At 53.0% G+C, this 57,671-nt stretch carries 49 protein-coding genes, 2 tRNA genes and 2 pseudogenes (1 of these 53 running past the window's edge); 25 read left to right on the top strand and 28 right to left on the bottom strand.

Annotation, left to right across the window (positions count from 1 at the left end):
• Together GKG36_RS04470 and GKG36_RS04465 are read left to right on the top strand one after the other, a co-directional pair.
• On the top strand, positions 1 to 375 hold the end of the coding sequence (locus tag GKG36_RS04470) for a bile acid:sodium symporter family protein (RefSeq protein WP_097777253.1). It extends 570 nt beyond the left edge of the window; the window shows 375 of its 945 coding nt (coding positions 571–945); the start codon falls outside the window, past its left edge; the stop codon is at positions 373 to 375.
• 231 nt (positions 376 to 606) lie between these two features.
• The gene (locus tag GKG36_RS04465) at positions 607 to 3,408 is read left to right on the top strand and encodes a hypothetical protein (RefSeq protein ID WP_154259408.1); all 2,802 of its coding nucleotides are present in this window, start codon (positions 607 to 609) and stop codon (positions 3,406 to 3,408) included.
• 212 nt (positions 3,409 to 3,620) lie between these two features.
• On the opposite strand, the gene GKG36_RS04460 is transcribed toward GKG36_RS04465, so the two are convergent.
• From GKG36_RS04460 to GKG36_RS04440, 5 genes are read right to left on the bottom strand one after another with little or no spacing between them, the layout of a single operon-like run.
• Complete coding sequence (locus GKG36_RS04460; protein ID WP_154259406.1) at positions 3,621 to 5,453, bottom strand: amylosucrase; 1,833 nt, start codon at positions 5,451 to 5,453, stop codon at positions 3,621 to 3,623.
• A 3-nt stretch (positions 5,454 to 5,456) separates the two neighbouring features.
• A complete protein-coding gene (locus GKG36_RS04455; RefSeq protein WP_154259404.1) occupies positions 5,457 to 6,389 on the bottom strand; it encodes a carbohydrate kinase in 933 nt (310 codons plus the stop codon).
• Positions 6,390 to 6,432: 43 nt separating this feature from the next.
• Positions 6,433 to 7,050 carry a hypothetical protein gene (locus GKG36_RS04450; protein ID WP_015564179.1) on the bottom strand — a complete coding sequence of 206 codons (618 nt, stop codon included), beginning with the start codon at positions 7,048 to 7,050 and terminating at the stop codon, positions 6,433 to 6,435.
• Entirely contained in the window at positions 7,037 to 7,687 is a 651-nt protein-coding gene (locus GKG36_RS04445; RefSeq protein ID WP_154259402.1) for a DUF624 domain-containing protein, read from the bottom strand. Before GKG36_RS04445 ends, GKG36_RS04450 begins: the two co-directional genes overlap by 14 nt.
• Positions 7,688 to 7,704: 17 nt before the next feature.
• Positions 7,705 to 8,760, bottom strand: coding sequence for a LacI family DNA-binding transcriptional regulator (locus tag GKG36_RS04440; RefSeq protein ID WP_097781456.1), 1,056 nt, complete (start codon positions 8,758 to 8,760; stop codon positions 7,705 to 7,707).
• Positions 8,761 to 9,091: 331 nt separating this feature from the next.
• On the opposite strand from GKG36_RS04440, the gene GKG36_RS04435 reads away from it, so the two are divergent.
• The 4 genes from GKG36_RS04435 to GKG36_RS04420 all read left to right on the top strand — a co-directional run bounded on the left by GKG36_RS04435 (position 9,092) and on the right by GKG36_RS04420 (position 14,205).
• On the top strand, positions 9,092 to 10,039 hold the full coding sequence (locus GKG36_RS04435) for an ABC transporter permease subunit (RefSeq protein WP_005945026.1): 948 nt from the start codon (positions 9,092 to 9,094) through the stop codon (positions 10,037 to 10,039).
• 13 nt (positions 10,040 to 10,052) lie between these two features.
• A complete protein-coding gene (locus tag GKG36_RS04430) occupies positions 10,053 to 10,958 on the top strand; it encodes a carbohydrate ABC transporter permease (protein ID WP_173012883.1) in 906 nt (301 codons plus the stop codon).
• Positions 10,959 to 11,034: 76 nt separating this feature from the next.
• Positions 11,035 to 12,705, top strand: a complete 1,671-nt coding sequence (locus GKG36_RS04425; RefSeq protein ID WP_154259400.1) for an extracellular solute-binding protein — start codon at positions 11,035 to 11,037, stop codon at positions 12,703 to 12,705.
• Positions 12,706 to 12,729: 24 nt separating this feature from the next.
• A complete protein-coding gene (locus tag GKG36_RS04420) occupies positions 12,730 to 14,205 on the top strand; it encodes a glycoside hydrolase family 32 protein (protein ID WP_154259398.1) in 1,476 nt (491 codons plus the stop codon).
• An 84-nt stretch (positions 14,206 to 14,289) separates the two neighbouring features.
• On the opposite strand, the pseudogene GKG36_RS14550 reads toward GKG36_RS04420, so the two are convergent.
• The 5 genes and pseudogenes from GKG36_RS14550 to GKG36_RS04400 form a co-directional block, all read right to left on the bottom strand.
• Positions 14,290 to 14,445 (bottom strand): annotated as a pseudogene (locus tag GKG36_RS14550) (DUF6061 family protein); the annotation flags it as partial.
• Between the two features lie 314 nt (positions 14,446 to 14,759).
• Positions 14,760 to 15,668 (bottom strand): integrase DNA-binding domain-containing protein, encoded by a 909-nt coding sequence (locus GKG36_RS04415; RefSeq protein ID WP_243138981.1) that lies wholly within the window; start codon positions 15,666 to 15,668, stop codon positions 14,760 to 14,762.
• Between the two features lie 107 nt (positions 15,669 to 15,775).
• Complete coding sequence (locus GKG36_RS04410) at positions 15,776 to 15,997, bottom strand: excisionase (protein ID WP_173012894.1); 222 nt, start codon at positions 15,995 to 15,997, stop codon at positions 15,776 to 15,778.
• A gap of 143 nt (positions 15,998 to 16,140) precedes the next feature.
• Positions 16,141 to 17,388, bottom strand: a complete 1,248-nt coding sequence (locus GKG36_RS04405; protein ID WP_243138982.1) for a plasmid recombination protein — start codon at positions 17,386 to 17,388, stop codon at positions 16,141 to 16,143.
• A 342-nt stretch (positions 17,389 to 17,730) separates the two neighbouring features.
• A complete protein-coding gene (locus tag GKG36_RS04400) occupies positions 17,731 to 19,050 on the bottom strand; it encodes a phage/plasmid primase, P4 family (RefSeq protein ID WP_154259396.1) in 1,320 nt (439 codons plus the stop codon).
• 597 nt (positions 19,051 to 19,647) lie between these two features.
• Here GKG36_RS04400 and GKG36_RS04395 point away from each other — a divergent pair.
• The 4 genes from GKG36_RS04395 (at position 19,648) to GKG36_RS04380 (ending at position 22,994) form a co-directional block, all read left to right on the top strand.
• Positions 19,648 to 20,784 carry a HAMP domain-containing sensor histidine kinase gene (locus GKG36_RS04395; RefSeq protein ID WP_173012882.1) on the top strand — a complete coding sequence of 379 codons (1,137 nt, stop codon included), beginning with the start codon at positions 19,648 to 19,650 and terminating at the stop codon, positions 20,782 to 20,784.
• Between the two features lies 1 nt (position 20,785).
• Positions 20,786 to 21,481 (top strand): response regulator transcription factor, encoded by a 696-nt coding sequence (locus GKG36_RS04390; RefSeq protein ID WP_206671177.1) that lies wholly within the window; start codon positions 20,786 to 20,788, stop codon positions 21,479 to 21,481.
• A gap of 89 nt (positions 21,482 to 21,570) precedes the next feature.
• Positions 21,571 to 22,461: a DUF368 domain-containing protein gene (locus GKG36_RS04385; RefSeq protein WP_154259391.1), complete on the top strand. Its 891-nt coding sequence runs from the start codon at positions 21,571 to 21,573 to the stop codon at positions 22,459 to 22,461.
• Positions 22,458 to 22,994, top strand: a complete 537-nt coding sequence (locus GKG36_RS04380) for a phosphatase PAP2 family protein (RefSeq protein WP_154259389.1) — start codon at positions 22,458 to 22,460, stop codon at positions 22,992 to 22,994. Before GKG36_RS04385 ends, GKG36_RS04380 begins: the two co-directional genes overlap by 4 nt.
• A 165-nt stretch (positions 22,995 to 23,159) precedes the next feature.
• Here GKG36_RS04380 and GKG36_RS14790 read toward each other — a convergent pair.
• From GKG36_RS14790 to mobC, 8 genes and pseudogenes are all read right to left on the bottom strand, one after another.
• Positions 23,160 to 23,261, bottom strand: a pseudogene (locus tag GKG36_RS14790) (DUF6061 family protein); the annotation flags it as partial.
• A gap of 456 nt (positions 23,262 to 23,717) precedes the next feature.
• A complete protein-coding gene (locus GKG36_RS04375; protein WP_154259387.1) occupies positions 23,718 to 24,764 on the bottom strand; it encodes a PDDEXK nuclease domain-containing protein in 1,047 nt (348 codons plus the stop codon).
• Positions 24,764 to 26,032, bottom strand: coding sequence for a site-specific integrase (locus tag GKG36_RS04370; RefSeq protein ID WP_154259385.1), 1,269 nt, complete (start codon positions 26,030 to 26,032; stop codon positions 24,764 to 24,766). The genes GKG36_RS04375 and GKG36_RS04370 overlap by 1 nt, the downstream gene beginning before the upstream one ends.
• A gap of 92 nt (positions 26,033 to 26,124) precedes the next feature.
• Positions 26,125 to 26,319 (bottom strand): excisionase, encoded by a 195-nt coding sequence (locus GKG36_RS04365; protein WP_154259383.1) that lies wholly within the window; start codon positions 26,317 to 26,319, stop codon positions 26,125 to 26,127.
• Between the two features lie 213 nt (positions 26,320 to 26,532).
• Complete coding sequence (locus GKG36_RS04360) at positions 26,533 to 27,825, bottom strand: virulence-associated E family protein (RefSeq protein WP_154259635.1); 1,293 nt, start codon at positions 27,823 to 27,825, stop codon at positions 26,533 to 26,535.
• A complete protein-coding gene (locus GKG36_RS04355; RefSeq protein WP_154259381.1) occupies positions 27,809 to 28,441 on the bottom strand; it encodes a CHC2 zinc finger domain-containing protein in 633 nt (210 codons plus the stop codon). The genes GKG36_RS04360 and GKG36_RS04355 overlap by 17 nt, the downstream gene beginning before the upstream one ends.
• Before the next feature lie 40 nt (positions 28,442 to 28,481).
• Positions 28,482 to 30,143, bottom strand: coding sequence for a relaxase/mobilization nuclease domain-containing protein (locus tag GKG36_RS04350; protein WP_173012881.1), 1,662 nt, complete (start codon positions 30,141 to 30,143; stop codon positions 28,482 to 28,484).
• Complete coding sequence (gene mobC, locus GKG36_RS04345) at positions 30,115 to 30,399, bottom strand: plasmid mobilization relaxosome protein MobC (protein WP_173012880.1); 285 nt, start codon at positions 30,397 to 30,399, stop codon at positions 30,115 to 30,117. The genes GKG36_RS04350 and mobC overlap by 29 nt, the downstream gene beginning before the upstream one ends.
• Positions 30,400 to 31,307: 908 nt before the next feature.
• On the opposite strand from mobC, the gene GKG36_RS04340 reads away from it, so the two are divergent.
• Together GKG36_RS04340 and GKG36_RS04335 are read left to right on the top strand one after the other, a co-directional pair.
• Positions 31,308 to 32,726, top strand: a complete 1,419-nt coding sequence (locus GKG36_RS04340; RefSeq protein ID WP_154259375.1) for a restriction endonuclease subunit S — start codon at positions 31,308 to 31,310, stop codon at positions 32,724 to 32,726.
• On the top strand, positions 32,710 to 33,288 hold the full coding sequence (locus tag GKG36_RS04335; RefSeq protein ID WP_154259373.1) for a restriction endonuclease subunit S: 579 nt from the start codon (positions 32,710 to 32,712) through the stop codon (positions 33,286 to 33,288). The genes GKG36_RS04340 and GKG36_RS04335 overlap by 17 nt, the downstream gene beginning before the upstream one ends.
• A gap of 45 nt (positions 33,289 to 33,333) precedes the next feature.
• Here GKG36_RS04335 and GKG36_RS04330 read toward each other — a convergent pair whose 3' ends face one another.
• From GKG36_RS04330 to greA, 6 genes are all read right to left on the bottom strand, one after another.
• Positions 33,334 to 34,137: a tyrosine-type recombinase/integrase gene (locus GKG36_RS04330; protein WP_154259371.1), complete on the bottom strand. Its 804-nt coding sequence runs from the start codon at positions 34,135 to 34,137 to the stop codon at positions 33,334 to 33,336.
• 39 nt (positions 34,138 to 34,176) lie between these two features.
• Complete coding sequence (locus tag GKG36_RS04325) at positions 34,177 to 35,730, bottom strand: restriction endonuclease subunit S (RefSeq protein ID WP_154259369.1); 1,554 nt, start codon at positions 35,728 to 35,730, stop codon at positions 34,177 to 34,179.
• 23 nt (positions 35,731 to 35,753) lie between these two features.
• Positions 35,754 to 37,235 carry a class I SAM-dependent DNA methyltransferase gene (locus tag GKG36_RS04320; protein ID WP_154259367.1) on the bottom strand — a complete coding sequence of 494 codons (1,482 nt, stop codon included), beginning with the start codon at positions 37,233 to 37,235 and terminating at the stop codon, positions 35,754 to 35,756.
• Between the two features lie 2 nt (positions 37,236 to 37,237).
• Entirely contained in the window at positions 37,238 to 39,616 is a 2,379-nt protein-coding gene (locus GKG36_RS04315; RefSeq protein ID WP_154259365.1) for a DEAD/DEAH box helicase family protein, read from the bottom strand.
• A gap of 371 nt (positions 39,617 to 39,987) precedes the next feature.
• Positions 39,988 to 41,499, bottom strand: coding sequence for a lysine--tRNA ligase (gene lysS / locus GKG36_RS04310; RefSeq protein ID WP_005945010.1), 1,512 nt, complete (start codon positions 41,497 to 41,499; stop codon positions 39,988 to 39,990).
• A gap of 25 nt (positions 41,500 to 41,524) precedes the next feature.
• Positions 41,525 to 42,010 (bottom strand): transcription elongation factor GreA, encoded by a 486-nt coding sequence (gene greA / locus GKG36_RS04305; RefSeq protein ID WP_005945007.1) that lies wholly within the window; start codon positions 42,008 to 42,010, stop codon positions 41,525 to 41,527.
• A 279-nt stretch (positions 42,011 to 42,289) separates the two neighbouring features.
• On the opposite strand from greA, the gene GKG36_RS04300 reads away from it, so the two are divergent.
• A complete protein-coding gene (locus GKG36_RS04300; protein ID WP_154259363.1) occupies positions 42,290 to 42,760 on the top strand; it encodes an S-layer homology domain-containing protein in 471 nt (156 codons plus the stop codon).
• A 649-nt stretch (positions 42,761 to 43,409) separates the two neighbouring features.
• On the opposite strand, the gene GKG36_RS04295 is transcribed toward GKG36_RS04300, so the two are convergent.
• A complete protein-coding gene (locus GKG36_RS04295; protein WP_154259361.1) occupies positions 43,410 to 45,494 on the bottom strand; it encodes an elongation factor G in 2,085 nt (694 codons plus the stop codon).
• A gap of 243 nt (positions 45,495 to 45,737) precedes the next feature.
• Between GKG36_RS04295 and GKG36_RS04290 the strand changes: the two genes are divergently transcribed.
• On the top strand, positions 45,738 to 46,217 hold the full coding sequence (locus tag GKG36_RS04290; RefSeq protein ID WP_005944992.1) for a dCMP deaminase family protein: 480 nt from the start codon (positions 45,738 to 45,740) through the stop codon (positions 46,215 to 46,217).
• A 389-nt stretch (positions 46,218 to 46,606) separates the two neighbouring features.
• Positions 46,607 to 47,605 carry an ornithine carbamoyltransferase gene (gene argF / locus GKG36_RS04285; protein ID WP_005944985.1) on the top strand — a complete coding sequence of 333 codons (999 nt, stop codon included), beginning with the start codon at positions 46,607 to 46,609 and terminating at the stop codon, positions 47,603 to 47,605.
• Between the two features lie 56 nt (positions 47,606 to 47,661).
• Here the strand turns inward: argF and GKG36_RS04280 are convergent, their stop codons facing one another.
• Positions 47,662 to 48,222 (bottom strand): biotin transporter BioY, encoded by a 561-nt coding sequence (locus GKG36_RS04280; protein ID WP_005944982.1) that lies wholly within the window; start codon positions 48,220 to 48,222, stop codon positions 47,662 to 47,664.
• 284 nt (positions 48,223 to 48,506) lie between these two features.
• Between GKG36_RS04280 and GKG36_RS04275 the strand changes: the two genes are divergently transcribed.
• From GKG36_RS04275 to GKG36_RS04250, 6 genes are all read left to right on the top strand, one after another.
• Positions 48,507 to 49,082: a hypothetical protein gene (locus tag GKG36_RS04275; protein ID WP_243112001.1), complete on the top strand. Its 576-nt coding sequence runs from the start codon at positions 48,507 to 48,509 to the stop codon at positions 49,080 to 49,082.
• Positions 49,083 to 49,204: 122 nt separating this feature from the next.
• A complete protein-coding gene (locus tag GKG36_RS04270) occupies positions 49,205 to 49,696 on the top strand; it encodes a sigma-70 family RNA polymerase sigma factor (RefSeq protein ID WP_044954130.1) in 492 nt (163 codons plus the stop codon).
• Positions 49,683 to 50,822 carry a DUF4349 domain-containing protein gene (locus tag GKG36_RS04265; RefSeq protein ID WP_154259359.1) on the top strand — a complete coding sequence of 380 codons (1,140 nt, stop codon included), beginning with the start codon at positions 49,683 to 49,685 and terminating at the stop codon, positions 50,820 to 50,822. Before GKG36_RS04270 ends, GKG36_RS04265 begins: the two co-directional genes overlap by 14 nt.
• 86 nt (positions 50,823 to 50,908) lie before the next feature.
• A tRNA-Met gene (locus tag GKG36_RS04260) sits at positions 50,909 to 50,985 on the top strand.
• A 112-nt stretch (positions 50,986 to 51,097) separates the two neighbouring features.
• Positions 51,098 to 52,042, top strand: a complete 945-nt coding sequence (locus GKG36_RS04255; RefSeq protein ID WP_097781402.1) for a GTP-binding protein — start codon at positions 51,098 to 51,100, stop codon at positions 52,040 to 52,042.
• Positions 52,043 to 52,100: 58 nt separating this feature from the next.
• Positions 52,101 to 52,247 carry a hypothetical protein gene (locus GKG36_RS04250; protein ID WP_154259357.1) on the top strand — a complete coding sequence of 49 codons (147 nt, stop codon included), beginning with the start codon at positions 52,101 to 52,103 and terminating at the stop codon, positions 52,245 to 52,247.
• A gap of 50 nt (positions 52,248 to 52,297) precedes the next feature.
• On the opposite strand, the gene GKG36_RS04245 is transcribed toward GKG36_RS04250, so the two are convergent.
• Positions 52,298 to 52,813: a PTS glucose transporter subunit IIA gene (locus GKG36_RS04245; RefSeq protein WP_005944949.1), complete on the bottom strand. Its 516-nt coding sequence runs from the start codon at positions 52,811 to 52,813 to the stop codon at positions 52,298 to 52,300.
• Positions 52,814 to 52,976: 163 nt separating this feature from the next.
• Positions 52,977 to 53,999 (bottom strand): aminotransferase class I/II-fold pyridoxal phosphate-dependent enzyme, encoded by a 1,023-nt coding sequence (locus tag GKG36_RS04240; RefSeq protein WP_005944946.1) that lies wholly within the window; start codon positions 53,997 to 53,999, stop codon positions 52,977 to 52,979.
• A 171-nt stretch (positions 54,000 to 54,170) separates the two neighbouring features.
• Here GKG36_RS04240 and GKG36_RS04235 point away from each other — a divergent pair, with 171 nt between their 5' ends.
• The 4 genes from GKG36_RS04235 (at position 54,171) to GKG36_RS04220 (ending at position 57,601) form a co-directional block, all read left to right on the top strand.
• Positions 54,171 to 55,253 (top strand): ATP-binding protein, encoded by a 1,083-nt coding sequence (locus tag GKG36_RS04235; protein WP_154259355.1) that lies wholly within the window; start codon positions 54,171 to 54,173, stop codon positions 55,251 to 55,253.
• Complete coding sequence (locus GKG36_RS04230) at positions 55,243 to 55,977, top strand: response regulator transcription factor (RefSeq protein ID WP_044954127.1); 735 nt, start codon at positions 55,243 to 55,245, stop codon at positions 55,975 to 55,977. Before GKG36_RS04235 ends, GKG36_RS04230 begins: the two co-directional genes overlap by 11 nt.
• Positions 55,974 to 57,296 (top strand): SLC13 family permease, encoded by a 1,323-nt coding sequence (locus GKG36_RS04225; RefSeq protein ID WP_154259353.1) that lies wholly within the window; start codon positions 55,974 to 55,976, stop codon positions 57,294 to 57,296. The genes GKG36_RS04230 and GKG36_RS04225 overlap by 4 nt, the downstream gene beginning before the upstream one ends.
• Positions 57,297 to 57,514: 218 nt before the next feature.
• Positions 57,515 to 57,601, top strand: a tRNA-Leu gene (locus GKG36_RS04220).
• The last annotated feature ends 70 nt before the right edge of the window (positions 57,602 to 57,671 follow it).

The following is a 57,671-nucleotide window of genomic DNA, read 5'->3' as shown; positions in this document are numbered from 1 at the left end:
GAAGCCGTCCGCGTGCTGCCTCTGGTCTCCACTACCGCCATCGTGCTGATCATCTGCGCCGTGGTCTCCGCCAACAGCGCCAAGATCATGACCAGCGGTCTGCTGATCCTTGTGGTGGTCATCCTGCACAATGTGCTGGGCTACCTCACCGGCTTTGGCGTGGGCAAGCTGCTCAAGCTGGACTCCACCAAGTGCCGCGCGATCTCCATCGAGGTGGGTATGCAGAACTCCGGCCTTGCAACCAGTCTGGCCGCCGCACACTTTGCACAGTATCCGCTGGCTACCATTCCCGGCGCTGTGTTCTCCGTGTGGCATAACATTTCCGGTGCGATCCTCGCCAACTTCTTTGCCCGCACAGCAGAGAAGAAGGATTGATCTTTCATAACATAGTAAAGCCCCCCGGCAGACGAAGACCTGCCGGGGGGCTTTGCTGTGCCTGCGGGCCGGGCAACTGCAACAAAACCGGCACAAATCGTGCTTTTCACGCTGCTTTTAGGGCGATTCACGCAGGTTTGCTTCCAAAATGCGGTAAAGTGTGAAATAATCAAGATACTGTAATATATACCCCCCCCCGTAAAAATGCGAGGGGAAAAAGGAGGTTGTACCATGAAACAAGGCAAACTTATCCGGCGTGCAGTATCGGCGGCGCTGGCCGGATGCATGATGTTCACCTTTTCCGCTCCGGCGCTGGCTGAGAGCACCGATGCGCTGATGCAGTTGAGCACCGTTGCCAAAAGCGCGGTGAGCGTGCTGGACGCGGAAAATGGTGACACAGTTAACTACGGTATTACTGTTACACACGGCAAAAAGGCAATACCTGTTACCAGCGCAAACTGCGACAATATTCTTGGTGACAGTAGTGACAGTACCCTCAGCTATGATCCGGCTGCCAAAAAGCTGACCTCAAATGGAACCATCTACGGACTCCTGTCTATCAATGCACCGGGCGTGGATGTAGAGCTGAATGGCAAGTATTTTGCATTGCAGGATAGCGGACTTAACGGTATCCTGACAATTGAAAATGCGAATGATGTGACGGTTTCCAGTCAGAAATTTGCAGCGGTTCAGAGCGATGTAAATGTTACCTGCACCGGGAAGCTGACCGTTATAACGAATGACAGTTCTTGGGCGGCTATTGGCAGAAACCTTACCGTACACAGCGCGGCAAGTGTGCAGATCGAAAGCGAGGGCGATTCTGCGGTCGGTGGCGATGTGAAAATTGAATGCGCCTGCCCGGCGACCTTTTTTAAAAAGAACCAAAACGGCAGAATTGCACAGAGCATTACCTACGCTGGTGATTATGGTTACTACACCGATGATACAGCAGATACTGCAATTGACCCGAATGTTATGCCCATCCCAGTAGAAACGGCAAAGTATGTGCGCATTGCGCCGAAAATGCGCTACGACATCAATACTGCAAAAGATGCAACCATCAAGCTGCAGGGGCAGAATACAGAACTGAAGACTGCCTTTGCGGGCGAAAAGGTCACCGTGACCGCAGCAGGCAGAGAAAACGCAGAGTTTACCGGCTGGACTGCTGAGGGCATCACGCTTACAGATGACCAGAAGGCGAACCCCACAGTCACCTTTACCATGCCGGGCAATAACGTGACTCTGACCCCGAATTACAATGTTGTACAGGATTATGGCATTGCGGTGGGCAGCGAGAACACTACACCAACCCGCGTTACCAGCAAAAACTATCAAGACATTTTAGGAAATGGTGTGCTGAGTTACGACCCGACCACCCAAACGTTGAAGTCGGATGGCAGAATAAAGCGCTCGTCTCTGAAAATCAACGCACCCGGCAAGGATATAAATCTAGATGGTAAAGATCAGATTGCTGTGGCTGCAAAGTTGATTGTGGAGAATGCACATAATGTGAAGGTCAACAGCGATAAAATGGCTGCGATTTTCGCCAGAGATGATACTAGCACAATCGACTGCACCGGCGAGGTGGATATCAGCGGCGGATTCATGGCCGTGAACGGAAGCCTGAATATTATAAATTCCAGCAAAGTAAACATTTATACAAACTGTGCAGCTGCGGTGAATTACGATGCGACTATCACCAGCGACGGTGACGTGACCATTGAGAGTACCGACGGTAGAGCGGCGAAAAACCTGACGATCAACAAGGCCGAGGATGTCACCATTTCCATCAGTGATGCCGAAAGAGCAGTCTCCGAAAACACCAAGATCACGGCTTCCGGCACTGTGATCCTGAAGAATACCGCAGAGGGTGGCCCTGTGGGCACTGTTGACTTTACACAGGCAGACGGCAAAAAATACGTCTACTATACCAGCGAAGCCGAGGATGCAAAGCTGATCGACCCGCGCATCCATCCGCTTGCAGGAGCGGCAGAAAGCAGCTACCTGCGCATTGAGCCGAGGGAGACTTACTACAGCATTACCGTTGCGAACGGCACCGCGCAGGTGGGCGACGACACCACCGGCCGGATTACTACCGCCTTTGAGGGCGAAACGGTCACCGTCAAGGCCAAAGCACCCACCGATGAGGATGCCGCCAAGGGCGTGAAGTTCCATCACTGGAAGGTGGAAGAGGGAAGCACCAGCTTTGACCCGACCGAGGGCAGTCTGGGTTCTGCGACTGAAGCAGGCACCGCAGAAATCAGCTTTGATATGCCCAAGGGCAATGTGAAGCTGACCGCCGTTTACAGCATTCCCGCTTCCGTGCTGAGGAGTACCGTTACTGTTGAGGGCGGCACGGCAAAGTCCACTCTGGACGAGGGCAGCGATATCCCCGCAGAGATCGGCACCACGGTGGAGATCACAGCTACCCCGTATGATGCCGAGAAATACCCCGGCATGGAGTTCGTGGAATGGGAGATCAAGTACCCCGATAGCTTCTACGAGAAATTCCCCGGTGGCATTCCGGAAAATCTGCAGCTCAAGCTGGACAATGCCAAGAGCGCGGCCACGACGTTTGAGATGCCCGTTTACCCGGTCAAACTGATCGCCCACTGGTCGGCCAGCGCGGTGGCCGACCCGGACGAACCTATTGATGAAGAATTCGGCGTAGAACCTGCACCCATGGATACCACGGGCGGTGCAATTGCCGCCGTGGCCGTTGGTGGTGCAGCCATCTGGGGCGGCTATGAGATCGCCACCCGCGTGATCCTGCACGACCTCCTGCCCGAGGGCGCGGCCATCCCCGCAAACCGCGGCCAGCTGGCACTGCTCATCTGGACTGAGAAGGGCAAGCCCGAACCCGCCGCACAGCCCGCCTTTGCAGACATCACCGATGCCGAGCAGGCCAAGGCCGCTCAGTGGTGCGTGGAGCAGGGTCTGCTGGATGCACGGGAAGGCAAGTTTGAATCGGACGGCTGGATGCCCAAGTTCAAGACCATTGAGATCTGGAACAAGGCGTTCCCCAAAAAGTAACCTCTGAGCGCTTCCTCCGTAAAGCCTCAGAATGACAGATCCCCCCGATACCGGATACCCGGTATCGGGGGGATTTTTTGCGCAGGCACGCGTGGCATTGGCGGTGGCAATCATCTCCGACATTTCAATGATCCAGTGACCTTGCAGTTTGCGCGAAACAAAAATACTCCGGCAACTTTCCAACCAAGAGAAAGTTACCGGAGTATTCCGCTTTACTTATTTGTTTTTACCAGCAATGCCTGATACGGCTCCAGTTCCACATCCGCCAGCCAGACGGAAGTGCCCTCCGGGGTGTGATACTCGCCGCCCAGAGCGTCCAGACTGGCCCCTGCCGGGTACTCGGTAAAGTTGAACAGCCCCACCAGCGTTTCCTCACCGCGCTTGCGTACCAGCGCCAGCACGCCGGGGTTATGGCTGTCCCATGTGCTCACCCACGCATCCGGGGCAAAGCAGGGGTCTGCACGCATTTGGCGCAGCTGCTCCATGCCCTGCCACAGCTGGTTTTGCAGCGTGCCCTTCCGGGTGCGCTGCTTTGCGTCCTCCCAGTTGAATTTGCTGCGGTGCAGATTGCGGCTGTCCTCCACACGGTCAGGGTCGTTTTTGTAGTCCCAGCCATTGAGCTGGGCGATCTCGTCCCCGCAGTTCAGCATGGGGAAGCCCTGCAAAAACGCCATAGCAGTGTGCAGCAGCAGGTCACGCTTCACCGCGTAGTCCAGTGCGATGTTATCGCCCTTTTCCAGTGCCTGTTCGATACCGCACAGGCTTGCGGTGGTGCCGCAGCTTCGGGCATCGCCGGTGGCAGGGTCGTAGTTGTACAGCTCACCCTTTGCCCAGCTTCCGGGGAAATTGCCCTCATAGAAGTGGTACAGATATTCTTTGTGTTTCTGCGGGTCAATGCCAAGCCGTTTCTCCACCGCCTCATCCAGACCCCAGCCGATATCATCGTGGCAGCGCAGATAGTTCACGAACCAGCAGTTGTCCGGCAGGGCGTGGAGGGCATCCAGCTGCGCCTTCAGCAGCCGGGTATCCCGGCTGGCAAGGGCACCCCACAGGTTGACCATGGTGGACACGTTGTAGAGCATGTGGCATTCCGGCTTTTCCGGGGTGCCGAAATAGGCGGCCAGCTCCTTGGGAGCCATGACCACCTCGCCCTTGAGGATGACCGCCGGGCAGACGCATTCCAGCACCATGCGCAGCATCCGCACAATGGTGTGCACCTGCGGCAGATTGCGGCAGGTGGTGCCCAGCTGCTTCCAGATGTAGGGTACCGCATCAATGCGGAACACTTCCACACCGAGATTTGCAAGGTGCAGGATGCTCTTGGTCATGTCCACGAACACCGCCGGGTTTGCGTAGTTCAGGTCCCACTGGTAGTCGTGGAAGGTGGTCAGCACCCACTTGTGCATTTCCTCACACCATGTAAAGTTGCCGGGCGCGGTGTTGGGGAACACCTGCGGCACGGTCTGCTCGTACTGGTCGGGGATGGTGCGGTCCTCGTAGAGGTGGTAATAGGCCTGAAACCACGGGTCGCCCGCCTTTGCCGCCATGGCCCAGCGGTGGGTGCTGGCGGTGTGGTTCATGACAAAATCCAGACACAGGCTGATGCCGGCTTTCCGCAGCTCCCGGGTCAGGTTTTCCAGATCTTTGTTGGTGCCAAGGGCCGGGTCTACGGTGTCGAAATCCTCCACCGCATAGCCGCCGTCGTTGTGGGGATGGGGCATCTGCAGCAGGGGCATCAGGTGCAGATAGGTCAGCTTCTGCTCCTTGAGGTAGGGCAACTTCTTTGCCAGTTCTTTCAGGTTTCCGGCAAAGAGGTCGGTGTACATGGTCATGCCGAACATATTGCCACGCTTGTACCACTCCGGGTCGGCAGTGCGTGCCTTGTCCAGTGCTTTCAGCTCGGCGCTGCGGGCGTTGTAGGCTTCTGCCATCTCCCGCTCCAGAACTTCCAGCCCTTCCCGGTTGTGGTACAGTTCCATGAACAGCCATTCCAGCTCGTCCTTGTGCTTGGCAAATCGGGACTCAAATTCCTGTTTTGCTGCCATGGTTCAGCCCTCCACTTCTGCAAGGGTGGGCATGGCGGGGATAGCACCATGTCGGCTGGTGGTGATGCTGGCCGCTTTGTTGGCAAAAGCCAGAATGCCTTCCAGCTTGTCCACCGTCAGGGTGTCCAGCTTCTCCTTGCAGAGCTTGGACAGCGCCGCCCCAAAGAAGGTATCGCCTGCGCCGTTGGTATCACCCACCTTGCAGGGGACGCCTGCCACATGGCCGGTCTTGTCCCCAAAGCGGTAGAATACGCCGTTTGCACCCAAGGTGACGAAAATCAGCCGGATGCCGTTCTGTGCCAGTTGTGCCGTGCCGCTTTCGCAGTCAGTGGTTCCGGTGAGCAGGGGCAACTCCTCATCGGACACCTTCAGGATATCCACCAGCGGCAGGGGAGCTTTCATCTGGGCAATGGCGTCCTCTTTGTTCTTCCAGAGGTTTGCACGGTAATTTGGGTCATAAGTAATGACAGCACCCAGCTTTTTGGCGCGGGCGGCAGCATCCAGCGTGGCAGTGCGGGAGGGGTCAGCGGTGAGGCTGACAGAACCAAAGTGGACGATTTTGGCAGCTTTCAGAGCCTCGTCCGAAATGTCCTCTTTGCACAGCATCACGTCAGCGTTAGCGCTGCGGTAGAAGCTGAAATCCCGCTCACCGGCGGCATCCACCGAGACCACCGCCATGGTGGTGGGGTGGTCTGCATCCACCGCCATGCCGGAAACATCCACCTTGTTTTCTGCCAGAACCTCTTTCAGGTAGCGGCCAAAGGCATCCGCACCCACCTTGCCGATAAAGGCGGTCTGTGCGCCCAGTCTGGAAGCAGCCACAGCCAGATTGGCCGGTGCACCGCCGGGGTTTGCGGCAAACTGGGGGATGCCGCGCGCATCCTTGCCGGTCTGGGTCAGGTCGATCAAAACTTCACCAATCGTTAAAATGTCCATGCGTTTTCTCCTTATTTTTATCCTATAAGCTAAAACCCAACGGTCACCGCTGGAACAGATAATGAATGTAAGCGGCTGCACGCTCCGGGTGCGGTGCATTCTGCACTACCCCAAGATAGACCTTGCCAGAAAAACCTGCCTGCCTGACAAACGGCGTGTCCGAAATATCCAGCACGGTCCCACCGGCGTTCAGACCCGACAGTGCATGGAAAGACGCATCCAGTGTCCGCAGATCGAGAAAATAATCATCTGCCAACAGTCGATCCCGTGCATATTCGTCCATCAGAACAACATCTAACCGCTGGGCACTGACTGCACCCAGCAGCTTCATCTCCGAAGCATATACATACTGCTCCTCTGCGCGTTCGCTTTCGCTGAGCAGCAAGCCGGACAGCAGATCGACCTGTTGCTTTTTGGTCAGACCCTGCGCCTCGGCAAAGCCGGTGGTAAGCTGTTCCGTCAGATCAGACCCGGCAGTGATATTTACCAGACCAAGGTAAAGCACATCCTCTTTTTTCGTCACATGACGGTAGGCTGCATACCCGAGGATATAGACGACGATGAGCACGATCGCAATGGGCAGCTTGTAATATGCCCAGATGTGCTCCCACTTTTTGCGCCCATGGAGGGAGCGGAGCGTATCCCGGTCAGTTTTTGTCATGGTCGGATTCCTCATGTACTGCATCAGGGTCTCCACCGATCTGATAGAGGATCCGAAGCATCAGAAAGGAGCAGAGCATTGCGCAGAAGCCCATGCCCAGCAGGAATGCAGGCGTGAACACAAACACTATGACGTACCCCATGATGCCATAGATCGCCGCCATCAGCAGGGTGCAAAACAGATACCGGACACCCACGAGAAACGCTGTTTTCAGGATGCCGAAGGTGGTGTTTTCAAACCGTGCCAGCAGAGGAAAGGCATACAGCAGAACGATGCCGTACAGAACTGCCGCACCAATAAGCACTGCAGTGAGCAGCGTCCAGAAAATGTTTTCGCTCCACATTCGGCGCAGCACAAAGCCATCCACAGCCAGCAAACTGCCGACTGCCAGCAGGATCAGCCAGAGTTTTGTGGCAGGCTTAAAATTTTCCCGGAACGCCTTAAAAAACATCCGGGTCAGACCATCGTCCCGATCTTCCGCCATTTTGAGCGTGACGTAGAACAATGCGGTCGTAGAAGCTCCTATGGTAACGATGGGCAGGCTGCACACGAGCCATAAGATGTTCAGGTAAGCACTGTAAGTCAATTTCGTCAGCACAGCAAACAGCGGCTTGTCCGTATTGCACAGGTCACGCATGGGGGTTCTCCTTTCGCTCAATCTCCTGTGGATTCGCGCAGGATCAGGTTGGTTTCCGTATAGACGGTGCGATAGTTCAGCGATGGCTCTTCGATGCGGGTCATAAGCAGATTGGCAGCGGTGTAGCCCATGATCTGTCCATGGATATGGATCGAAGTCAGATGGGGGGCAAAGTAAGAAGCCTCCTGACTGTCATCGAAGCCGCAGACCCAGATATCATCGGGAACCGAATATCCCAGTTCATTCAATGCCTTGACCAGATCCATGGCAACAAAGTCATTGGCGCAGACAAAGGCATCCGGCATCGTTTTGAACCGACGTATGGTTTCGTACAGGGATACCGGATAGTTCTGCTGTCCGGATGGCATCGCACAGGTGCTCAGGCCTTCTGTCAGACCAAAGTACTCCACTGCATCCTTATAAGCCATATAACGCTCAAAGAAGGACTGACAGTGGTTTTTATCCCCCGCAAAGCTGATGCGTTTTTTGCCGCGCTGGACCATGTGGGCCACCGCATTCTGGACCTCAATGCGGTTTTCCATATAAAGGCGGTCGGCTTTAAGGGGAGGACGCATATCCATCACAGGGGTGTCTACAAACAGCAGCGGAACATCCAGATCGCACAGCATCTGTGCGTAGTCATAGTCGAATACTTCAATGCAGATGATGCCGGCTGTGCGCTGGATGTTGAGAGAAGATGGAAGCTTTTTCTCTTTCAGCTCTATGGGAGAAATGCGATGAATGGTCGTACAGCTATGCAGATGCTCGATTTCCGACTGGAAACGATCCAGCATCATGGAGGAAAAGTGAGAGCTGCTCAGAAACTGGGTCGTCAGCATGGCGATCTCCCGTTTGTCACTCGGCAGAATGGAATGCTCTGCTGCTTTTGCAGTGTCTTCCTGAAACAGCGGCAGATAGGCAAACTGCTTATAGCCCATTTCGGCGGCTTTGCGCAGGATCTTCTCCCGTGTGGCATCTGCCAGCACACCGGTGTTGTTGATGGCCTTTGAAACTGTGTTGCGGGAAAGCTGCAGTTCGTTTGCAATATCCTGAATGGTGACTTTGGTTGCCATAAGTCATCCTCTTCCTTTTATAAATAAAGTCTGGTGACGGATCTTATTCTTTGCGACTCCAGTATAGTGCAAATGCACAAATTAGTCAAATGCAAAAATGCAAATCATCATTTTGCATATTTGCGCACTTTTGGATTTGTGCATCTGTACAAATCCACAATAATTTTTGATGTATACCATGAATTATCGTTGACATTCGCTTGCGTGAGTGGTATAAATGAATTACAGAGTTTTACATTTGCACAAACGAAGTGAAAAACGTAAAATTCAAAGGTGCAAATGTAAAGTGCGAATCAAACGGCAAGCAAATCAAAAAGGAGGAGAATGATTCATGAAAGCAAAGACGGCCTCGCCGGAAACGGCTGTGCTGACAGCAGAACGCAAGCTGCACAACACATGGGTCTACATCAAACGGCATTGGCAGCTTTACCTGTTGTTCCTGCTGCCTGCCGTGGCGCTGACGCTGGTGTTCAAGTACGCTCCCATGGGCGGTGTGCTGATCGCGTTCCAGAAGTACAATCCCTTCAAGGGCATCTGGGGCAGCGAGTGGGTAGGCTTCAAAAACTTTACCCGCTTCATGTCCTCGCCGGACTTCCAGCGCTATCTGATCAACACCCTGAAGCTGAGCGTCTACGGTCTGCTGTGGGGCTTCCCGATCCCCATCCTGCTGGCATTCCTGCTCAACCGTATCGAGAGCAAGAAGATCAAGCAGAAGGTGCAGCTGGTGCTGTATATGCCCAACTTCATCTCGGTCATCGTGCTGTGCGGCATCGTCCGAGTGCTGCTGAGTGTCACCGGTCCGGTGAACGGCCTGCTTCACACCAGCATCAACTTTATGACGCTGCCGGAAGCGTTCCGCCCCATCTACATTATCAGCGGCATCTGGCAGGGCGCCGGCTGGGCATCCATCATGTACACCGCATCCCTTTCTAACGCCAGCAAAGATCTGAAGGAAGCTGCGATGATCGACGGCGCAAACCTGATCCAGCAGATCATGACGGTGGAGTGGCCCGCCATTAAGGATATGGTCGTTATTCAGTTTATCCTGCAGGCAGGCAACATCATGAGCATCGGTTTTGAAAAAGCCTATGCCCTGCAAACGGACCTGAACCTGAACACTGCCGAGATCATTGCAACGTACGTTTATAAAAAGGGCCTGTTGGACGGAGATTACAGCTTTTCCACGGCAGTCGGTCTGTTCAACACCGTTGTCAACGTCATCCTGCTGATCGCAGTGAACAAGATCGTTGCCAAAATGAACGATGGCAAGGGCTTGTAAGGAGGGGTTTACCATGGCAAAACAGAAAAAATCAAAAATGGCCCTCTACACCAGACAAGATAAGATCATCCTGTACTGCGGCTACGCACTTCTGGGCTTGTTCCTGCTGGCGATCATCGTTCCGATGATCTACATCGTCATCGCGTCCTTTATGGACCCGGTCACTCTGCAAAACAAGGGCATCTCCTTTGATTTCAGCAAGTGGAGTCTGGATGCTTACCAGCGTGTCGTTTCGGACAAGCAGATCTGGGTCGGCTTCAGGAACGCAGTGCTTTACTCGATCATCTTCACCATCATCTCGGTAGCTGTGACGATGCTTGCCGCTTATCCCATGTCGCTGCCGGACTTCAAAGGCAAAAAGATCTTCAACACCTTGTTTGTGATCACGATGTTTTTCAGCGGCGGTCTGATCCCCACCTACCTGCTCATCAACAATCTGGGTCTGCTGGATTCCATGTGGGCGGTCATTCTGCCGGGAGCATTCAGCGTGTGGAACATGATCATTGCCCGTACCTATTATCAAGGCATCCCGCGTGAGCTGCGCGAAGCTGCGGATGTGGATGGAGCCAGCGAGATGCTTTACTTCTTCAAGATCCTGCTGCCCGTCTGTATGCCGGTGGTGGCAGTTCTGGCTCTGTGGCAGTTCGTGGCAATGTGGAACAGCTACTTTGACGCCATGATCTACCTGAACAGCGCATCGAAGCAGCCGCTGCAGCTGGTGCTGCGTTCCATCCTGATCCAGAGCCAGCCGGAATCCGGCATGATCGCAGATATCCAGAGCACTGCCGAACGTGCCAAGATGGCAGAGCTGCTCAAATATGCAACCATTATTATTTCCAGTCTGCCGCTGCTGGTGATGTATCCCTTCTTCCAGAAGTATTTTGATGCCGGCATCATGGCTGGTTCCATTAAAGGCTGAGAATATTCCAGAATTTTATAAGCCGGTACGCTCATCTGTTACACGAAAAAAGAAACATGAAAAAGGAGAAAATACCATGAAAAAGCTGATCTCTCGCCGCAACTTCCTCAAGGTCTGCGCTCTGGCGGGCTCTGCCGCTGCTCTGTCTGCCTGTGGCGGCAAATCCACCGGCAGCGGCGATTCTGCTGCCGCAGCTGTGGACGTGACCGGTGCCGTTACATTTCCGCTGTCCGAAAAGGTCACCTTTACCGGTATGACCAGCTTCCCTGTGGGCAGCGAACCCGAACCGAACAACCGCACCATCTTCAAGCGTCTGGAAGAGCAGACCAATGTGCACATCGACTGGACCGCCATCCAGTCCGACCAGTGGAGCGATAAGATCACCCTGAATATGTCCAACCCCAATACCCTGACGGATTTTGTTTTTACTGCTGATTTTACCGACAGCAATCTGCTGCGCTACGCAGATCAGGGTGTCATCCTCAATCTGGAAGACTACATTGACAACAATATGCCTTATCTCCAGAAGGTCTTTGAGCAGTACCCGGAGTACCGCACCATGTGCACCGACAGCGATGGCCACATCTGGGCACTGCCCTGGATCGAGCAGCTCGGCGCAGAAAAGACCGCCATCCAGACCATTGGCAACATGAGCTTCATCAATACCAAGTGGCTGAACTTCCTCGGTCTGTCGATGCCCACCACAGTGGACGAGTTTGAGCAGGTGCTGATTGCATTCCGTGATAACGCCGCTTCTATCAAGGCAGAGTATGGCATTGACGGCGACATCATCCCCATGTCCTGCATCGTCAACAACGGCGATCAGGACCCCAGCATCCTCATCAATGGCTTTGGCGAAGGCTACGGCGATGCAGACAAAGACCGCCATATTGCCGTTACCAACGACCGGAAAGTCATCTGTGCCGCCACCCAGCAGGGCTACCGTGATGGCCTGGACTGGCTGCACAAGCTGTATGCCGAGAAGCTCATCGACCCGGAGTGCTTCACGCAGGAGTGGTCCACCTATGTTTCCAAGGGCAAGGCTGGCCGCTATGGTGTCTGCTTCAGCTGGGATGTTGCCAACATTGACAACCTGACCGACTGGGAGCCGCTGCCCGCCCTGACCGCCGATACCCGAAATATCACTCCGCAGAACGGTTCTTTCACCAGCGGCTTTGCCCGCGGCAGATGCGTTGTCACCGCAAAGGCGGATAACCCCGCATTGGTTTGCGCATGGCTGGATCAGATGTACGCACCCCTCCAGTCTCCGCAGAACAACTGGGGTACTTACGGCGATGCGGAAGGCTTTAACATCTTTGAACTGTCCACCAACGATAAGGGCGAGCCCATGCTGAAGCACGCTCCTCTGGGCGATGCTTCTCCCGTGGAAGTCCGTGAAGCGCAGTGTGTCAGTGGACCTCTGGCGGTTCTGGATGATTACTATGGTGTATACGTTACCTGCCCGGACGATGCACAGTATCGTCTGGACTGGATCAAGGAGATCTACACCCCGGATATGAACAACGATTATGTCTATCCCAATGTCTTTATGAGCAGCGAGGACACCGAGCAGGTCTCTAACCTACAGGCAGATCTGCAGACCTACATGAATACGCAGAAGGCCAACTGGATCATGAACGGCACGAAGGATGCAGAGTGGAACGAATATCTGAGCAAGCTGGAAGACTACGGTCTGTCCGACTATCTGGGCATTATGCAGAAATATCTGGATGCTTACTACGCATAAGAATTCTTTCCTTTGGAGGATTCCATGAACGATTTGACTTTACAAAAAGCCCGTGCCTACGAGGCCGAGCACGGCGCAGCGATCTCCCCGGAAGAACGCCCTGCTTACCACATGACTCCCTATGTGGGCTGGCTCAACGACCCCAACGGCTTCTCTTATTATAAAGGGAAGTATCACCAGTTCTATCAGTATAACCCCTACGATGTGCGGTGGGCGCCCATGCACTGGGGTCACGCGGTCAGCACCGACCTGCTGCACTGGGAGTATCTGCCCTGTGCACTCGCCCCGGATTCCCCGGCGGACAACGGCCCCGGCTGCTTCTCCGGTTCTGCTACCGAGATGGATGACGGCAAGCAGCTGCTGATGTACACCAGCGTGGTGGCAGAAAAGCAGCCCAATGGGGAGATGCGGGACATCCAGACCCAGAGCATTGCCATTGGTGACGGTCTCAACTACGAAAAGCCTGCCTGCAACCCGGTGCTGACCCAGAAAGACCTGCCGGAAGGCTTCAGCAAGTTCGACTTCCGGGACCCCAAGATCTGGCGTGAGGCCGACGGCACCTACTCCGCCGTCACCGTCTGCCTGGCCGAGGACGGCAGCGGCGCAGCAGCACTGTTCCAGAGCAAGGACGGCTTCGACTGGCACTTTGTCACGGTGCTGGAACGCTGCAACAATCAGTACGGCAAAATGTGGGAGTGCCCGGACTTCTTCCCGCTGGACGGCAAGCAGGTCTTGATGCTCGGCCCCATGGAGATGCTGCCCAAGGGCGAGTTCCACAACGGTCACAACGTGATTGCCTTCATTGGCAGCTACGACGAAGCCACCCACACCTTCACCAGGGAAAACGTGCAGCAGATGGACGGCGGCATCGACTTCTACGCCACCCAGACCACCCTTGCCCCGGACGGCCGCCGCATCATGACCGCATGGCTGCAGACATGGTCGGACACCGAGGATAAGCCCAAGGGCTGCAAGTGGTTCGGGCAGACCATCTGCCCCCGCGAGCTGCACATCAAGGATGGACGCATTGTTCAGGCCCCGGTGCGGGAGCTGGACGCCGTCCACGGCAAGCGCACCTTCCACGAAAATGTAACGGTGCAAAGCGAAACTTCTCTGGAAGGCATCAAGGGCCGTGTGGCCGACCTGACCGTTACGGTGCAGCCCGGCGAATACCGCTCCTTCACCCTGAAGCTGGCCGCCGATGCAGACCATCACACCAGCCTGACCTACGACCCCTACACCTCCGAGCTGACGCTGGATCGCAGCTATGCCGGTTCCCGTGCCGACATTGTTCACCGCCGCAGCTGCAAGGTGCGCAGCCAGAACGGTGCCCTGAAACTCCGCATCCTGCTGGATAAAAACAGCATCGAAGTTTTCGCCAACGACGGTGAGCAGACCATGACCGCATGGATCTACACCCCCCAGTCTGCCGATGGCATCACCTTTGCCGCCGATGGCAAAGCAACTGTTACGGTGGAACAGTTTGAGTTGAATCTGTAACCTGATATTCCTTTCATTTCTCCTTCATTGAATACAGCCCCGCTTTGGCTTCTCCTTCGCCAAAGCGGGGCTGTGTTTGTTATGTTATTGCTCTTCCAGCCTGCCATGGTCGCAACCAAGCGAGAGATAATGCTCAATCTCCCCACCCAGCACAAGATGGGCATACTCCAAGGGCTTGTTGTAGAGCAGCCAGTCCAGCTCTGCCCGCTGTGCCGGGATGTTGCCGTATTCGTCCTCCACGTTTGGCGTATGGTGTAGTTTTTACTGGAAATTCACCAAAAGAAAAAGCCCGAAACTTCTCGGTACATCAAGAAGTTTCAGGCTTTGTTTTGCTTAAATTGGAGCTTGTCGGGGCAAGGCCCCTCCATCTTGCTGGCGCAAGACCGCTCGGCCGCTTAAAAGCCCCACTGGGGCTTTCATTGCTGCGCAAACGCGGAATTTACTGCTCAATCGGCTTCATCGTGGGGACAGGTCAAGGAAGGCTCACAAATGGCTTTATTTTCCTTTATAAGCCTATCCATGCGGCTTCCTTTTTCCTGCTCCCGCACATCTCCCTACGCAACTCTCCACAACTTACCGGCAATTTGGTGTAAAAGTGGTGTAGTAGTTGGTGTAGTGGATTTCAGACCGAAATGCCCAATTTGCCGTTCAGATTTGCAAAGGAATGGGCTTTGGCTTCCTTGGTGGCTTCCGCGTAAATCTCCATCGTGGTGCTGATGTCCCGGTGTCCCATGATGTCCTGAATGATCTTCAGGTTGGATGATGATAAACCCACTCTCGAAGCCGATGTCACCCCAGCACAGGCCAACCGTTTCCGAGATGCGGCATCCGGTCCCCAGCATGAAGGTGAACATCGGGAGCCAGTGCTGGAACTTCGGCGTTTTGAAATTCAGAAACGCCTGCTGCTGGGGCAGGGTCAGAGCGTGGCGTTTGGGCGTTTCGTACTGGTGGGCGGCTTTAATGGCCGTCAGGACACCATCCGTGGGATTCACACGGATGTACTCATCGTCCACCGCCACCGCAAAGACCTGATGGAGAACATTCTGGATGGTTTCCAGCGTGTTCAACGCCATCTTGCCGTTGCGGACGATGCCATTGTAGTAGCTGCGGATATCCGACTTGCGAATGTCCTTGAGCTTCATCATGCCGATCTCATCCCGGACGAACCGATTGTACATATAGACGTAATTGGCGAAGGTATGCTCTTTCAAGCCCACCTTGTTCTTACGCCACAGTTCAAACAGGTCGTTCAAGGTCAGACTGCACTCCGGAATGCGGATGCCTTCTGCCAAGTCGTGCTGGATCTTCTCTTCCTTTTCGCGCAGCCCCTCCAAGGTTGCATCATAGATGGTATGGCGTTTTCCGTTTTTCGCAGTCCAACGGTACATATACAGCCCGTCGCTCTTGCGGTAGACCTCGCCATCCTTCAAAACACGGCCTTTATTGTCTTTACGTCTTTGCATATAAACGCTCCTTTTCATGCACAGAATGTTGAAAAGGAGCCTTACGCCATGAGTATACCATGACGCAAGACTCCCTGCAACATCAAACAGTCAATTTTTGAACCGCATCAGATCGAGAATGCCGTGTCCAGATATTCGTCCAGCTTACGGCGTTTGATCAGCCGTTTGGTTCCGTTCCAAAGGACGAACTTGCATTCATCGCTATCGGTCATTGACCGCAGTTTATTGATACCGATCCCAGAGTAAGCCGCCGCTTCCTCCAAGGTCAGATTACTCTTTTGCCAAATCGGAACTTGTCGGGACTTAGTCCATCCATCTTGCTGACGCAAGACCGTTCCATTGCTTAAAGTCCCCACTGGGGACTTCATTGCTTCGCAAACGCAAACTTCTTTCACTTGCACCTCCAATTCCTTGTAACCGGGTGCCGGGGCAGAAGGTGCCAGCTTTCGGCCCCAAACGCTCCCGATGAGGTTCAGATTTCCGAGTGTCCCTCCTGTGTGCGGGGTTGTGCCGATGGTTTGTTTTGCGCCTGTTCTACCTGCAAGCGGCTCAGCAGTTGCAGAACGGAATCCCGCGCTTTCTCCTTGACCTGCTCCTTGCCCTTCTGCCGGACTTCCGGCTTCAGCAGCTTCTCTTGCAGGCGGGCGGCGGTGGTCTGCATGGTCTTGAGAAACTTGTCCAGCACGCCATCCAAACGGTGAGCGGCATACTCTCTCGTGGCCTGCGGAGCCTTGCGTTCCGGGGACAGCACCCACTTCTTCGTGTCCTCGATCATCCGCATATCTTCCTTGCGGGTCTCGGTGCGTACCACGTCCGTCACGACCTCCACCGCCTTGTCGTAAGCCGCAGCCGATACCTCGTCGATCAGCGTTTCCATGTCGTTGACCTTGAGGGTCAATTCGTCCAGCTTGCTCTGCTGGGCGGCAAGCTGTGCTTTCTGCTTGGCAAGGATGAAGTCTTGCTTTTCCAGATATTTGCGGTTGCCGTACTCTGCTTCTTCCTCCAAATCCAGCCCGTGCCGTTTTGCAATCTCGAACAGCATCTTCCGGCAGGCAGCATCAAAGGTGATCTTGCGGTTATTCCGGCGGCTGAGGGGCTTATCCGGGTCGGGCAGGTCAAAGCCCAGCGCTTCCAGTGCCTTTTCCTGCTGGGGTGCCACCTCACCGTACTTGTTCTCGCAGTCGAACACATGACGCTCATGGATGTGGGGTGTGCTTTCGTCCAGATGCAGTGCCCAGTCCAGCACATGAACGTGTTTGCCGAATTTGGCCTTGAACTCGTCAATGAACTCCGTGACGATGTTCAGCAAATCCTCTGCCGAAGCGTGTTCATTCAGCGTTCCCAACTGGTAAATGGTTTCTTCCGGGCAGGTTTTGCGGCTGGACAACAGGTCTGGAATGGAACGGTTGCGCTCTGTGTGCCGATTCTTGGCGTTGCGCCCGTTCTGGCCTTCGACAAAATCCGTGTAGTGGTTTTCGTAGAACTGCCGTTCCACATCCGAGAAGGTCGCGGCTAAATCGTCCGGGTCAGGTGGAGTGAGAGCCGAACGGAAACCGTGGAAACAGTCCCAGTAGATGTTGCCCTTGGCTCGTTCCGGGTCGATGTGCTCACTGTTGGCAAGGTTGAAACTCCGGTCATTGTGCTTTGGGTTATAGGTGCCGTGGGTTCCGGCTCGTCCGTTGTGTCGTGTTAATTTCAGATAGACATTCCTCCGTTTCAACAGCTTGGTGGGGGAGAACGCAGCAGCGAAGCTGCTGGATCTGCCGCCGTTTTGCGCCAGATAATACCCAGTAGGATATGACGCACAGCATCATATCACTGGGGCAAAGGACTGCGTCCTCTGCACTCCTGCACCGGGCAAGCTGTCCTGAATGGACAGCTTGTCCGGTTTTTCAGAGGGTCATTTTGACCCTCTGATTTTGGCAAACTGCCAACCTGACACTTTGCCAACACCCCTATATGGTGCGTTTTCGGTCAATCGCTGCGTACGTGCGTACAGAGAAAGCCGACTGCCGTGTACGCACGTACGCAGCAAAACGCCCAAATTCTCCTTTATAGGGGGTCATGCCCGCCAGTTATTGGGTGCAAGGTCGGGCTGCACAAGGGCTTCAATGCCGACAAAGCCCCGGACACGCCGTCCGGACGAGTTGACGATGTTATTGGTGGATTCCAGATTATACCTGCGCTGGTTGGCAATCAGCGCATCGCTGAACCCTCTGGCCTTGATCGCATTCAGGCTGTTCTCTTCGCACCACATCCGGTAGACCTCATACAGCTCTTTCGAGCTGGTACTGGCATCCGCTTTCAAGCGGATGTAGCCCTCGGATTCGAGAAAATCGAACACATTGTTGTTATCCCGCTTCACCAGTTCCCGGTTGCGCTTGGCACGGTCACTCTCGGTGAACTGGAAGCCGTTTTTCACCAGCCGCTGCAAGCCCTTAAATGCCCACAGCAGGATGCCCTCGACCTCTGCCGCCATCTTCTCGGCAATGTCCGGGTCGTCCACACGAGATAGGGGCTTGTCCTTAGTGGTCAGGATGAGCTGGCGGCGGTAGAAGCCGTCCGAGCGATCATACAGAGCCTGCAGATCACCGTTGCTGAACGCCAGCAGGCGGGCATACATCCAGCCCTGATAGCTCTGCTTGCCCTTGCGCTCCAAGTCCATCTGCCCCTGTGCGGTCACGATGGACTTGACATAGTTGGTCTGGCGCAGGGCTTCCATCCGCATATCATCGTCCACGCAGAGCAGGGTGTGTTCGAGGTCGGCACGGGCAAAACGGTTCTCCGAGATCTTGCCGATGCTGCCATCCTTCATGTTGCAGCCGAACAGCCGGGACAGCACAACGCCGATCTGCGATTTGCCCTCGCCGCCGCTGCCCTTGATGACCATCATGCGCTGGCCCTTGTTGCTGGGGATCAGGCAGTACCCGATGAACTCCTGCACCGTGGGAATGTCCTCCGGGTAGAGCAGGTCGGACAGGAACCGCAGCCAATGGGTGGGCTGTGCAGCTTTCGGGTCATATCTGACCGGGAGCCGGTTGCGGACGATCTCCGGCTTACCCTCCTGAAAGGTGCCGTCCAGATACAGGGTGCCGTTTGCCAGTGCGATGCGGTCGGTGACAGGTGGGAAGTCCTCCACCTGTGCCGCCAGCTTCAGCACGTCCACCACATTGGTGACCTTCTTAGCAAGGTTCGCCCCAACGTATTCACGCATCATCTCAAAGATCTCGCAGCGCAGGGGCATGGGGTCCACCATTCTGCCGTCCGGGGTGAAAAATGCGCCATTCGAGTAAAGCAGCTGGTGGGTGCTCAGAAAATCGTCACAGAACAGGGATTCGTTGAAAAATCCTTTCTTAAACCATGCAGGGGTAAAATTGCTCATAGGCATTCCGTCCTTTCATTGGCGTTACGGAAAAACGATGTGGTCATTTTGACCACATCGTTTTACTCCGCAACTGGGAAATAAACGTTCTGCCGTTCTCCCTGCATGGCTTTCCTGCCCCCTTCCGGCGGCGTTTTCCGGCTCTCCCACTTGGGGATCATCGCCGGGTATCCCATGCAGACGGTCATGCGGTTTTCAAGGTGCAACGGGCAAAACAGCAACAAAAAAGCCGCCACAAAACAGACCAGCCCTGCCTTCGCTTTTTCTGGAAGGTCATGCTAGTCGGTTATGTAACGGCTGAAAGCCAAGATGTTCAGCCCCGCAGGGTCTGAACGAATATGTAAAAATATGTTATATTCAATTGTTGGGATAGATTACCACAAAAACCGAGCCGTGTCAACAAAAAGTTTTGAGAATATGCCACTTTCGGCAGCTTGCAAGAAAAAGCGAGGGAAACTTTGGCAAAAAGAGAGAGGGCTGGACGAGGCCAGCCCTCTTGACAGCAAAATGATTTTTAAGCGGAAGTTTTAAGATTGGTTTAAGTTTCTTGTCCCTTTTTGTGATATGATAGACCTATCAAAAGCAGGAGGGAATTTTATGACGATTCAAGAACGGCTCAGGCGCTCAAACATCATTATGCTGGTGATTCCAATTCTGATCGCAGGGATATTGTTGATCCTTGGCTTTGGCGGGGCGATCGTCCTGCTGGAATCGGTCTACCTGCCCCGGATGGGCCTGACCCTGCACGAGCTGCACAATATGGGAGAAGAACTGGAACCGATGTTTCAGGGTCTAAAATTCTGTGTTCTGTTGTACGCAGCCATCGTTCTCGTTGCATTGCTGGCGACAGTGGTGTTTACCAACCTATACCTGACCCGGAATTTATTTGCACATATCCAAAAACCGTTGGACGCTTTGATGCAGGGGGTCAAGCGGATCGAGGACGGCGATCTGGATTCGCCCATCGCCTATGAAGAACAGGATGAATTTCGTATGGCCTGTGACGCAGTGGATGCCATGGCAGTACGCTTGAAAAAATCTCTGACCGAGCAGCAAAGAGAGCAGCAGAGAAAGCAAGAGCTGATCGCCGGAATGTCCCATGATCTGAAAAGCCCGCTGACCACCATCCGGGCTTATACGGAAGCGTTGCTGGAGGGAGTTGCCCCGGACGAACCCACCCGGCAGCGGTATTTACAGACCATCTATGCAAGAGAAACGGACTTGGAGGCTCTTGTCAATCGTTTGTTTGAGCTGGCAAAGCTGGGGGCTAGTGAATACCCGATGCACCTGAAGGCATTGCCGCTGCAAGAGACGCTGCACCATATCCTGAACGCCTGCGATCACGAGGGAATATCGGTGGATTGCGATGCAGTCATCGATTGCACCGTTCTGGCCGACCGGGAACTTTTGCAGCGCGTTCTGAACAATCTGGTGGATAACAGCCGTAAATATGGCGCAAATGCGCTGTCTTTTGGCTCTGTGTGTGAGGAGGATACCGTTACCCTCTGGATGGAGGATAATGGCCCCGGTGTGCCGGAAGAACAGCTTCCGTGCCTTTTTGAACCGTTTTATCGTGGAGATGCTGCGCGCACAAAACCCGGTGCAGGCAGCGGATTAGGGCTTGCAGTCGTCAAAAAATCTATGCAGCAAATGGGCGGAAATGTCCGGGCGGAGAATGCTCCCGGTGGAGGACTGCGTATCGTGATGCAGCTGCCAATGGCAAAGGAAGGGTAATATGGAGCTGAAACGAATTCTTATTGTGGAAGATGATGCCGACATTGCGGCCATCGAACGGGACTATCTGGAGCTGGGCGGATACGCCGTGACCATTGCCCCGGATGGAACCACAGGACTGGATGCCGCCTTGCATCAGCCGTTTGACCTGATCTTGCTGGATGTGATGCTGCCCGGTATCGATGGCTTTGCCATCTGCAAACAGGTGCGCGCCGAAAAGGATATTCCCATCCTTATGGTGACCGCCCGTGGCGAGGATGTGGATAAGATCCGCGGCCTTGGCTTCGGTGCGGATGATTACATTGAAAAGCCCTTTTCGCCCAGCGTTCTGGTGGCACGGGTCAAGGCGCATCTGGCGCAATATGCCCGCCTGAAACCTTGCGCTGACACGCCTAAAACGATCACGGTCGGCCCGCTGACAGCCGACCCCGCCGCCCGGCGCATCACGAAAAATGGCGTAGAGGTTCCTCTGAAAAATAAAGAATACGAATTGTTGTTCTTCCTGATGCGCCACCCGGAGCAGGTGTTCAGCCGAGAGGACTTATACGAACTGATCTGGGGCTTGGAGTCGATGGGAGACAACATTACCGTAGCAGTCCACATCAATCGCCTGCGGGAGAAAATTGAAGATACCCCTGCCGACCCGAAACTTCTGCAAACGGTGTGGGGTGTGGGCTATCGACTCCATGTAGTTTAAGAACGGTTTAAGGTTGAAACGATCTCTCTTAAAAAAGTTTCGGTACACTCTAAGCAGTGATCGAAACTTTTTTACTTGGAGGGACTTTTATGATTTTAACCGCATTTCATGGCTTTTGCATGGCACTGGCCGACAGCGTTCCCGGCGTGTCCGGGGGAACGATCGCCTTCATTCTGGGCTTTTACGATCGCTTTATCAATGCGCTCCACGGGTTGTTTCGGGGCAATTGGAAGCAACGAAAAGCTGCCCTGACGTACCTGTTGAAATTGGGTATCGGCTGGGGCATTGGCATGGTAAGCTGTGTGGTGCTGCTGTCCAGTCTGTTTGAGCAGAATATCTATTTCATGAGTTCTCTCTTTCTGGGGTTGACCGTCTGTTCCATCCCATTTGTTGCGATGGCAGAGCAGGAAGCACTTGAAAATTGGCGCAATAGCGGGTTTCTGCTGGTGGGAGTTGCAGCTGTGGTTGGGCTGACATTGCTCCGCACCCGTGCCGTTGGGCTGGGAGCTATCAACTACGCACAGCTTCAGCCATTGCAATTTGGCTGGATATTTCTCTCCGGTGCGGTAGCCATTACGGCTATGGTGCTGCCCGGAATTTCCGGCTCATCCGTCCTGCTGATCGCCGGTGTCTATCTGCCTACCATTCAGGCTGTTCACAGCCTGCTCGGCTTACAGCTTGTTGTCATTCCGGGACTGTGCGCACTGGGGCTGGGAGTGCTGACAGGCATCGGACTGTCCATTCGCGCTATCCGCTCCGCCTTGCAGAATCACCGCAGTGCTATGGTTTGGTTGGTTTTGGGACTGATGCTGGGCTCACTTTATGCCATCGCAAACGGCCCGGCCAGTCTGGACACTCCTCTGCCGCCGCTGAGTTTCACGAATTTTCAGATTCCTGCATTTTTGCTGGGAATTGTGCTTCTTTTCGCGCTGGAAGGCTTGAAGAAAACCATGGAGAAAAAGGATGGTGGAAACAAATGAGACTGGACTGGACGATTTTACATGAGATCCGGGCATTTCTGACCTGCTCGCTGCTGGATATGCTGATGCCAAAGATCACAATGCTGGGAAACAGTGGTGCCGTCTGGATCTTGGCAGCGGGTGGGCTGCTCTGCACAAAGAAATACCGGAAGTATGGGATCATTCTGCTGGCAGGTCTTGCCATGGGTGTTCTGGTTGGCAATGTATTCCTGAAGCATCTGATTGCCCGTCCGCGCCCCTGTTGGCTGGATCAAAGCGTACCGCTTCTGATTGCTGTCCCGAACGACTACTCGTTCCCATCCGGTCATACGCTGGCCTCTGTTATCGGTGCAACGATCCTGACCGCAGCGGATAGACGATTTGGCATCATTGCGATTCCGCTGGCGATACTCATCGCCTTTTCACGGTTGTACCTTTATGTGCACTTCCCCAGTGATATACTGGGGGCTGTGATTCTGGGGCTTGGCATCGGGGCACTGACACTGTGCGGCGGAAATTGGGCAGACAAGAGGCTGCACACACAAGGCTTTTGAGGAAGAGCACTTGTAAGAAGTCTGGCTTTTTTCATCCTGCATGAGTTGTTTACAGCCAAAAGTCTGATCGGCTGTGCGTTCATTGCCACAGGAACTTCGTTTATGGTATTATAAAAGCAGGCAATGGCTGCGACACGTTGTTTTGTGCCGCAGCCATTGCCTTTGTCAATCTTCCATTCTGCCGTGGTCACAGCCGAGTGAGAGATAATGCTCAATTTCACCACCCAGCACAAGCTGAGCGTACTCCAAGGGCTTGTTGTAGCGCACTATGAACTTCGAGAATTGTTTGAAAGACTTATTGATTCTCTGCATCCCAGATAAAAAGGCAGGTACACCATGCTTCCACAGTGTGCCTGCCTTTTGTCGTATTTGGGTTCAGTGTACCTACTACACCAATCCGCTGATTCACTTGTTACACCACACCGCTTTGTAAGGCTCCTTTTCGGGAAAACGTCCCAAAATTGGTGTAGTTGTGGTGTAGTACCGCAGATGTCGTCTGAAATCCGTTCATAATTTCATCGTATCTGCGTTTTAATTTTGCATTTTACTGCTCAATCGGCTTCATCGTGGGGAGCTTGACTGGTGGTGATTTATAGCTGTTTACAAGTGTTCATAAGCCTTTGTTTGTGCAAGATAAAAAGGTCTTATTTTTCGCAACTCTACGCAACTGTTTACAGCTATTCTCAAATTGGTGGTAAGTCAGTGGTAAGGCTGGTGGTAAACTTATTCGTCCTCGTGAGAGTGCCAACGCTTCAGGACTTCTTCCACCTGCCTAATAAGCTGCTCCTTGTTCGGCATATATAAGACGTACCGGGATGCAAAAATCTGGTTTGACAAACCGCCCAGCGCATACTCGGCTGCTACGCTGTCCTTGTCGGTGCAGAGGATGATGCCGATAGGAGGATTATCTTCTGGGTCGTTGACCTCTGCGGCGTAGTAGTTCAGATACATATTGATTTGTCCGGCGGCTTCGGGCGTGAGCTTGGTGGTTTTCAACTCGATCAGCACATAGGCGTGTAAAATCTTATTGTAGAACACCATATCCACATAGTAGTGGGTGTTGTTCACTGTGACACGCTGCTGTGTGCCGACAAACATAAAGCCCCGGCCAAGTTCCAGCAAGAAATCTTCGATTTGTCGCACCAGTGCTGCTTCCAAATCGCTTTCAAGGAACGACTTTTCTTCCGGCAGTCCCAAAAACTCGAATACATACGGGTCCTTGATGATGTCCTCAGGCTTTGTGTAGTCCACACCTTTTTCAGCCAATGCTAAAACTTGTTCCTTGTTGGCATCCCCACGAGACAAGAGCAGCCGTTCAAACAGGGAACTTTCAACCTGACGTTTCATTTCACGGACAGACCAGCCAGAATTGACCGCTTCTTTTTCGTAGAAGCTGCGCTTCTCCTTATCGGAAATGGATAACAGCTCACAGTAGTGCGACCAACTCAATTTTCCAGACACTGTCTGGAAAATTGGATAGCTGAGATAGAACTGCCGCATATTGTAAACATTCGAGCGCGAAAAGCCCTTGCCAAGCTCCTTTGTCAACGCCCTGGAAAGCTGCGATAAGGTCTTTTCACCATATGCAGCACGGATGCTGTCATTTTGTTCACAACGAACAACGATCTCACCAATCTTCCAATAAGTTGACAGCAGTTCCTGATTGACCTGCTGTGCTACATTTTTACGGGAAGCTTCCAGCAGAGAACGAATCTCGCTCACTGCCGGGGCAAGAACCTGCGCTGCGAGGGTTACAGATTTATTTTCCATCAGTCATTTTCCTCCTTTCCTTCAAATGTCGTGGTTGCAGATAAGAACTCTGCAAACTTGTCGATTTCCTTTTTCTTGAGATTTTTTGTGGCCTCAGTGTAGATGTTCATGGTAGTGGTAATATCGGCGTGGCCCAGTACGTCTTGAATGACCTTCATGTTGATTCCGGCCTCGCAAAGCCGGGTAGCGCAGGTGTGCCGCAAGGAATGGCAACTAAACTTCGGAAGCAGGACAAGGTTCTTCGGCTTAATTGTACCGCTTTCGCATTTTGCCAGCTGTTCCTCGTTGCAGTCGCGGATGATACGGTCAATGCCTTTATTGATGGTGCTGTGATGCTGGCACTCGCCAAAACGGTTTACAAAAATAAAATCCGTATAGCCATCAATCGTCACCTTGCAGGAAATTCCAGTTTTCTTCTGATACTCTCGCTCTTGTACAAAAGCAGCCTTGACTGCCGGAGTCATAGGCACAATTCGATTTCCAGCTTCCGTTTTGGGTGTATTGATTCCGTACAGACAACCTTTCTCCCGGTGGCTGTAATAAATCAACGTGTGATTTACACTGATTTCACCCGTATCAAGGTTGATGTCCTCCCAGCGCAAACCCGTTGCCTCACCAGCACGGAGACCACATTCCACCATCACAGTAATGATGGGAAGCCAGTGATTGTACTTCTCACTGTTTTTCAAGAAGTCCATCAACAGCTTCTGCTGGCCTGCGGTCAGAGCCTTGCGGCGTTCGCTGTCCAGATTGTGCGTCTGCTTCAACTCTTTCAACGCATTATCGGATGGATTGATGCGGAGATACTCGTCCTCAACCGCAAAATCCAGCACCTGATGCAGCACTGTATGGATGTTCTCCACCGTTGCCACTTTCAGACGCTGCGAATCCACAAGGCCATTGTAAAACCGCCGCACATCCGACTTTTTCAGGCTTCCGACCTTCCGCTTTCCAAACTCCGGGAGTACGTACATCTTGTACATATACTCGTAATTGACCAGTGTGTTGGCTTTCAGCCCCTTTTTCAGTTGCAGCCACTGCTCGTGAATGTCGTTGATGGTCGCGTTCCGCGCTTCCGAACGAATGCCATCACTGCGGTCACGCTGAATCTCTGCTTCTTTCTCACGAAGTTCTTCCAGACTTTTGGCGTACACATTGTTGCGCTTGCCGTTTTCACTGCGCCAGCGGTACTCATACGTTCCGTTACTGCGCTGATATTCACCTTCCTTTAGAACACGATTCTTTGAGTCTTTTCTTCTTTCTGCCATCGTTATGTCCTCCATTGTTGGCAGAAAGCAACCTACAGCTTAATCATACCATACCGCCGAGGTGCTTTCAACTGCCGACTTCATTTTTATTGTCAAATCGAAAATAATCGGTCAAGGTGTTCATCCAGCCTGCGGCGTTTCAGCAGCCGCTTCGTACCATTCCAGAGAACAAAGGTACAGTCCTTGGAATCGCTCATTTCGCGCAGTTTGTTGATACCAATGCCGGAATAGGCTGCGGCTTCTTCCAGCGTCAGATTGCTTTTCTCCCAAATCGGGACTTCTTTCATAGGCAAAACCTCCGTATTTTTGTTTGTAACCAGCAGACTGTAACCGCCACAGAAAACTTTTTCTACGGTGGTATGCTGGCAATTTTCTGTATTTATTTTTCTTATCGGTTACAGGTTACATGGTTACAGATAGGAAAATCACGTGGAATGATGCTGCTTTTTGGCAGATACAGGGTGTAACCAAACCTGTAACCAACTGTGTAAAATGGCCCTTCAAAACGGAAATCCCATCTGCTGAGCTTCTTCGTCTGTAAGTTCTACAAAACCGTCTGCCTCCACTTTTGCAGCGGTTACACGTTCCCATCCTTTCTGCACGCCATACTTCGGGTAGCGTTTGGCTGCTTTATGGGCTGTCCACCCCTTGATTTCGCCATTCACAATTCCTGCAGTCATGATCTCACAGATAGCACGGGTTTCCCACTCCGCAGGAAGATTCAGATTGCCCAGTGCCTCAGCGTAGAGCTGTTTGGAACATACCCGGTCACCCGTGTAATCCTCCAGAAACGCATAAATCATGCCCGCCTGTGTATCTTCCTGCATAAAATCTTTCTGGCAAATCTGCAAGGCTTCCTGCATGGCAGGGCTGAATGTCAGCTTATAATCACCGCTGTTGTAAATCGTCATGGTTTCTGCCCAAAGCTGGTCGATATAGGCACGGGATTCCGCTTCGTTATCCAGAATATGTACTTCAGCCTGTGTTGCATCCACCGGGATGGGGATAAAGCGGCGGTTTCCCGTGCGGTCACGGGGCAGGAAGTCCTGTCGATTGGTCGTTCCTGCAAAGACACATTGCCGCAAACGATCTGCCGGGTGTGTTTCATACGGGATTTTGTAGGTTTCTTTCTGCTTGCTGAGAAAGCTCTTGATTTCTTCAATGCTTTTGGCATTGGCAGTCGCAATCATTTCCGACATTTCCATAATCCAGTGGCCTTGCAGCTTGCGGAACACGTTATCATCATCCAGTCGCCGCAAATCATCCGAGAACCATTCATCTTTGATAGCAAGCAGCCGGAAAAAAGAGGATTTTCCTGCACCCTGCCCACCGACCAAGCAAAGCATCATTTCAAATTTGCAGCCGGGATGAAACACCCGTTTGATCGCTCCAAGCAGAAAAATTTTCAACGCTTCTGTGGTAAGCTCATCTTCTGCGGCACCGAGAAAGCGATGCAAGGCGCGGCTTATCCGTGCTGTGCCATCCCACTTCAATTCATTCAAGTAGTCCCGGATGGGGTGGTAATGATTCTCATTGGCAACAATGCGAATTGCCGCAGACACTCGTTTTTCGCTGTACAGACCATACTTTTCCATTCTACGAAGAATGTACATCATATCCGTGTCGGTCAGTGTAGGGCCAGAACGCTGCCAGCCCATCGGCTTTACAATATCAATGCGTTCACTCAGCAGATTCAGCCGGATGGAATCAGCAAGAATCGGGTCGTTCTGCAAAACAGTCACACAGTTTTGAATCGTGTTCTGAACACCACCTTTTTCAGCCTGCGAGAGCATTTTGCGGATGTTGGAAATGGTCGGTCTGGTATTTTCGGATTCGTTGGGCAATCTGTTGAACCTCCTTCCGATGTTCGGTGAGAAAATGTCGATTCTCTATCAGATATTGGATGTAATCCGTATAATGCAGGCTGGCAGCAAAACATGGATGCAGTTCTTCCTCCGATAATTTTGGTACAAATCGTATGCGCCAGTCAGCTAGGATTGCACGGCACTCGTACAATATTTGGATTGGATCTTTGTATTCCACGATTTTCAAGTGCTGCCGTGGGAAATTTTCCGTTGCAGAAAGTCCAAAGTCTGCGGCCAGCTTTTCCGCCGCCTGTCGTAAGGACAGTTGAAACATTTTTGCGGTGAAGTCGATTGCATCGCCATCCGCGCCACAGCCAAAACAGTGAAATCGAAAATCCACTTTCATGCTGGGATTGCGGTCTGCATGGAATGGACAGCAAATCATGCTGCTGCGGTTTGGACGAAAACCATAGGCTTCTGCAGCCTGTCGAGTAGTGATATTCCGTTTTACGATTTCAAATAAATTGTTGTTCTTGAAAATTGACCTCCTTCTTATTTTCAAAAGTCCCTGCCGAATGGGAAAGTCCTGTACGGGCTTACGCATCCGGCAGGGTTCCGGGGTGCGGGGTGGAAGACACTGCTGATTACAGGCTCATATCATAGCTGCGCTTCTTGCGTTTCGGTTGACGCTCGCGCTTTTCCTGTCGAGCCTGCTCCTGCCTTGCCTTTTCGCGGACTTTGGCCTCCCACTCGCGTTTCCATGCAAGGTCGGATTTCATCTCATTGGTTTTTCGGAAGATGCTGTACACATTATCCGATGCAATTTCCAGATGCTTGGATTCTTCCCTCAGAGGAGCATAAGCCTTTTTCCTCTCCGCAATTTCTTTCATCAGTTCTTCTTTCCGTTTTTTCAAGGATTTCAGCGATGGCAGCTTTCCATCGTTTTCTTCCCGGAAGTATTTCACGGATTCCGCATAGGCATCCAATTCCTTGGAATGTTCTGCGCGGAATTTTTTCTTGAAAATTGCTTTCGTAAATTGCTGCTGGACCTCTTTTGTGGAAAGGTACTGCCCCGCATAATGAATCTGTTCATTGATTTTGTACAGTTCATCCTCTGCCTGTGACAGTCGTTCATACGCTGCCTGCGCATTGGCCTGCGCAGTTTTACACAGATCGTTCAGTTCTGTCAGGTCGTTAATGTTATTCTCCTGTACCCATACCAGCGTTTCAGCCATTTTCTGCAAATTGCTGATTTTGACCTTTAGCGCATAGGCCAGATTTTCCTGTGCCTTGACATTCTCCTGCAGGTCCACAACGAGCCGTAGCCTGGTTCTGGTTGTAAAGATCAGTATGGGTTCTTCCTTGTACCGCAGATTCTTCTCGGCGTTCTGAACAAAGAATCCTTCCAGACATTCTCTTTTGCAGCTTTCTCCCAGAGAACGCTCCGATATGAACTTGTTCCGTTCCGGCGGCAGATAGCTATAACGCCCACGTTGGGTTTTGACGAAAATGTTGTATTCATCCTGCAGGATGTCTTGAAAATCTTCATACGAGATTGCTTTCTCACGAGCAGCGGCAACGGCATCCCGGATAAGCTGCTTCTGCGTTTGAAACTTTGTCGGATTGGGCGTAAATCCTTCCGTTTCGATTTTCTGTTTTTTCTCATCCAGCCGCCGCTGTGCCCAATACTCCGCTTCGGTCACACCCGTTCTGGATGGTGACAGTAAATCGACCTGATGCAGAAACTCGCAGCGGCACAAATCCATGAGGGATTTCTGCAGGTGTTTCAGGTATTCGTTCGTCACATGGTGCTTGTACCCTGCCTTGCAGTCAATGGGCCGCTCCATAAAGGGCTGCTTAGGCACATCCAGTTTTCGCAAACTGTTGATTACGATATGTACATGAATGTTGCCGCTGCCATTATGACCGTCCATGTGCGTACAGACCAATGCCTGATGCCCCGGAAAATTTGCTTTTGCGTATTCCAGTCCAAGCTCCTGCGCCCGCTTCCCCGTCAAACAATTTTCTGTGCTGTCCCGTGGATCAAAGCTGATGATGTAATGGTGGCTTTTGATTTCATTCTTGTTTTTGTTTTTCTGGTACTCGCGGTTCAACTGCTGGCAGGCCGCATCAAAGGAATAGGGTTCACAGTTCAGACCGTCCAGATAAAACTCATCCCGCATGATGCGATTTCCGTTCTGGTCAAGGATCGGAGTTTTCCGAAGCTCATCATGCTTGAAAATCAGATACTCCAGCGCAGCACCATAGTTGGAACTCTTACTTGCGATGTGCTTTAAGATTGCCATAGTTCTTTCCTGCCATTTCTGCGACTTGTTCCCGCATCTCAAAAATACAGGCAATCGCATGGTTGATGTTTTCGTGCATCGCATGGGACTGGATACCGCCGCTGTTGAAGAAAGCTGCGATCTGGTTCAGGTTGTTTCCGATGGCGGCAAACTCCCGTGTGATGGCTTCGATCTCGTCCGGGTGGACATAGAATACATACGAGGTATCCACGCGGCCTTTCATCAGCATCTGTGCTGCAAATTCAGAGAGGGTCATTCCGGCATCTTCTGCCTGCTGGTGTAAAAGTTCATGTACTGTTTCTGTTACTCGTGCGGAGATTACTTTTGTCTTTACGATAGATTTCACTTTTCTCTTTGTTCGTGGCATGGGGTCTCCTTTCCAAAATCAAGAATTTGATTTTCCCGGCAGTGCATCTGCACTCCGGCTGTGACCTGCTGCGCAGGCCACCAATAGGCAAAATCATGTGATTTTGCACGATGTGAGGGTATGGGGAGCGCAATCCCCATCAAGATGCCGCCATGGAGAAATCGTCCGTAGGAGCGGTTTCGTATACAAAGGCGAATCTTGCTCTTAACTACCGTCCACTCTCTCCCGGCCCGTTCCTGCCCGATTTTCTCCGGCGTATTTTCCGGTAAGACGTGCAGAATGCACATTCAGTACCAGAGTTATCCTGCTGGGGTGGCTCATGAAATTTTCAAGGTGCGATGTGACTTTGTAAGGAATCAGGAATTTTCAGAAGTGATGCCGTAGCGAATTGGCTTACTTTTGAAAACACTTCCTATACCTTATACAAACTTTGAGGGGTGTTTTTAAACCGGGTCTTTTGAAAATTCAAAGAAAATTCATTTTTCCAACGTTCCCCTCTACCTATAACAATCTAAAATGGCTGTTTGGCAACCAGATTTTCAAATTTTGTTGAACTGACTAATTTTAGAATATGGATTTTGTTTATTTTCCGCTCATAAAACTAGAGGAAAGCCGTTTCACAAAAGATTTTGAAAACCCCTACACTAATAGGAATCCGCAGAGCCGTTTTGGAATACAGTTTTGAAAATTTTTCAATTTAAGAAAAAAGAAAAACGGCAAAGCAGATAAAATCCACTTTACCGTTTTGTGTCGATAGCGCGATACACGTAAATTACTGCCTTGGCTTTTCCGATAATTTGCCTTATGAGAAGGTCGGCAAAAATGAGCCTGTCTGCATTGCAGATGAAGTGCCGTTTGACATCCCGGAGAGCTGGGAGTGGGTGAGGTTAAAAACTCTTACTTACAATCACGGTCAAAAGAAACCAACCTCAGAATTTTGTTATATTGATATAGGCTCGATTGACAATAAACATCAGAAGCTAAATGAACAGGAAACTATTGTCGTGCCTGAAAAAGCTGCATCACGAGCAAGAAAAATTGTGAATGAGGGGGATATTTTATATTCTACAGTTCGTCCCTATCTACATAATATGTGCATTATAAACCGTGAATTTTCAAGAGAGGCAATCGCTAGTACAGGATTTGCTGTTTTAAAGTGTTGTGCAGATTATTCTAATGAGTTTTTGTTTTACTATATGATGTCTCCCGACTTTGATAGCTATGCTAACGATACTGCCAACTCAAAAGGGGTCGCATATCCGGCGATTAACGATGAACGACTGAGTATGGCGTTGGTTCCGATTCCGCCAGTTTCTGAGCAACGCCGAATTTTGAAACAGCTATTAGAAATTCTCCCCACCATTCAGATGTATGACATAACGCATCAGCGTTTAGAAAAACTAAACGATACATTTCCAGCGCAACTGAAAAAGTCTATCTTGCAAGATGCTGTTCAAGGAAAGCTCGTTCTCCAAGACCCTGCCGATGAACCAGCTTCCGCACTACTGGAACGTATTCGTGCAGAGAAAGAACAACTTATCAAAGAGGGCAAAATCAAACGTGACAAGCACGAATCGGTCATTTTCAGACGGGATAATTCTTATTACGAAATCTCTGGTAAAAAAGAAGTTTGCATTGATGACGAAATCCTGTTTGACATTCCTGAAAGTTGGGAGTGGACAAGATTAGGAAATGTATTAGCCTCTACTGATGCAGGAAAAAGTCCACAATGTGAGGATCGCTCTTGTAACAAAGGCGAAGCTGGTGTTATTAAAACAACGGCTGTACAAGATGGATATTTTCTTCCGAACGAAAATAAAGTATTGCCTACATCATTTACAATACAAAAGGATCAGCTAATTAGAAAGGGGGATTTGCTGATTACGCGCGCTGGACCTCGTAATAGGACTGGAGTATTATGCGTTGTTGATGTGGAATGTGAGAAGTTGATTCTATCGGATAAGACTGTGCGGCTAGCCTACATTCGTAATAATGTCAATCCGCACTATCTTCAGATTGCACTATCAAGCCCCGCAATTCAAAATATGGTTGTTAAGGCAATGTCGGGAATGGCTGAATCACAGGTCAATATATCACAGAGCAACATGAAAAAGTTTTTGATTCCGATTCCACCATTAAACGAGCAAAATCGAATTGTTGATAAATACAAAACTGTTTATTCAGCATTTGTAAATAAGTTTGAGTTCTTATTATGAGAAGGTCGATGGAATTGAACGTTGCATCGACGATGAGCTGCCGTTTGAGATTCCCGAAAGTTGGGAATGGTGCAGACTCGGTACAATTCTGCAAAAGCTAACAGATGGTACACATTCAACACCCAAATACACTGCTAGAGGCATTCCATTCATATCTGTAAAAGATATAAGTTCTGGTAAAATTTCTTTTGAACGAACAAAATTCATTTCAAAAACAGAACATGAACTTCTCGCGTCTCGTTGTGACCCACATCGAGATGATATTTTACTTACTAAAGTGGGAACAACTGGAATCCCAGTATTGGTTGATACCGATAGGCCTTTTAGCATTTTTGTGAGTGTGGCGCAGCTTCGATTTTCAACAGAACTGCTAGACAAATTTTTCTTGATTTATCTTCTAAAGTCACCGCTTGTACAAACTCAATGTAGAGAAAACACAAAAGGGGTTGGAAATAAAAATTGGGTGATGCGTGATATTGCAAACACGTTGATCTGTATTCCACCATTGGCAGAACAAAAAAGAATACAAGCAAGTCTAGCTAATGTGCTAAAATCGATTTGATAAGAAAGAGCGTCTGAACTCATTTTTGAGAACAGACGCCTTTTTTTACCAGTCTACGATATTATCTACTAAAGTCCTCTGCTCTGTTGCGGTTTTGCGCAAATAAATTCGCGTCGTTTCAATACTTTCATGACCCATCAAGTCTGCAAGGAATGCAATGTCGCTGCACCGATCCAAAAAGCTTTTTGCAAACCGATGCCGGAAAGAGTGGGGATAAACCACCGCAGGATCAATGCCATACTTTAACGCCAGCTTCTTCAGCTGTCCAGAAATACCTCTTGTGGTGATTCGTTCGCCGAAGCGATTCAAAAAGATAAAGCCGCTGTCCTGCTGTTTTTCTTCCAACCAGACAATGGCTTCATCTTGCAATGATTTGGGAATGTAGATGCGGCGCAGCTTTCCACCTTTAGAATAAAGATCGAGGTGTCCAAGCTTAATGTGTTCAACTTTGATTTGCACCAGCTCGCTGACGCGCGCACCCGTAGCAGCCAAAAAGCGGATGACAAAATACCAAAGCATATTGTCATCGCGCTTCAGGCAGTTTTTGAAGTAGATGTAGTCTGCTTCGCTAATGACATTTTCGAGGAAGGCTTTCTGCTGCACCCTGATGGATGACAATTTCCATGAATCCTTTCCGATGCTTTCGAGGTAGCAGTTGATAGCGCGGATTCGTAGATTAACTGTTTTGGGCTTGTACTGCTCAATCAGCCAGGCTTTGTGCTCTTTCAAATTGCGTTTGGTGATGGCCTCATGCCGTTCCCCAAACTGCCGCACAGCAAACAAATAGGATGTTACAGTGTTTTCTGAGAGATTTGTTCCTCTCAAGTGTCTTTCAAATTCTTCAATCATAGTGAAAGACCTCCTTTCACCATGAGTATACAAAAAGAGTTATAGAACCGCTATTTTTGAAAGGACTAGAGAGATTCTTTGAAGGATGCGGAACAGTTCCTTTTCCGGTGGAATAGAAACCAATAATTCACCTATGGAATCAAGTCGAAAGCTATTTTTTATGCCATGTTGATTTGCGTTATAGAATTTTTGGGCGTAGTCAGTCAGAAGCAAATATGGAATATATTTATTCCGCATTTCTGGAAGAAAACGTATCATCGCAGTGTGCTGGTTGATGTAGGCTTTCTCAAATCCATCTGGTATCAGACCAAGCATTCCGACATCGCCTGTTATAGAGAACAGTAAATCGCCACTTTGTAATGAAGTTCGTGTTCCCTCGGCCTTTGAGGGGATGGTAACACGCTGGATATGTTCTAGCCGCAGGTCAAAAGAATTTTTTGACAGATTTCCCATGCGAAGAAATGCTGCACCCGTAGTTGAGTAATATTTTGCCCAATCGCGTGAACCGCTGGTAATGTTCTCTGTCAAAGATTTCAAACGACACCATCCCCAACTTTCGGGAATCTCAAACGGCAATTCATCGTCGATGCAGCGTTCAATTTCATCAACCTTCTCATAATAAGAATTATCCCGTCTAAAAATAACGGATTCATGCTTGTCCCGTTTAATTTTTCCGGCTTTAATGAGCTGCTCTTTTTCTGCACGGATGTGCTCTAACAGAACGGATGCTGGTTCGTCGGCAGAATCTTGGAGAACGAGCTTTCCTTGAACAGCATCTTGTAAAACAGACTTTTTCAAGGTATCTGGAAATGAGCTGTTTAATTGTGCAGCAGTTTTTTCTTTGATATCATATATTTCTATATGTGGAAGCAGAGCTTTTATTTTTCCGCATATTCGTTTTTGCTCACTAGTTGGAGGTAATGGCAATAATGAATGAAGTACATCTTCTCTTGCAATTCCCGGTATCATACTTTTAGCAGCAGCCTTTAATATAGGAATCAACGTTTCTAGGACAATCTTTATATATGAAATCTCTATATCATCTGAAAGTGAACGAATGGCCATAAGCTGTCGAGCAATGTGAACTTGAGGCTCTTTCAATACTGCCATAGAACCCACAGTTCCTTTACAGGTTAATAGCAAATCGCCTCTATGTGCAAAAGCCTTTCCATATTCTGTCCATCGATTGATAACGACATTTCCATTTGCAATATTAGATGCACCTGTAATATAGGGTATTCCCAACTGCGTGCTGTTGTACTTATCGGGAGTCATATCCTGTCCAGATTGCAGTTCAATAATATTTGAAAATCGTACCCACTCCCAGCTCTCCGGAATGTCAAACGGCACTTCATCTGCAATGCAGACAGGCTCATTTTTGCCGACCTTCTCATAAGGCAAATTATCGGCTCCACGAAAAATCACAGACGGATTCTTTTCCTTTTTGATTTTGCCCTCTTTGATAAGCTGTTCTTTTTCTGCACGAATGCGTTCCAGCAGCACAGAAGCAGGCTCGTCATTGGGGTCTTGCGGAACAAGTTTGCCCTGCACTGCCATTTGCAGAATGGAATTTTTCAGTTGCTGTCCTGTCATTTTTTCTTCCTTATCTATGTAGCTCAGTCCTGTGCATCAAGGTCAATGCCCAGAATCTCCGTGATCTGAGCAAGGATTCGGTCAATGTCTGCGTTCAGGCTGGCGCGCTTCTCCTGATACTGCTGAATCAACTCTTTGGGCGGTAGGATTTCCTCTTCCTCATGCGGATAGCCACACAAGTCAATATTATAGTTGCGGTCTTTGATCTCCTGTACGGTGTACTTTTTGGCCTTGTCAAACCCGTCCAGCTGAATTTCTTTGCGGTCACTCCACCATTCTACCGCAGGAGCAAAGTGTTCCAGCTTCATGGGCTTGGTCTTGCTGAAATGCTTGTAGCCTTTCGGCATATCCAGACGATAAAACCAGGTTTCCTCTGTCGGGCCAGTATGGTCAAAGAACAAAATGTTGGTCGTAATCGACGTATATGGGGAGAACACACTACCCGGCATACGGATGATGGTATGGACATTGAACTCAGAGAACAGTTTCGTTTTGATTGCTACTTTGGCATTGTCTGTGCCGAACAAAAAACCATCCGGCAGAATGACTGCTGCGCGGCCATTTTCTTTCAGTCGATACATAATGACGGACATGAACAGGTCTGCTGTTTCGCTGCTGGCAAGGTCAGCCGGAAAGTGATTTTTAACATCGTTTTTCTCAGAACCACCATAGGGAGGGTTCATCAAGATAACATCTACCTGATCGTCCTCGGTATAGTCCAGAACATCCCGAAGCAACGTGTTATCGTGGAACACCTGCGGCACATCCAAGTCATGCAGCAGCATATTGGTGATGCACAGCATATATGGGAACTGCTTCTTTTCAATGCCATATATGGAGTTTGCATACAGGGCTTCATCCTCTGTTGTCTTGACCTTTTTATGCAGAGCTTTCAGCCAACTGGTGATAAAACCACCTGTGCCACAGGCAAAATCGGCCATCTTCTCCCCGATTTGTGGGTTGATCATCTGCGCCATAAAATCAGTCACGGCGCGCGGCGTATAAAATTCACCTGCAGAGCCAGCACTTTGCAGCTCTTTTAGAATAGTTTCGTAAATCTCACCAAACGCATGACTTTCTGCATAATCACTCAGGTCAAGTTCATCAATCACATTGATAACTTGTCGGAGCAAAACGCCATCTTTCATGTAGTTGTTTGCATCTGCAAAGGTAGTCTGCACGATTGCTTTTTTGATGGGCGTAGAAGCGTCCACAGGTAACTTTTTCAAAGTAGGGAACAGCGTATTGTTGACAAATTCCAACAGTGTGTCACCCGTTATGCCCTTACCGTTTTCATCGTGTGCCCAGTTACGCCAACGGCAGGGTTCAGGAATAATTGACTGGTAATCCTTTTCGTCCCACGCCCAATCATTCTCTTTGGCATCGTACACTTTCAAAAAGAGCATCCATGCAATCTGCTCAATGCGCTGCGCATCACCGTTGATACCTGCATCGTTCCGCATAATATCGCGGACACGCTTCACAAAATTCGATAAATTTCCCATTGTTATGCAATTTCTCCTTCATAGATTGCCTGTTCCAGTTCCTTAACAGCTTTCAGATACCCGTCTTTCCCGCCAAAGTAAGAGGCAATCTTTTGAGGCTTGCCCATTTTCAGGAACGGGTCAAGCCGCAGAATTTCCGTTTTCTCAATTTCATAAATGCCAGTATTCATATACTTGTCCAGAAGTGCCTCCAGAACATCTCTTGCTGCACCGCTGTATTTGCTTAGAAAGTCGCGTTTTTTGACATTTTCTGCTCGTTCTCTGCGCGTCAAAGGCTTTTTATCAAACGCAACATGGCAGATAAAGTCAAAGTCGTCCACATCCGTCATGTTCTGGTCGGCCTTTAGTGCTTCAAGGTCAATACCATGCTCCAAAAGAAGCTCCCGGATTTTTTCTTTCTTTTCTTCAGCAGACCATTGACGGATAAAATTGTCCAGTGAAGCGTACGAGCCACGGATATTTTCTTTCGTGTAGTCAATAATGCTTTCCTGCCGGAGCAGTTTCCCGCCTGCATCATAAATAGAAACCGTTTTGTAGATGATCTCCACCCGACAGCCGTCTTTATCAACGATTGGTTTGGGTTTCTTGGGGTCTGGCGGCGTGGGAGGGTCAGATGTTCCTGAGCCCTTTTTCGGTACGGGCTTATCGTTCTCTTTTTCGGAATCGAAGTCCTCGTTCATTTCAATCGGACCATCCCAATCCGGGTCCGCAAAAAGTCGGCTCACATTTCGGAAATCCATCACAACAAAATGGGTCTTGCCTTCTTTTTCGCGCAGACGGGTTCCGCGGCCAATGATCTGCTTGAATTCAGTCATAGAGCCAATCATTTCATCCAAAACAATCAGCTTTGTCATCTTGCAATCCGAACCCGTGGAGAGCAGCTTGGAGGTAGTCGCAATAACAGGATATTTCGAGCCAACAGAGATAAAATAATCCAGCTTACTCTTTCCATAAGTATCGCTGCCTGTAATGCGGACAACATAATCGGGATTCTGCTTCACCATGTCAGCGTTCTGGTTTGCCAAAGCCATCCGCATACGCTCTGCCGCTTCTTCGGTTGGGCAGAACACAATGGTTTTTGCCATACGGTCGGTACTTTTCAAGTACCGCGTGATTTCAGCAGCAACTTGATTGATACGATCTTCTATAATGATGTTGTAGTCGTAATCGCTGTTTGTGTAAATACGATCTTCGATTTCATTTCCGTAAATATCGCGCTGGCCCTTGCGAGGACGCCATCCCTCACCAATATCAGTCATAACATTGATTACCTTAAAAGGTGCAAGAAAACCGTCCTCGATTCCTTCTTTCAGACTGTAAGTATAGATGGGTTCACCAAAGTAGTCGATGTTGGAAACATATTTGGTTTCTTTAGGCGTAGCGGTCATGCCGATTTGCGTAGCAGAAGCAAAATATTCCAGAATTTTGCGCCAGTTGCTTTCTTTCTTCGCCGAGCCACGGTGACACTCATCGACAATAATCAGGTCAAAGAAATCCGGGCTAAAGAGCTGTGACAGCTTATCGAGTGCATTTTCAGCGTTCTCGTCTTGTTCTTCGTTCTTTCCAGCGAGCTGCTGATAGAGAGAAAAATAGACCTCATAAGAAGTAATCGTGCGAGGGTCGTCCTTAGAAAAATTCACCTTATGAATGACCTTTTCCAGCGGCGCAAAGTCCTGTTGGATAGACTGGTCAACAAGATTGTTCCGATCCGCAAGATAGAGAATCTTTTTCTTTAAGCCGCTTTTGAGCAGACGATACACAATTTGAAACGCCGTATAAGTTTTACCTGTACCAGTTGCCATTACCAACAAAAGCCGATTCTGCCCTCTTGCAATCGCGTCCAACGTGCGGTTGATGGCAATGCGCTGGTAATAGCGCGGCGGGTAAGTGTTTTGGCTGCTATAATACGGTTGTGCAATCATTTTCTCCTGTACATCCGTCAGACCAGTTCCATTGTTTGCGCCTGCTTTGTACCGCTCAACCAACTCTTTTTCCGTTGGAAATTCGTCAAGGCCAAAGGTGCGCTCTTTACCTGTCAAAAAGTCATGCTCCGCAAAACCATCCCCATTTGAGCTAAAGGCAAACGGAACATCCAACATCTGCGCATAGGTCATGGCCTGCTGCAATCCATGGGAAACCGTATGATTGTTGTCTTTTGCTTCAACAATGGCAATCGGATTATTCGCGCTCAGGTAAAGCACATAGTCTGCACGTTTCGGCTTTTCACGGGCCACAACGTTACCTTTGAGGTTGATACGGCCATCCGTAATTTTTGTTTCCAGCGTGATGTGCTGGTTGTTCCACTTTGCCGTGATTGCGGGTGTGATGTAGTGAAACTTAATATCTTCTTCGGACATTTGACTCTTTGAAAGCACCGCCATACAGACAACCTCCTGCATTGTAGAATCCCGAAAACTTCCAGATAATCAATATTATCGGAAGTTGTATGCCGCAACGACCTTTAAGGTTAAACTACTCCAATTATTACTATACCACGACTTGATTCGGTGGGCAACAAGACAATACCAGTATTTTTCCGAAATACTCTTAATATCTTCCAAACATGAAAAGCACCCCTGCCAATCCATGTGTTATCACACATTTCATTGACAGGGGTGCTTGTGTTTATTGTAGGCTGCTTTCCGTTTTACTGATGCAAATTATCAAATTTGGTGGTAAGTTGGTGGTAAATCCACGTTGCTCCAGTATCACATATCGTGATTTTTAACGAATATAAGCCAATTTTTGCATTTTACTGCTCAATCGGCTTCATCGTGGGGAACAGCAGCACATCGCGGATGGAGGCGCTGTCGGTGAGCAGCATCACCAGACGGTCCACGCCGAAGCCCAGACCGCCCGTGGGGGGCAGGCCGTACTCCAGTGCGTTCACGTAGTCGTAGTCCACCTGTGCCTTGCAGTCGGGCTCGATGGCCTTGCGCTCGGCCACCTGACGCTCGAAGCGGCCCTTCTGGTCGATGGGGTCGTTCAGCTCGCTGAAGGCGTTGCCGTACTCGGTGCAGTCGATGAAATACTCAAAGCGCTCGGTGAAGGCGGGATCGTCCGGCTTGCGCTTTGCCAGCGGGCTGATCTCTACGGGGTAGTCGTAGATGAAGGTGGGCTGGATGAGCTTGTCCTCCACGAAGGCATCAAAGAACTCGGCCAGAATGGAACCCTTGGTGGGCACCTCGGGCAGCTCCACGTGGTGCTCCTTGGCGGCGGCGATGGCATCCTCGTCGGACTTCCAGTCGTTGAAGTCCACGCCGGAATACTTCTTCACGGCTTCCACCATGGTCAGGCGCTCCCAGTGACCCATGTCGATCTGCTTGCCCTGATAGGGGATGACCATGCTGCCGCAGATCTTCTGGGCAAGGCGCTTGTACAGCTCCTCCACCAGATCCATCATGCCGTGGAAGTCGGTGAAGGCCTGATACAGCTCGATGCTGGTGAACTCCGGGTTGTGCTTGGGGTCCATGCCCTCGTTGCGGAAGATGCGGCCCACCTCGTACACGCGGTCCATGCCGCCCACGATCAGGCGCTTGAGGTACAGCTCGGTCTCAATGCGCAGCACCATGTCCATGTTCAGGCTGTTGTGATGGGTGTAGAAGGGGCGTGCGGATGCGCCGATCTCGAAGGGGGTCAGGATGGGGGTGTCCACCTCCAGGAAGCCCTTCTCGTCCAGATAGGCGCGGATCTCCTTCAGGATCTGGCTGCGCTTCACGAAGGTGTCCTTCACCTCGGGGTTTGCAATCAGGTCCACGTAGCGCTGACGGTAACGCATCTCGGTGTCGGTCAGGCCGTGGAACTTCTCGGGCAGGGGACGCAGGCTCTTGGCCAGCAGGGTCAGCTCGGTGGCGCGCACGCTCAGTTCGCCGGTCTTGGTGCGGAACACCTCGCCCTTCACGCCGATGATATCGCCCACGTCCAGCTTCTTGAAGGCGGCGTAAGGCTCTTCGCCCAGCTCATCGCGGCGGACGTACAGCTGAATGTCGCCCTTATCGTCCCGCAGGTGGGCAAAGCTTGCCTTGCCCATTACGCGCTTGGACATCATACGGCCAGCCAGCGCCACGGTCTTGCCGCTGTCGGTCTCGTTGGGCAGGTCGGCAAACTCGGCCTTCAGGTCGGCAGAGTAGGCATCCTGCGGGTACTTGGTCAGGGTGAAGGGGTCGTGGCCTGCAGCCTGCAGGTCGGCCAGCTTCTGGCGGCGCACCTGCACCTGCTCGCTCTCGGACAGGCCCTGCGCCGGGTTCTTCTTTTGTTCTTCCATGGTTTCTCCTATTCGTTTGGCCTGCTCAGCCTGCAGCGTGGGTAATGTTCAGCACGGTGTACTCCACGGTGTGGCCGGTGGGCAGCAGCACTTCGGCCTTGTCGCCCACAGCCTTGCCCAGCAGAGCGTGGCCCACGGGGCTTTCGTCGCTGATCTTGCCGTTCAGGGGGTCGGCTTCGGTGCGGCCCACAATGTCGTACTCCTCGTTCTCGTCCTCACCGGTCATGAGGATGGTGACGTGGGTGCCCACAGAGACATTGTCCACGCTCAGCTCGCTCTCATCAATGATGACGGCGTTCTTGATCATCTGCTCCAGTTCGGTGATGCGGTTCTCCACCAGACCCTGCGTATTCTTGGCCTCGTCGTACTCGCTGTTCTCGGAAAGGTCGCCGTGGCTGCGTGCTTCCTTGATCTCTTCGGCCAGCTCCTTGCGGCGCACCGTTTTGAGGTATTCCAGTTCTTCCTGCATTGCCTTCAGACCGGCAGCGGACATCTTGATCTCTTGTGCCATTTGAGAATCTCTCCTTGTCTCTATTTGTGCTGTGCAGCCGCAAAGCCGCACAAGAATGCCATTTTGACTACATTATTATAATAGCAGGCGGCTGCTTTGTCAACAAAAAAGGCGGCGGTAGGGCAGAAAAATGTGTCGGCTGGAGCAAATAAAGGAACAGCCCGCTCTTCAAAAAAGGAGAACGGGCTGTTTTGATTCCATTGGGTGTTACTTGGTAGACGGTTTCATCTGCTGTGCCTTTTTCCACGCGCGAATGGCTTTTACGGTGGAGACCGGCACATGGGGGTCGAATTTGTCCGGATGCTCACTGCTGCGCAGCGTCATCAGCTCGTTTTCAATTGCCCACTGTGCAGCCTGCTGCCCAGCGACATTGTCGAGATCGGCGCGGCACCTGAAGGCGACGCAGGCGGTGCCATTGCCGCCGTGGTCCTTGGCAGCGCAGCCGTGTGGGGCGGCTACGAGGTGGTGACGCGGGTGATCCTGAATGAACTGCTGCCCGAGGGTGCAGCCATCCCCGCAAACCGCGGCCAGCTGGCATTGCTGGTATGGAACAGTGCAGGCAGGCCCGAACCCGCCGCACAGCCCGCGTTTGCGGATGTGGCCGACGCTGACATGGCAAAGGCTGCACAGTGGTGCGCGGAGCAGGGCATCATGGAAGCCAAGAGCTCAGACACCTTCAAGCCCGAAGGCTGGACACCGAAGTTCAACGTGATCGAAACCTGGAATAGGGCATTCCCCAAGGCAAAGTAAATTGTAAATTTTCTCGTACATCCTTGACTTTTGCACCAAAGTGCATACACTAGAGATAGATAAGGTGATGAGAACTTATCCATAGGGTTCATGCAATGAACAAAGCAAAGCCCCCCGGTAGTCGGAATACCGGGGGGCTTTTTGTTGTATTGTGTTAGAGCATGTGTTATACTGGCACTGCGGCCCTTCTCCGCTTCACAACATGTGGAAAGGAGGTGGAATCCCATATGGATAATCTTATCGCGTTTTTCCAGACTGTCGCAGCAGAAGTAGTAGCATACTATCTTTGCAAGTGGCTTGACAGCCTGATGTGTAAGGGCAGTAAGCACTAACACAAGAACCCCCTCGGAGTTGCCGCTCCGAGGGGGTTTTGTTTTTGCATGGAATCCCATGGAAATAGGCCTTATCGCGTTGCCTACCTCTAGTATATGCAATCCCGCGCAAAAGTCAAGCAGGCAGATGAAAATTAACAATTTGCCGTTGGAATGGCCCGCAAAAACCCCCGCTGACAGAGGGAAAAGTGTCAACGGGGGCCGGGGTGATGTCGTGTTTCGGTGGGAACTCCTTCAGTCAGAACCTGACGGTTCTGCCAGCTCCCTCGGTGAGGGGGCTGTCTGCGCAGCAGACTGGGGAAGTTGACGTTTACCGTTTAATCGTCTGCGCTCTCGTCCAGATTGCCCAGCTTCTTGGCCTGCTCCACAACGGCAGGCACCAGCATCTCGGGCAGAACCTCGTAGCGGGCAAACTCGGTGGTGAACCAGCCGCGGCCCTGCGTGGTCTGCCGGATGAAGGTGGTAAAGTTTGCAAGCTCTGCCAGCGGCACTTCCGCAATGATGGTCTGCATGCCGTCCTCGTCCGGCTCCATGCCCAGCACGCGGCCGCGGCGCTTGGTCACATCGCCCATGATATCGCCGGTGTTGTCGTTTGGCACATGAGCCTTCAGGGTGTGGATGGGTTCCAGAATGACCGGGCCGGCCTCCGGCATAGCGGCCTTGTAAGCCAGCTTTGCGGCCATAATAAAGGCCATCTCGGAGCTGTCCACCGGGTGGTAGCTGCCGTCCAGCAGGGTGGCTTTCAGGCCCACCACGGGGTAGCCTGCAAGCACGCCCTTTTCGGCGGCAAGGCGCACGCCCTTTTCAACAGCCGGGAAGAAGTTCTTGGGCACGCTGCCGCCGAACACCTTCTCCTCGAACACGACCTGCTCGCTGTCGCAGGGCTCGAAGTTGATGATAACATCACCGAACTGGCCGTGACCGCCGGTCTGCTTCTTATGACGGCCCTGCTTCTGGCAGGCCTTGCGGATGGACTCGCGGTAGGCGATGCGGGGTGCTTCCAGCCCGATCTCCACGCCGAACTTGTTCTTGAGTTTGGCCTTCACCACGTCCAGATGCTGCTCGCCCAGACCGCCGATCACCTGCTGATGGGTCTCGGCGTTGTTCTCGTAGCTCAGGGTGGGGTCTTCTTCCATCAGGCGGGCCAGCGCGCTGCTGATCTTGCCCTCGTCGCCCTTCTTGGCCACAGTGACGGCCATGAACAGACTGGGCTTGGGGAACACGGGGGCGGGCAGCTTGACCACGCGCTCAGCGTCGCACAGGGTGTCGCCGGTCTTGGCGCTCACCAGCTTTGCCACTGCGCCGATGTCACCGGCAATGATGCCGTCGGAATCCACCTGCTTTTTGCCAATGACGGTGAGGGGCTTGGAGATCTTCTCCACATCGCCGGTGCGGGCGTTGGTGAGGGGTTCGCCTGCAGTCACCTTGCCGCTGACCACGCGCAGATAGCTCAGCTTGCCCACGAACGGGTCGGCCACGGTCTTGAACACGTAGGCGGCGGTAGGCTCGTCCACGGTGCAGTGCAGTTCCACCGGCTCGCCGGCGGCATCCTCGGCCAGCGTGCTGGCTTCGTGCTCCGGGCTGGGCAGCAGCTTGTGCATGTTGAACAGCAGCATATCCAGTGCCTGCTGGTTCACGGCGCTGCCGCAGAACACGGGGGTGATCAGGCCGTCCTTGACGCCCTTGCGCATGCCTTCCACAATCTCCTCGGTGGTGAAGGCTTCGCCGCCGAAGAACTTTTCCATCAGCTCATCGTCGGTCTCGGCAATGGCTTCGCTCATGGCCTCGATCAGGCCCTGAAAACGGTGGCCGATGTCCGGCAGGTCCACCTGGATCTGCTTGCCGCCCTCGTACTTGAAGGCCTTCTGGCTGAACAGGTTGATGTACACGGGGGTGCCGTCGTCCAACTTGGCGGGCACCACGCAGGGGCAGACGGTGGAGCCGAACTTGATCTTCATATCCTCAAGGATCTTGAAGTAGTTGGCATTCTCCAGATCGCACTTGGAGACGAACACCATGGTAGCCTTGCCATTCTTGCGGGCCAGCTGGAACGCCTTTTCCGCACCCACAGTCACGCCGCTGCGGCCGGACACCACCACCAGCACGCTCTCGGCTGCGCGGATGCCCTCGTACTCACCGGCCTCGAAGTCGAACAGGCCCGGCGCATCGATCAGGTTGTACTTGATGCCCTCGTACTCCACGGGGACGACCGATGCAGACAGGCTGGCCTTGCGCTTTGCTTCCTCGGGGTCAAAGTCCGAAATCGTGGTGCCGTCCTCGACCCGGCCCATACGCTCGGCAGCGCCCGAAAAATAGACCAGCGCCTCGGTGAGCGTGGTCTTGCCGCTGCCGGCATGACCGGCAATCAGGATATTGCGGATGTTGTTGCTTGCGTATTTCATATCGGTTTTTCCCTCATTTCCGCCGCACGGAGCATTCTCTCCGCTTTTGTGGCATATTTTACAAAGATAATACCACACTTAAAATGATTTTTAAATATTTCGTTTGAAAATTCTGACGAATCAAGCGCCAAACTTCGGGGCAAGGTTTTGTGCAAGTTGCACGGCAGTGCCAAAGTTTATTGTAAAATCCACAGCGATACGCTATAATAAAAGGCAGAATAAAGGCACAAGGAGCATACCAAAATGAAACGCACGGATTACATCAACTGGGATGAATATTTCATGGGCATTGCGCTGCTCACGGCCATGCGCTCCAAGGACCCCAACAGTCAGGTGGGCGCGTGCATCGTCAGCTCGGAAAACAAAATTCTGTCCTTGGGCTACAACGGTATGCCCATTGGCTGCAGCGACGACGAGATGCCCTGGGAGCGGGAGGGCGCACCGCTGGACACCAAGTATATGTACGTGTGCCACGCCGAGCTGAACGCCATCCTCAACAGCGCCCACAATAACCTGAAAGGTGCGCGGGTGTACGTGACGCTGTTCCCCTGCAACGAGTGCACCAAGGCCATCATCCAGTCGGGCATTGCCGAGGTGGTGTACTACGGCGACAAGTACCACGACAGCGATTCCAGCGTGGCGGCGCGGTTCATGTTCAAAAAGGCCGGCGTGAAGCTGACTGCCTATCAGTCCACCGGACGGAAGGCAGAGCTGGAGCTGTGAACTTTTTTCATAGCATCTTGACTTTTGTGTGGGATTGCATATACTAAGGGTAGGAAGTTGGTTAGAACATTCCATTGTATCCACGCACAAAAAAGAGCCCTCTCAGAGTTGCAGCTCCGAGAGGGTTCTTTTTGTGCTTACTTGCCCTTGCGGTGACTCTCAAGCCACTTGCACAGGAAGTGTGCAGCTACCTGTGCTGCGACAGCCACCAGAAAATTGGTTAGAATGGTGTCCATGGTATCCACCCCCTTCTGTTGCCAGAATGGAGAAGGGCAGCACAGCCAGTATAGCATATCCGACAGGGTATTGCAATTTTTTCAGAATCCCAGTATAATATATAATATAAGTATAAATATACAATGAAATTTGCATAGAGAGGGAAATATACAATGAGCCTGAAGAACCGCAGCTTTTTGAAGCTATTGGACTACACCCCTGCCGAGATCGAAGAACTGCTGGACCTTGCCGCAGACCTGAAGGCAAAAAAGAAGGCCGGTATCCGCCACAATGACCAGCTGGCAGGCAAGAACATCGCCCTGATCTTTGAAAAGACCTCCACCCGCACCCGTTGCAGCTTCGAGGTCGCTGCCCACGATCTGGGCATGGAAGTGACCTACCTTGACCCGTCCGGCAGCCAGATCGGCAAGAAGGAGTCCATCGCCGACACTGCCCGTGTGCTGGGCCGCATGTTCGACGGCATCGAGTACCGGGGCTATGGCCAGCAGATCGTGGAAGACCTTGCCCACTACGCCGGTGTGCCGGTGTGGAACGGCCTGACCAACGAGTTCCATCCCACCCAGATCCTGGCCGACTTCCTCACCATCCGGGAGCACTTTGGCCACCTGAAGGGCATCAACTTCGTTTACTTCGGCGATGCCCGCTACAACATGGGCAACAGCCTGATGGTGGGCTGCGCCAAGATGGGCCTGAACTTCACCGCCTGTGCACCCAAGAAGTACCAGCCGGACGCTGCCCTCGTGGCCGAGTGCCAGAAGATCGCTGCCGAGACCGGTGCCACCCTCACCTTTGAGGAGGATTCCGCCAAGGCCGCCAAGGGTGCCGACGTGCTGTACACCGATGTGTGGGTGTCCATGGGTGAGCCGGTGGAGGTGTGGGCTGAGCGCATCAACGACCTTGCCGCCTACCAGATCAACCAGCAGCTGATGGACATTGCAGGCCCGCACGCTGTGTTCATGCACTGCCTGCCCGCCTTCCACGACCACAAGACCACCGTGGGCAAGGAGATGGGCGAGCGCTTTGGCCGCGATGCCATGGAAGTGACCGATGAAGTGTTTGAAGGCCCCCAGAGCATCGTGTTTGACGAAGCCGAGAACCGGATGCACACCATCAAGGCCGTGATGGCTGCGACCCTTGGCTATGTAAAATAACGGATCACAAATAAAAAAGGGAGGCTGCGTTTGCAGTCTCCCTTTTGCTTTGCCTGTTAGGCTTCCTTCAGCTTCAGCACGCCAGCCTGTACCAGACGCTTGCGCAGCAGTGCACCCACGATGCAGCTCACCACGATCTTGGCGAGGTCCAGCGCAATGAACGGGTACACGCACACCGAAAGCGCATAGCCCAGCTCGCACTGCATCTGGAACACGAACCATGCGGTGCCCAGCACGTAGCAGGCGGCATCGCCCAGCACAAGGCCGACACCGGAGATCACCGGCTGGCCCTTGCTCTTTTCGATGAACAGACCGCCGATGAAGGCCAGCAGCAGGTAGCCCACCAGATAGCCGCCGGTGGGGCCTGCCAGCTTGGCAATGCCCGCGCCGTAGCCGGAGAACACCGGCACGCCCACAAGGCCGATGAGCAGGTACACCGCCACGCTCAGGGTGCCGAACTTGGGCCCCAGCAGCCATGCGGTCAGGCAGATGACAAAGTTTGACAGCGAAATGGGAATGGCTCCGATGGGCACGCTCAGCGGGCCAAGCACGCACAGCGCGGCGGCCATCAGTGCGGTGACGGCCATCTGATAGGTGGTCAGTTTTTTGTTTTTCATAGAATAGAATTCCCCTCTGTTAAAAATTTACAAGGCATCTGTGCCCGAGTATAACGCGGCAGAGGGAAGACGGTCAACAATGAAGTTACAGCAGGGTTTACAATAGGGCGTGTTGTAATGCGTCGTAGAATATGGTAAGATGATAACAAAAAAGATTGACCGTCCTGCTTCCAAACTGTGCGGTCAATCTTTTTGACAAGCGGGATGGAAAGCTGACCCTTGCAGTCAGCGCCCCTTCTGTATTTATTATACCGCATCAGCGTTATTTGTCAAGGAGGTTCCCTATGGGTGGAGGACACGTATCGCGCCCCGATTTCGGGATGCCGCAGCCGGACCCGGCCTACCCACTGACCGAGTTCTACCTGCTTTTGCAGCACGCACTGGACAAAGCGGGCCGCTTTGCGCTGCCTGCGCTGTATGCCCGCGTGCAGGCACCGGCCCGGCACATCTATCTGGACGAGGCGCGGGAATATTTGAGCCTTTCGCCTACCGGGCGGGAGGGGGATATCCGCCTGCTGGCCGAGGGCAGTCTGCAGCTGCTGTACAGTACCCTGCACGTCCAGCCGGACGGCACGCCTGCAGCCCTGCTGCTCACCGAGGAGTGCACCCGCGCCACGGTGGCGGTGCAGCTGCTGCCGCCCTTTGTGTGGGAGGACCCGCTGCCGCCGCTGCCGGACACCCCTGCGGCGCTGACGCTGCAGCTGACCATGCAGGATGTGATGCAGGCCGATACCGACCCGGAAGCGCTGGGCAGAAAGCTGGCTGGCACAGCGGCGAACAAGCGCTGGCTGCACCATCCGAAGGCCGAGACCTTCCTTGCAGAACGGGTGGCCCTGCTGCAGAGAGTATATAAAAGGTGATTTTCATAAATTTTTCCTGCAATGCAATCTTCGGGGGCGTTCAGCCGTGTATAGGGTGAATGTCCCCCGTGGAACACGAATTCCACCAGCCCTGTACAGGCGGTAAAGGAGAGCTTGAAACTATGGGACAGCTGACCAGAAACGAAGTATTTACGCTGGCAGTGCAGAAATACAGCGATGCTGTTTACCGCGCTGCCATACACAACAGCCGATGCACAGCCGATGCCGAGGACGTGGTGCAGGATGTCTACGAGAAGCTCCTGCATTATAATGGTACGTTTGAGAGTGAGGAGCACCTCAAGGCGTGGCTGCTGCGGGTGGCCATCAACCGCTGCCGGGACCTGACCCGCGCAGCCCATCAGAAGGACACCGAGCTGGACGAGAACCTGCCCGCGCCCGATGCGTTTGAGGACGGCAGTGTGCTGGACGCAGTGCGCGCCCTGCCGGAAAACTACCGCAATGCCATCTATCTGCATTACTACGAGGGATACACGGCGGCGGAAATCGGCCGGATGATGGGCGCACCGTCCAACACGGTGCTGAGCTGGCTGCGGCGTGCCCGGGCGCAGTTACATACGATGCTGAAGGAGGAGATCGAAGATGAGGTGGTATGAGTACAAGATGGAGACGGACGACCTCTACGCCCCGGACGATCTGAAGGCAAAGCTGCTGGCCATGACAGACCAGTTGACCGAAGAAGAAAAGGCCCAGCCCATGATGAAAACCGACGCACCGGTACCAGCTCAGTCCGCCCCGGTGCAGCCGAAGAAGAAACTGATCCGCTTCCCCGCAAAGCGGGTGGGCGTACTGGCGGCCTGCCTTGCTGTGTGCGTGGTAGGCTATGGTGCTTTTGCCACCGGACAAATCGGCCTTGGCGCAAAGAGCAGCAGCCCGGCGGTCTATTATTCTGCGGACAGCACTGCGGCGGTGATGGCGGCAGGCGGCGCGGACCGCGCCGCTGTGGACAGCCCCATGGCAGCCGATTACAGTCTGAACACCATGGCGCTGGAAAGCGGCGCAGACAACGGCACCGCTGTTTATTCGGAGGACGACGCGGCAGCAGCGGCCCATAGCACCGACCACGCAAAGATCATCTACACCGCGAACCTCAGCCTGGAAAGCAAGGACTACGACGCAGCCCGCGCTGCGCTGGATGCTGCCCTTGCTGAAGCGGGCGGCTATCTGGAATCCAGCAGTGAATACTCGGATGCCGGTGACAGCCGCAGTGTCAGCCTGACCTACCGGGTGCCGCAGCAGAACTACGAGAACTTTCTTGCCGCCGTGGCCGAAGCAGGCAACGTGACCTACAAAAACCAGCAGGCCGACGACGTGACCGCCCAGTACATGGACGTGGAGACCCGGCTTGAGAATCTCAAGAACCAGCGAACCCGCCTGCAGCAGCTGCAGCAGCAGGCCGACAACCTCTCCGACCTGCTTGAGATCGAGTCCAGCCTGACGGATGTGCAGAGCCAGATCGAGAGCTGGCAGAGCCAGATGGACTGGTACAACGATCAGGTGGAAGAGTGCACCGTGTACGTGAGCCTGAGCGAGGTGAGCACCTACTCGCCGCCCAGCGAGGGCTTCGGCAGCCGCTTTGTCAGCGCCCTTTCCGCTGGCTGGCAGAACTTTGTGGGTGGCCTGCAGCAGGTCATCGTTGCCCTTGCCGGTGCATGGCCGGTGGTGGTGATCGCAGCCGCCGCCTGCGCAGGGTTCGTGGTTTGGAAAAAGAAGAAAAAATAAATCAAAAAAATACTTGACATCCGCCCGCCCTTGTGGTATTATACTTGAGCAGTCAGCGAGAACCGCTGAGAGCACAAAGTAAATATCGCGGGGTGGAGCAGTCTGGTAGCTCGTCGGGCTCATAACCCGAAGGTCGTTGGTTCAAATCCGGCCCCCGCAACCACCAAGCGTTCTGAGATCTCTCAGAACGCTTTTTTGTTTGCCACTGGCGTATTGCAGTTTGCTGCGGTATACTGGAACCGGGCAAACAACAGCACAGGAGGTGCTTTTTTATTATGGTACAGGTAGACCTTATCACCGGCTTTCTGGGCGCAGGCAAAACCACCTTTCTGCGTCGGTATGTCCGGTATCTGGTGGCACAGGGCCACAATGTCTGCATTCTGGAAAACGACTTCGGCGCAGTGAATGTGGATGCCATGCTGGTGCAGGACCTTCTTGGCCCGAACTGCGACCTTGAGACCATCAGCGGCGGATGCGACTGCGACACCCACCAGCGCCGGATGCGCACCAAGCTCATTGCCATGGCCATGCGCGGGTTCGACCGGGTGGTGGTGGAACCCAGCGGCATCTTTGATGTGGACGAGTTTTTTGATGTGCTGCGGGACGACCCGCTGGACCGCTGGTATCACATCGGCAATGTGATCGCCATAGTGGATGCCATGCTGCCGGAAACGCTTTCGCCGCAGGCTGAGTATGTGCTGGCATCCGAGACGGCCAACGCGGGCCGGGTGCTGGTCAGCCGTACCCAGTTGGCCGGGCAGCAGCAGACCGCTGCCGCCGTGGCCCACCTGACCCGTGCGCTGGAGGGCTGCAAGTGCTCCCGCCGCTTTGCGCCGGAAGAGATCATCACCAAGGACTGGGCACGGCTTACCGATGCCGACCTTGCCGCCATTGCGGCCTGCGGCTGCAGGCAGGCCAGCTGCGAAAAGCTGCATTTTGACGAGCACGAAGCCTTCAGCTCTCTGTGCTTTCTGGAGCAGCACCTGACGCTGCAGCAGCTGCAGGCCGCTGCCGACCATCTGTTTGCGGATGCCGCCTGCGGCCATGTGCTGCGGGTGAAGGGCTTTGCACCGGACCCGCAGGGCACCACCGGCTGGCTGGAGCTGAACGCCACCGCTGCCGGCAGAACACTGGAACCCATCCCGCAGGGGCAGGATGTGCTCATCGTCATTGGCGAAGGACTGGACAAAGCGGCCATTGAAGCCCGGCTTAAGGCCTGAATTTTCAACACAAAAACAACAGAATGGTGAAAAACAGAAGGAGAAAGAGAAGGAGGTCATGAACAAGACCCGGCAGGCTCCCTCGGCACGGCGCATCATCGGCATGGTGGTGGGTGTTATCATCATCGCCTTTGGCCCCTTCATCCAGTTCTTCGATGGACATTTCTCCCAGAAGGCGCTGAAATATAAACAAGAAAAGGAATAACAAAAAGGCGTGGGCCTCCGAATGGAAGCTCACGCCTTTTACGATTACGATCAGAACTTGAACAGCGGGGTGCCTGCCAGCACATCGCCCTCGGCCAGCATCTTCAGCTCGCCCATGTCATCGCCGTTGGTCACGATGATGGCGGTAGCGGTGGGATGGCCTGCGGCGCGGATGGCGTCCAGATCCACCTTCAGCAGCGGGGTGCCGGCCTTGACCTTATCGCCCACCTTGACCAGTGCCTTGAAGCCCTTGCCCTGCATCTCCACGGTGTCCATGCCAACATGGATCAGGATCTCAATGCCGTCCTCGCTGGTCAGGCCCACGGCGTGCAGGGTGGAAGCCACCTGTTCCACGGTGCCGTCAAACGGAGCATACACGGTCTTGCCGGTGGGCTCGATGCCGCAGCCGGGGCCAAGGATGCCCTGTGCAAAGGTCTCGTCGGGGATGTCGGCCTGTGCCAGCACCTTGCCGCGGATGGGGGTCAGAACGGTCTTGCTCTGACCGAAGAATTTGACAGTCTCTTCCTGCTCGGTCTTGCCGCCGAACAGCTTATCAAAAAAGCCCATGTTAAAATACCTTCTTTCCGATCATTTCATAGAGCCAGCCGGCCGAAACGCTGTCCTGCAAGGCCCACCGTCTCCAACCCATTGGTCTACCCAAAAGATACCACATTGTGAAAGAAATTGCAATTGGTATCCCGCATAAAACAGCCAAAAATCTTTGGCGGCATCACATCAGGTCGATCAGCTGCTCGATCTCCTCCATGCGGGTGGCCCAGCTGGTGGCAATGCGCATCACGGTGTGGGTGTCGTCGTACTTCTCCCAGAAGCCGAACTTTGCCAGTGGCTCCAGCGCTTCCAGCTGGCTGTTTTCCAGAATGGGGAACACCTGATTGGTGGGCGACTCCATATAGAAGCGGTAGCCCTTGGCAGCAAGGCCCTCCTTCAGACGGTCGGCAGTCTCGATGGCGTTCCGGCTGATGCGGGTGTACAGATCATCGGTGAACAGCACATCGAACTGCAGGCCCATCAGACGGCCTTTGGCAAGCAGCGCGCCCTGCTGCTTGACCATAGTCATAAAGTGGGCCGGTGCGCCGTGGGGGAACACCACGGCCTCGCCGCACAGCGCGCCCACCTTGGTGCCGCCGATATAGAACACATCGGTCAGGCGGGCGATATCCTGCAGGGTAACATCGGTGCCCTTGGCCATCAGACCGTAGCCCAGGCGTGCGCCGTCCATGAACAGGGGCATGTGGTACTCCTGACACACAGCGTGCAGCTCTTCCAGCTCAGCCTTGGTGTACAGGGTGCCGTACTCGGACGGGTGAGAGATATATACCATGCCGGGGAACACCATGTGGTCGTGGTTGGCATCGGCATAGAAGGTGGCGCACCAGTCGCGCACATCGGCGGCGCTCACCTTGCCCTCGTGGGCGGGCAGGGCAATGACCTTGTGGCCGGTATACTCAATGGCACCGGCTTCGTGTGCAGCCACATGGCCGGTGGCAGCAGCCATCACGCCCTGCCAGCGCTGCAGCATGGACGCAATGACGATGGCGTTGGTCTGGGTGCCGCCGGAGATGAAGGTCACGTCTGCATCCGGGCAGCCGCAGGCAGCACAGATCTTTGCTTTGGCGCTGGCGCAGTAGGGGTCGGTGCCATAGCCGGGCACCTTTTCAAAGTTGGTCTCGGCCAGCTTTTGCAGGATGGCAGGGTGTGCACCCTCACAGTAGTCGTTCTCGAAATACAGCATATCGTTACTCCTGATCCAGTGAGATAAAGTGTTGATAGGGCTATTCTACTACGGGGGAGAGGGAGTGTCAAATCGCGTCCCTCTTTACGGCAAAGGATTTTTACTGTATCTTTAGTTTTTCTATGGTATAATGCGGGAAACGGAATATATTATTTGGGAAGGGGAATGTGCATGAAAAAACAGACGCTTGTGCGGGATGCCACCGTAATGCTGCTGGCTCTGTTCGCCGCCTATGCCATGGTGATGCTTACACAGGCCGTTATGGGCCGCATTGAGGGCGTAGCAATGCTTATTTTTATGCTGGCGGTATTTGTCACCTCTATGTATACAGAAGGTTATGCGTGGGGCGTGGCGGCTTCGCTCATCAGCGTGCTGGCTGTGAACTTTGCCTTCCTCTCACCGTATTTCGCCTTCAACTTTACCCTGTCGGAAAACCTGTTCTCCGGCCTTGTGATGTTGGTGGTGTCCATCATGACCAGCACCCTCACCACCCGCATCAAAAAGCAGGAACAGCTGCGTATGGAAAGCGAGAAGGAGAAGATGCGTGCAAACCTTCTGCGCGCGGTTTCTCACGATCTGCGCACCCCGCTCACCTCCATCTACGGTGCCTGCTCCACTGTGATCGAAAATTATGACTCGCTGGATAAGGAAAAGACCATTAAACTGCTTGGCGAAGCCTGCAGTGATGCCCAGTGGCTGACCCGCATGGTGGAGAATCTGCTTTCCGTCACCCGCATCGACAGCGAGAAGGTGACGGTGCAAAAGACCCCCACTGTGCTGGACGAACTGCTGGATACGGTGCTGGTCAAGTTCCGCAAGCGCTACCCGGAGATCCCGGTGGAGCTGGAAACGCCGGATGCCTTTATCGTGATCCCCATGGATTCCATGCTGATCCAGCAGGTGCTGATGAACCTGCTGGAAAATGCCGCTCTGCACGCCGAGGGCATGACAAAACTGACCTTGAAGGTGTTCACGGTGGGCAATCGTGCGGTGTTCGAGGTGACGGACGATGGCTGCGGCATCCCCAGAGAACGGCTGAAAACGCTGTTCTCGGGCACCGGCGGCACCGACCCGGATGTACCGGCAGACAGCCGCAAGCACGGCATGGGCATCGGCCTTTCGGTATGTGCGGCCATCATCAAGGCGCACGGCGGCGAGATCAAGGCCGAGAGCCGTCTGGGTGAGGGAACGACCATCCGCTTCTGGCTGGAGACCGAAGAAATTGAAATGGAGGATGCAGAAGATGAGCAATAACAAATTCAAGGTCCTGATCGTAGAGGATGAGGCAAATATCTGCAGCTTTATCGAAACGCTGCTCACCACCAACGATTATCAGGCTCTGGTGGCTCATACCTGTACCATGGGCCTGACTCTGTTCGCCTCCCACAACCCGGATCTGGTCATTCTGGATCTGGGCCTGCCGGACCGGGATGGGCTGGAATTCATCCGCACCGTGCGGCAGAAGTATATGACCCCCATCGTGGTGCTCTCGGCCCGCACCGACGAGATGGATAAGATCGAAGCGCTGGATCTGGGTGCCAATGATTACATCACCAAGCCCTTCAGCACCGGCGAACTGCTGGCCCGCGTGCGCGCTGCCCTGCGGCTGAACCGCTACAGTGCCATGCACGGCGGCAATGCCCCGGCGGGTGAGTTCCGCGCACAGGGAATGCGCATCAACTATGACCGCCGTAAGGTGTTCGTGGACGAGCAGGAGATCAAGCTGACCCAGACCGAATACAACATCGTAGCGTTCCTTTCCCAGCACGCGGGCCGCGTGATGACCTATGCGGCCATCGTCAAGGCCATCTGGGGCGATACCGACATCGGCAGCACCAAAAAGCTGCAGGTGAACATGGCCAATATCCGCAAAAAGCTGGGCAGCCGTCCGGGCAGCAATGCCTATATCCTCAATGAGCTGGGCGTGGGCTACCGCATGATCGACGAGGATGCCCGCAGCGGGGAGATCAACGAATGATACTTGCACTGATCCTGTTTGCTGTTACCTATGTATTGATGCTGTGGCTGCAGCAGTACCGCCCGTGGGTGGCACTGTGCAGTGCGGTGCTCTTTATTGTGCTGGGCGAGGCAGGGGTCTACGAGTTTTCACTCCGCGCCGCGCTGCAGGCCGTGGATTATAATGTGCTGCTCATGATGGCGGGCACCATGGGTACGGTGGCACTGTTCATCGAGAGCAAAATGCCTGCCCGCCTGGCGGAAATGCTTATCGTCTGTGTGCCGGATGTCAAGTGGGCGGTGTGTATGCTGGCGCTGTTCGCCGGTATCATCAGTGCTTTTGTGGACAATGTGGCCACCGTGCTCATGGTGGCACCGGTGGGCCTTGCCATTGCCCGCAAGCTGAAGATCTCGCCGGTGCCGGTGCTCATTGCCATTGCGGTGTCCTCCAACCTGCAGGGCGCGGCCACGCTGGTGGGCGACACCACCAGCATCCTGCTGGGCAGCTTTGCCGACATGAATTTCTTCGATTTCTTCTGGATGCGGGGCCGTCCGGGCATTTTCTGGGGCGTGGAGCTGGGCGCACTTGCTTCGCTGGCAGTGCTGCTGTGGCTGTTCCGCCGCGAGACCCAGCCTATCGCCGCAAAGGTGGAGACTGAGGTGGAGGACGATGTGCCCACTGCCCTGATGCTGCTCACGGTGGGTCTGCTCATTGCGGCATCCTTCCTGCCGGAGCCTGCAGCCGGGCCGCTGCACACGGTGTACGAGCTGCGCAGCGGCCTTGTGTGCATGGGGCTGTGCCTGTTTGGCGTGGCGCGCGCCTGCCTGCGGGCAGGGTCGGCAAAGCCGCTGGCGCATGTGCTGGGCGAGCTGGACTGCGACACCCTGCTGCTGTTGTTTGGCTTGTTCATCGTGATTGCGGGCATCCACGCGGCGGGTGTTATCGACGCAGCAGCCCGGCTGTTCCATGCCGTGGCAGGGGAAAACCCTTTCCGACTGTTTACGCTGCTGGTGGTGGTGTCGGTGGTGCTTTCGGCCTTCATCGATAACATCCCTTACGTGGCCGCCATGCTGCCGGTGGTGCAAAGCATCGCCGCCCTGATGAACGATGGCGTGGGCGTGGAACCCTATGTGTTTTACTTCGGCCTGCTCACCGGTGCAACGTTGGGCGGCAACCTGACCCCCATCGGTGCTTCGGCCAATATCGCGGCCATTGGCATTCTGCGCAAAAACGGCGAGACCGTCACCACCCGCGACTTCCTGCGCATCGGCGTGCCCTTTACGCTGGCCGCCGTGCTGGCAGGCTATGCGTACCTGTGGCTGGTGTGGGGCAAAGTCTGATCTGCTGGCCTCCGGAACGGCTGCCTGCTGAAGAAAAAACAAAGAAACTCCGACCCTCTGCACCGCCGGAAAATCGGCCTGCAGAGGGCTTTTTTCGCGAAAGTATGACGTTTTGTAGTGGGGAAAAAGTTTTTTTGAAAAAATGCTTGACAATTCTGCCATATCTGGTATAATAACTATCGTTCCAAGCGTCACAGCTCACGAATACAACAGAATATGCGGATATGGCGGAATTGGCAGACGCGTTAGATTCAGGTTCTAATCGGGGCAACTCGGTGGAGGTTCAAGTCCTCTTATCCGCACCAAACCATGAAAATCCGAACCTTTTCTCGATAGGAGAAGGGCTCGGATTTTTTGTTTTCTTCGGAAACGAGA

Source organism: Faecalibacterium sp. BIOML-A1, from assembly GCF_009679715.1.
GTDB lineage: Bacteria > Bacillota > Clostridia > Oscillospirales > Ruminococcaceae > Faecalibacterium > Faecalibacterium taiwanense.
This window is presented reverse-complemented; position numbering and strand designations above follow the sequence as displayed.

Bases quoted from the DNA above. Each gene is read 5' to 3' on its own strand.
- GKG36_RS04465 (WP_154259408.1), top strand. From the start codon at position 607: ATGAAACAAGGCAAACTTATCCGGCGTGCAGTATCGGCGGCGCTGGCC.
- GKG36_RS04460 (WP_154259406.1), bottom strand. From the start codon at position 5,453: ATGGCAGCAAAACAGGAATTTGAGTCCCGATTTGCCAAGCACAAGGAC.
- GKG36_RS04455 (WP_154259404.1), bottom strand. From the start codon at position 6,389: ATGGACATTTTAACGATTGGTGAAGTTTTGATCGACCTGACCCAGACC.
- GKG36_RS04450 (WP_015564179.1), bottom strand. From the start codon at position 7,050: ATGACAAAAACTGACCGGGATACGCTCCGCTCCCTCCATGGGCGCAAA.
- GKG36_RS04445 (WP_154259402.1), bottom strand. From the start codon at position 7,687: ATGCGTGACCTGTGCAATACGGACAAGCCGCTGTTTGCTGTGCTGACG.
- GKG36_RS04440 (WP_097781456.1), bottom strand. From the start codon at position 8,760: ATGGCAACCAAAGTCACCATTCAGGATATTGCAAACGAACTGCAGCTT.
- GKG36_RS04435 (WP_005945026.1), top strand. From the start codon at position 9,092: ATGAAAGCAAAGACGGCCTCGCCGGAAACGGCTGTGCTGACAGCAGAA.
- GKG36_RS04430 (WP_173012883.1), top strand. From the start codon at position 10,053: ATGGCAAAACAGAAAAAATCAAAAATGGCCCTCTACACCAGACAAGAT.
- GKG36_RS04425 (WP_154259400.1), top strand. From the start codon at position 11,035: ATGAAAAAGCTGATCTCTCGCCGCAACTTCCTCAAGGTCTGCGCTCTG.
- GKG36_RS04420 (WP_154259398.1), top strand. From the start codon at position 12,730: ATGAACGATTTGACTTTACAAAAAGCCCGTGCCTACGAGGCCGAGCAC.
- GKG36_RS04415 (WP_243138981.1), bottom strand. From the start codon at position 15,668: ATGCAAAGACGTAAAGACAATAAAGGCCGTGTTTTGAAGGATGGCGAG.
- GKG36_RS04400 (WP_154259396.1), bottom strand. From the start codon at position 19,050: ATGAGCAATTTTACCCCTGCATGGTTTAAGAAAGGATTTTTCAACGAA.
- GKG36_RS04395 (WP_173012882.1), top strand. From the start codon at position 19,648: ATGACGATTCAAGAACGGCTCAGGCGCTCAAACATCATTATGCTGGTG.
- GKG36_RS04390 (WP_206671177.1), top strand. From the start codon at position 20,786: ATGGAGCTGAAACGAATTCTTATTGTGGAAGATGATGCCGACATTGCG.
- GKG36_RS04385 (WP_154259391.1), top strand. From the start codon at position 21,571: ATGATTTTAACCGCATTTCATGGCTTTTGCATGGCACTGGCCGACAGC.
- GKG36_RS04380 (WP_154259389.1), top strand. From the start codon at position 22,458: ATGAGACTGGACTGGACGATTTTACATGAGATCCGGGCATTTCTGACC.
- GKG36_RS04375 (WP_154259387.1), bottom strand. From the start codon at position 24,764: ATGGAAAATAAATCTGTAACCCTCGCAGCGCAGGTTCTTGCCCCGGCA.
- GKG36_RS04370 (WP_154259385.1), bottom strand. From the start codon at position 26,032: ATGGCAGAAAGAAGAAAAGACTCAAAGAATCGTGTTCTAAAGGAAGGT.
- GKG36_RS04365 (WP_154259383.1), bottom strand. From the start codon at position 26,319: ATGAAAGAAGTCCCGATTTGGGAGAAAAGCAATCTGACGCTGGAAGAA.
- GKG36_RS04360 (WP_154259635.1), bottom strand. From the start codon at position 27,825: ATGCTCTCGCAGGCTGAAAAAGGTGGTGTTCAGAACACGATTCAAAAC.
- GKG36_RS04355 (WP_154259381.1), bottom strand. From the start codon at position 28,441: ATGCGTAAGCCCGTACAGGACTTTCCCATTCGGCAGGGACTTTTGAAA.
- GKG36_RS04350 (WP_173012881.1), bottom strand. From the start codon at position 30,143: ATGGCAATCTTAAAGCACATCGCAAGTAAGAGTTCCAACTATGGTGCT.
- mobC (WP_173012880.1), bottom strand. From the start codon at position 30,399: ATGACCCTCTCTGAATTTGCAGCACAGATGCTGATGAAAGGCCGCGTG.
- GKG36_RS04330 (WP_154259371.1), bottom strand. From the start codon at position 34,137: ATGATTGAAGAATTTGAAAGACACTTGAGAGGAACAAATCTCTCAGAA.
- GKG36_RS04325 (WP_154259369.1), bottom strand. From the start codon at position 35,730: ATGACAGGACAGCAACTGAAAAATTCCATTCTGCAAATGGCAGTGCAG.
- GKG36_RS04320 (WP_154259367.1), bottom strand. From the start codon at position 37,235: ATGGGAAATTTATCGAATTTTGTGAAGCGTGTCCGCGATATTATGCGG.
- GKG36_RS04315 (WP_154259365.1), bottom strand. From the start codon at position 39,616: ATGGCGGTGCTTTCAAAGAGTCAAATGTCCGAAGAAGATATTAAGTTT.
- lysS (WP_005945010.1), bottom strand. From the start codon at position 41,499: ATGGAAGAACAAAAGAAGAACCCGGCGCAGGGCCTGTCCGAGAGCGAG.
- greA (WP_005945007.1), bottom strand. From the start codon at position 42,010: ATGGCACAAGAGATCAAGATGTCCGCTGCCGGTCTGAAGGCAATGCAG.
- GKG36_RS04300 (WP_154259363.1), top strand. From the start codon at position 42,290: ATGGGGGTCGAATTTGTCCGGATGCTCACTGCTGCGCAGCGTCATCAG.
- GKG36_RS04295 (WP_154259361.1), bottom strand. From the start codon at position 45,494: ATGAAATACGCAAGCAACAACATCCGCAATATCCTGATTGCCGGTCAT.
- GKG36_RS04290 (WP_005944992.1), top strand. From the start codon at position 45,738: ATGAAACGCACGGATTACATCAACTGGGATGAATATTTCATGGGCATT.
- argF (WP_005944985.1), top strand. From the start codon at position 46,607: ATGAGCCTGAAGAACCGCAGCTTTTTGAAGCTATTGGACTACACCCCT.
- GKG36_RS04280 (WP_005944982.1), bottom strand. From the start codon at position 48,222: ATGAAAAACAAAAAACTGACCACCTATCAGATGGCCGTCACCGCACTG.
- GKG36_RS04275 (WP_243112001.1), top strand. From the start codon at position 48,507: ATGGGTGGAGGACACGTATCGCGCCCCGATTTCGGGATGCCGCAGCCG.
- GKG36_RS04270 (WP_044954130.1), top strand. From the start codon at position 49,205: ATGGGACAGCTGACCAGAAACGAAGTATTTACGCTGGCAGTGCAGAAA.
- GKG36_RS04265 (WP_154259359.1), top strand. From the start codon at position 49,683: ATGAGGTGGTATGAGTACAAGATGGAGACGGACGACCTCTACGCCCCG.
- GKG36_RS04255 (WP_097781402.1), top strand. From the start codon at position 51,098: ATGGTACAGGTAGACCTTATCACCGGCTTTCTGGGCGCAGGCAAAACC.
- GKG36_RS04250 (WP_154259357.1), top strand. From the start codon at position 52,101: ATGAACAAGACCCGGCAGGCTCCCTCGGCACGGCGCATCATCGGCATG.
- GKG36_RS04245 (WP_005944949.1), bottom strand. From the start codon at position 52,813: ATGGGCTTTTTTGATAAGCTGTTCGGCGGCAAGACCGAGCAGGAAGAG.
- GKG36_RS04240 (WP_005944946.1), bottom strand. From the start codon at position 53,999: ATGCTGTATTTCGAGAACGACTACTGTGAGGGTGCACACCCTGCCATC.
- GKG36_RS04235 (WP_154259355.1), top strand. From the start codon at position 54,171: ATGAAAAAACAGACGCTTGTGCGGGATGCCACCGTAATGCTGCTGGCT.
- GKG36_RS04230 (WP_044954127.1), top strand. From the start codon at position 55,243: ATGAGCAATAACAAATTCAAGGTCCTGATCGTAGAGGATGAGGCAAAT.
- GKG36_RS04225 (WP_154259353.1), top strand. From the start codon at position 55,974: ATGATACTTGCACTGATCCTGTTTGCTGTTACCTATGTATTGATGCTG.